We start from the raw sequence: 55,910 nt of genomic DNA on the forward strand, positions 1-55,910 counted from the left end.
CGTGCGCGTTCAGGTACTGAATCTGATCCGCGTTCAAGCCTGCGTTGTCGAGGGCCGCGATCACCGATTTGCTGCCGCCGCTACCATCTTCCAGCGGCGAGGTCATGTGATAAGCATCTGCGCTCATCCCGAAACCATGCACTTCGGCATAGATCTTGGCACCGCGGGCCACCGCGTGCTCGTACTCTTCCAGCACCATGACGCCAGCGCCCTCGCCCAGCACGAAGCCGTCGCGGTCGGCATCCCACGGACGCGATGCCGTTGCCGGATCGTCGTTGCGGGTCGACAAGGCACGTGCCGAAGCGAAACCGCCCAGGCCCAGCGGCGACACGGTCGATTCGGCACCGCCGGCGATCATGACGTCGGCATCGCCGTACTCGATCATGCGCGCTGCGGCACCGATGCTGTGCAAACCGGTGGTGCACGCTGTAACGATCGCCAGGTTCGGGCCCTTCAGACCATATTTGATCGAAAGGTTGCCAGAGATCATGTTAATGATCGAGGCAGGCACGAAAAATGGCGAGATACGGCGCGGACCGCGCTTTTCGTACTCGGACTTGGTTTCCTCGATCAGCGGCAAGCCGCCGATACCGGAACCGATGATCACGCCGATACGCTCGGCGTTTTCTTCGGTCACTTCCAGGCCGGAGTCCTGCATCGCCTGGATGCCTGCAGCCATGCCGTAATGGATAAAGGTATCCATATGGCGGGCTTCCTTACCGGAGATGTACTCTTCGATATTGAAACCTTTGACTTCACCGGCAAAATGCGTGGTGAATGGCTGTGCATCAAACTTGGTAATCGTGGCAATGCCGGATTTACCTTCAATGATTGCGCCCCACGCCTCGGCAATAGTATTGCCGACTGGTGAAACGCAACCCAGGCCGGTGACAACAACACGACGGTTTTTAGAACGGCTCAAGCGATTCTCCTGAAGTCGGTCAGACAGGCTTAGGCCTTGACGTGTGCGGTGGCGTAGTCGATCGCCTGTTGCACGGTGGTGATTTTTTCAGCTTGTTCGTCAGGGATTTCCATTTCGAATTCGTCTTCCAGGGCCATCACCAGTTCCACGGTGTCCAGGGAATCGGCGCCCAGGTCGTCGACGAAGGAGGATTCGATTTTGATGTCTGCTTCTGCAACGCCCAGTTGCTCAGCGACGATTTTCTTAACGCGTTGTTCGATATCCGACATGTTATGGCTCCAAAGTGTGTGTTACGGAAAGTGCGCGCATTTTATCAGGTTTGCGCGTCCGAATACTAATTTCGGTGTCTGCTGCTAATTCAACCGAAGCTGCTGCTAAAAGATGCGATTATAGACAAAAACGACCGTTGAATCATGCCACAAACGCCCGCCCTGTCTACCTTTCACATCAATTCATGTACATTCCGCCGTTCACGTGCAGGGTCGTGCCCGTGATATACGCCGCTTGCGGCGAGGCCAAAAAGGCCACGGCCGCTGCCACGTCTTCCGGTTTGCCCAGGCGGGACAGGGGAATTTGCGTCAACAGGGCCGCATGCTGCTCTTCGCTCAGAGCCTTGGTCATGTCGGTATCGATGAAGCCCGGCGCGATGCAGTTCACGGTAATGTTGCGGCTGCCGATTTCGCGCGCCAGGGCGCGGCTCATGCCTTCCACGCCGGCCTTGGCCGCCGCGTAATTCATTTGCCCCGGATTACCCGACGAAGCCACGACCGACGTGATGTTGATGATACGCCCAGTTTTGGCTTTCATCATGCCACGCAGCACGGCGCGCGACAGGCGGCCCACGGCCGACAGGTTCGTCGAGATGACGCTGTCCCACTCTTCATCCTTCATGCGCATGGCCAGCTGGTCTTGCGTGATGCCCGCATTGTTGACGAGGATCGACAGGCTGCCGTAGGTTTTCTGCACTTCATCGACGACGGCCGCGCAGCGCGCCGCATCGGTCACATTCAGGACCAGGCCCTTGCCTGCCACGCCTTCGGCGGCCAGGTAATCGGTGATCGCTTGCGCGCCGCTTTCCGAGGTGGCGGTGCCGACCACGGTGGCGCCCTGCTTGCCCAGTTCGGTGGCGATGGCGCGGCCGATGCCGCGCGAGGCGCCCGTGACCAGCACGACTTGATTTGCTAAATTCATGAGTATCCTTAAGAGCAACCGCGGCAGGCAGGCTGCCGCGATCTGATGTTTATTTGAGCTGCGTCAAAATGCGTTCCAGCGAAGCCTGGTCGACGATGGCGTCGCCCACCAGCACCGGGTCGATGCGCTTGGCCAGGCCCATCAGAACCTTGCCCGGACCGCATTCGATCACTTGCGTGATGCCATCCGCGGCAACCTTTTGCATGGTTTCCACCCAGCGCACGGGGCTGGCCGCCTGGCGCACCAGCGCATCCTTGATGCCGGCCACGTCGTTGACGATAGCCACGTCGACGTTGTTGATCAGGGCGATCTGCGGCGCGGCGAACGTCAGGCCGGCCATGTATTCGCGCAAACGGTCCGACGCGGGCTTCAGCAGCGACGAGTGGAATGGCGCGGAGACGGGCAGTTTCATGGCGCGCTTGGCGCCCTTGGCCTTGGCCAGTTCGCAGGCGCGCTCGACCGCAGCCGTGTGGCCGGCGATGACGACTTGTGCTGGCGCATTGAAATTGACGGGCTCGACCACCAGGGCCGGGTTTTCCGCCGCCGCTTCCGCACAGGCGGCGCGCACGTCGTCATCCGACAGGCCCAGCACGACAGCCATCGTGCCCTGACCGACGGGCACGGCTTCCTGCATGGCTTGCGCGCGGAAACGCACGAGCGGCACGGCATCCTTGAAGGAAATGACGCCGGCGGCGACCAGCGCCGAGTATTCACCGAGACTGTGACCGGCCACGACCGTCGGCACGGGGCCGCCGGCCGCCAGCCAGGCGCGGTAGAAGGCCACGGCCGCCGTCAGCATCACCGGTTGCGTGTTGGTGGTGAGATCCAGTTCTTCCTTCGGACCTTCGGCGATCAGCTTGCCCAGGTCGAATTGCAGGGCGTCCGACGCTTCGGCGACGGTCTGCGCAACCACGGGGTTGCCGGCGAAACCGTCGAGCATCGCAATCGCTTGCGAGCCTTGGCCTGGGAAAACAAATGCAAATTGTGTCATGTCGACTCCGTTTTTTAATAATGTTGCGGGATTACATGCGCGCCAGCACGGCGCCCCAGGTAAAGCCGCCGCCCACGCCTTCCATCATGACGTTGTCGCCCTTCTTGACCCGACCGTCGCGCACGGCGATGTCGAGGGCCAGCGGAATCGAGGCGGCCGAGGTGTTGCCATGCTGATCGACGGTGACGACCATCTTGTCCAGCGGCAAGCCGAGTTTCTTGGCCGTGCTGTTCATGATGCGGATGTTTGCCTGGTGCGGGATCAGCCAGTCGATCTGGTCCGAGGTCATGTTGGCATGTTCCAGGGCTTCGTGCGCGACTTTTTCCAGTACGGACACGGCCAGCTTGAACACGGCCGGGCCATCCATGTAGAGGAAGGCGCTGCCATCGAGCGCGCCGCCAGCCAGGCTGCCCGGCACGCTGAGGATGTTCGAGTGGCGGCCGTCCGCGTGCAGCTTGGTGGCCAGGATGCCCGGCTCTTTCGATGCCGTCATGACGATGGCGCCGGCGCCGTCGCCGAACAGCACGCAAGTGCCGCGGTCGTCGAAATTGAGGATGCGCGAAAACACTTCGGCGCCGATCACCAGCACGTTCTTGTGCATGCCCGACTGGATGAAGCTGTCGGCCGTGGCCACCGCATACACGAAACCGCTGCAGACGGCTTGCACGTCGACGGCGGCGCAGTTATTCGTGATGCCCAGCTTGTTTTGCACGATGCAGGCGGTGCTGGGGAAGCTGCCGAAGAAATCGGGGGTCGAGCTGGCGACGATGATCAGGTCCAGGTCATTGCCGTTCAGGCCAGCCATTTCCAGGGCCTTCCTGGCCGCTTCCACGCCCAGGTCCGAGGAGTTTTGCGACGGCGCCGCGTAATGGCGCGCCGAAATGCCGCTGCGCGACACGATCCATTCATCCGACGTCTCGATGCCCTTGGCGGCGAGCTGTTCGGTCAAATCCTGGTTGGTGACGCGCTTCTCCGGCAAGTAGCTGCCGGTACCGATAATTTTGCTGTAAGTTTTGCTAAAAACAGTCATGCAAATACCCGTCCACTAAATGGTAGAGCTTGTTGATGTAGGTTCGTCCGGTACTGGCGTGCGCGGCATCAGCTCGGCGATCAGGCTGGCCAGGTGCGCTTGCACGTCATTTTTTGCCGCATCAAAGGCGCGGCGCAAGGCCCATTCGAAGGAATAGGCATCGGCGCTGCCATGGCTCTTGAAGACGAGACCACGCAAGCCCAGCAGGCTGGCGCCGTTGTAACGCGATGGATTCAAGCGGTTGCCGATGGCTTTCAGGGCCCCGCGGGCGATCAGCGCGCCCAGCATGGTAATCGGATTGCGCTTGAATTCGGAAGTGAGCACGTCTTTCATGAAGCGCGCCAGGCCCTCGATGGCTTTCAGGGTGACATTGCCGACAAAACCGTCGCAGACGACGATATCGGTCGTGCCCTTGAAGATATCGTTGCCTTCCACGTTGCCGTAGAAGTTCAGCGCGCCACGCTCGTGGTCGGCCTGCAGCAGCTTCGAGGTGAGCTTCACCACTTCATTGCCCTTGATATCTTCCGTGCCCACGTTCAGCAAGCCGATCGTGGGGCGTGCGATGCCTTCCATGGCGGACACGAGCACGGAACCCATGATGGCGAACTGGTGCAAGTGATGCGGTTCGCAATCGACGTTGGCGCCCAGGTCCAGCATGTAGGTGGGGCCGTTCTTTTGATTCGGCAAGATGCTGCAGATGGCCGGGCGGTCGACGCCGGACATGGTTTTCAATACATAGCGCGACACGGCCATCAGGGCTGCCGTATTACCGGCGGAAACGGAGGCTTGCGCCACGCCGTTCTTGACCTGTTCGATGGCCACGCGCATGGAGGAGTCCTTCTTGCGGCGCAGGGCCACTTCAAGGGGATCGTCCATGGTAACTTGTTCGGAGGCATGCAATACCGACAGGCGCGGATGCGTGTCGGCTTTATGTTTTTTCAGTTCGGCACGGATCACGTCTTCCAATCCAACAAGGATCAGTTCGGCTTCAGGCTCATGTTTTACGAAGGAAATTGCTGCGGGGATAGTGACTGAGGGACCGTGATCTCCGCCCATGCAGTCGATAGAAATTTTGATTGTCATTTGTGTTGATTCAATACCGCTGCGGGCGTGCGGCAAGATGTGAATCGGACTGGAGCATATGCAGGGCGCAGCATGTCATGCACCGCCTGAGCAAGCTTGATTCAAAATGACGGGTGCGCAAGATGAATTGCAGCCGATAAAAAAGAAGAAGCGGCGCCACGCCGAATAACCACGCAACACCGCTTTCATCTTACCCAACAAAAACGTCGATTACTCGTCGTTTTTGGTCTTCAACACTTTACGGCCACGATAGAAGCCGTTAGGGCTGATATGGTGACGCATGTGTGTTTCGCCGGTAACTGGCTCGACGCTCAATTGCGGCGCGACCAGGAAGTCGTGCGAACGGTGCATGCCGCGCTTGGAAGGGGTTTTCTTGTTCTGTTGAACTGCCATGATGACTCCTAATACATAAGTTCTAAAATTTTAGCACAATCGATTAGCAAATACATGCGAATCGAGTATCCCAGCGGCAAAGACTACCCGAAAATAGCCCGGACCGACATCGTTTATTACAATTACATTTCACTACACTTGCCATACTCGATTACTACACGCGTTTGACACGTTCTTTACTGGAAGCATAAAAAACCTGCTGCGCTTCCCGCTATCGCCTTGGCGGCGCTCAGTACTTTCGTACGCTTGCGCTACTCAAGACGATATTGGGCCGCTCGCTACGGTTTTTTTAAAGCTTCCTTTCTTACACCACTTTATTCTGGCTTCAAGTCTTTCAGTGCCGCGAACGGCGACTTCTTTTCAGTCTTGAGGGCATCGAGCTGCGCCGTATCGGGGCAGACGTCGTGTTTGGGTACCTGCGGCAGGGCCAGCAAGGCTTCATCTTCGATCAGGGCCGCGGCATCCATGCTGCGGCTGCCGACGATCACGTCGATCGTTTCATCGTTGATGATTTCTTCGATCTCGTCCGCGTGCTCGTCATCCTTGCCCAGCATCAGAACAGTCGAAGAATCTATCGCGTAAGCATACGGAGTCAGGCAGCGCTGGCAAACCAGCTGAACGGTGCCGTTGACCGACAAGGTCAGTTGCGGGTAGCCCAGCTTGCTGGTGCCGCCGACGATCTTCCAGGCGATTTCGCCGGAATTATCTGCACAATCCTTGGTCAACCGGGTCATTTCAGCGACAGGAGTTACACCCTCGCGGCTCCCGCTGATACGACAAAAATCAAAGGCGTCGATCACAAAAGCATTCATTGGTAGAAAATTTCCCCGGAAAACCTGCGATAATAACAGGGTTTTTAGCACGGAGTCAAAGGCTAAGCATCTTTTTTGACGCAATCATTGCCATAAACATGACAACTTCATTAACACCGTCATGCCGCATGGAGCCTCAGTCAGGGGCTCTGCGCCCTGGAATTTGCGTGAAATTCCACTGACATCGACCAGCGCGGCCATGCCGGCCGCCATCCACTACCGAATGATACCAACTTCCGCCCCATTGCGCTTGATTCTTGCATCGAGTTCGACCTACCGCAAGGAATTGCTGGAACGCCTGCGCCTGCCTTTCGAAGTCGCCGTGCCCGATCTCGACGAAAGCCCCCTGCCAGGCGAAAGCCCCAGCGCCACGGCCCTGCGCCTGGCCCAGGCCAAGGCGCAGGCCGTGCTCGACCGCCATCCTGGCAGCCTCGTCATCGGCTCCGACCAGGTCGCCACCCTCGATGGCGCGCAGATCGGCAAGCCCGGCAACCATGCGAATGCCCTGCTGCAACTGCAAACCATGCGCGGACGCCAGACCGTGTTCCACACGGCACTATGCCTGCTGGACGGGCGCCAGGCGGTGCCTGTGGCGCAGGTGGAAGATGTCCAGACCCTCGTCACCGTGCGCGACTTGCCCGATGCGGAACTGGATGCCTACCTGCGCATCGAGCAGCCCTATGATTGCGCCGGCAGCGCCAAGAACGAGGGCCTGGGCATCGCCCTGCTCGAACGCATCGCCACCACCGACCCGACCGCCCTCACCGGCTTGCCGCTGATCGCCCTCACCGGCATGCTGCGCAAGGCGGGCGTGGCATTTTTCACCCTTTAATTTACCGACAATAAGAATATGACCGGCACCCTGTACCTGATTCCCAACCACCTCGGCCTGTCCGACAGCCCGGCCGACCCGCTGGCCCACATCATTCCAGAGCAAGTACGGCACATCACGTCCCAGCTCGATTATTTCGTTGCGGAAAATGCCAAGACGGCGCGCGCCTTCCTGAAATTGATCGGCAACCAGCATCCGCTGGCCAAGCCACTGCAGGAAATCACGATTTCCGAACTGAACGTGAATACCCCGGCGCAAGCGCTGGCCGGCTTGCTGGCGCCCCTGCTGGCGGGGCGCGACGCGGGCCTCGTGTCGGAAGCGGGCGTGCCCGCCGTGGCCGACCCCGGCGCCGACCTGGTGCGTCTGGCGCATCAGCACGGCATTAAAGTGCGCCCGCTGGTGGGTCCGTCGTCGATCCTGCTGGCCGTGATGGCCAGCGGCTTGAACGGCCAGAGCTTCGCCTTCAACGGCTACCTGCCCACGGATGCGGCCCTGCGCGCCAAGCGCCTGAAGGAACTGGAAGGGCGTTCGCGCAATGAAAAGCAGACCCAGCTGTTCATCGAAACGCCGTACCGCAACGCCGCCATGCTCGACGCCCTCGTGGCGCAATGCGCGCCATCGACCCTGATCTGCGTCGCCACCGACCTGAGCCTGGACACGGAAAGCGTGCAAACGTGGAATGGCGGACAGTGGAAGAAACAATTGGCTGCAGGCAAAGCCCCTGACTTCCACAAGAAACCGACCGTGTTCTTGCTGCTGGGACAGTAATCCCCGGCCCATAAAAAAACGCCACGGGTACATTGCCCGTGGCGTTTTTTATTACAGCACTACCAAGACAAGTGTGATTACACTCTTCTTGTACCCGTATTCTTCTGTCCGCCCTTGCCCGTTTCCAATACAAACTTGGCACCGTCGTCGCGGCCCAATACCTTCACCAGGTACGGCATGACTTCGCGCAACATCGGCTCCAGGGTGTATGGCGGATTCAGGATGAACATGCCGCTGCTGTGCAAGCCGAAGCCGTCCGGCGACGGGGTGTTCACCGTCAGGGTCACGTGCAGCCAGTCCGAGCTGGGCAGTTGCTTCAGCTTGTCGGCGAACTGGCGCGACTCCATGCGCTGCAGCACCGGGTACCAGACGGCATACATGCCCGACGGGAAGCGCACGAGGGCGTCGGCCAAGGTGTCCTTGACCTTGCGGTAATCCATCTTGTCTTCGTACGGCGGGTCGATCAGCACCAGCGCGCGGCGCGATGGCGGCGGCAGCAGGGCTTTCAGGCTCTGGAAGCCGTCCGCCTTGGTGATGATGACGCGCTTGCCGCGCACGGTCGGACGCTCGCCCTGGGCCAGCGCATGCGCCTCGACCTTGCGGAAGTTGTCGGCCAGAATCTTGGCATCGGCGGGATGCAGCTCGAACAGGCGCAGACGGTCTTGCTCGCGGCTGACCTTGTCGGCGCAGTACGGCGAACCCGGGTAGTAGCGCATCTTGCCGCTCGGATTCATTTCCTTGATCAACTTCATGTACTCGGCCAGCGAGGCCGGCAAGTCCGTGCGGTCCCACAGGGGCGCGATGCCCGTTTCGTACTCGGCATTTTTCGACGCATAGCCGCCGTCGAGCGCATACACGCCCGCGCCGGAATGGGTATCGATATAACTATAGGCGGTATCTTTTTGATTCAGATATTGCAACAACTGAATCTGCACATAATGTTTCAACACATCGGCGTGATTACCCGCGTGAAAGGCGTGGCGGTAACTCAACATAAGCTGGCTAATTCCATAATAAAAATAAATAAAGGCGGGAGCGCTGACACCGGGCAGGGCATGAAAACAGACTGGAGGGGTCAGGCTGCGGGGCCAGGAAACAACATGGACCAGCGTAATCAGCGCGCAATTACCAGCATTATCCACCAGAAAGGTGCGTTGCATCAAAAAACACGGATAAACAAGCTCATGCATTCCCGCGACTGGCGTCGCCGGGCGCGGTAGAATACGCGCATCGGGCGCCCGGCGCCCATCGCCCTACTGAATAGATACGACCATGCACAGCCTGACCCTCACGACCGATAACCGCGCCGACGTCGCGGCAGCCCTGGCCGGCCCGCGCTGGACGGTGGCCTGCCTGTGCGCGCTGTGGTGCGGCACCTGCGGCAGCTACCGCGCCACGTTCGAGGAACTGGCCGCGCGCCACCCGGACACCGTCTTCGTCTGGGTCGATATCGAAGACCAGGCCGACGTGGTGGGCGACCTCGACATCGACAACTTCCCCACCCTGCTGATCCAGCACGACGACAACGTGGCCTTCTTCGGCACCGTGCTGCCCGACGGCGGCCTGGCGCACCGCATGGTGCAGGCGCAGCAGGCGCTCAGCGCGCAGGAACTGGCTGCGCTGGCCGGCAGCACGCAGGAGCGGCGCGACTGGCAGCGCGACTGCAACTTGCGCCACATGCTGGCCGCGACACTCGATCAGTAAGATCAGCCCAGGCGCAGCGGCAGGCTGCGCAGCCGTTTCCCCGTCAAACTGAACACGGCATTGGCCACGGCCGGCGCGATCGGCGGCGTGCCCGGCTCGCCCACGCCTTCGGGGTGTTCCGCGCTGGCGATGATGATGGTTTCCACCTCGGGCGTTTGCCCCATGCGCAGCACGGGATAGTCGTGGAAGTTGCTTTGCTCGACTTTGCCTTCCTGGAACGTGATTTCGCCGCCCAGCGCCGCGGACAAGCCGAACAGCACGGCAGACTCCATCTGCTGGGCAATGATGTTCGGATTGACGGCGATGCCGCAATCGATGGCGCACACCACGCGCTGCACGCGGATTTCGCCATTTTCCACGGATACCTGCGCCACTTGCGCGACGATGCTGCCGAACGACTGGTGCAAGGCCACGCCGTGCGCATGGCCAGGCGGAGGACTGCCCGCCCTGGCAACGGCCGCATCGAGCACGGCCAGGTGGCGCGGATGTTTCACCAGCATGGCGCGGCGGAAGGCGACGCCGTCCTGCCCCGCCGCGTGCGCAAGTTCGTCGATAAAGCTTTCCTTGAAGAAGGCATTGTGCGAGTGCCCCACGGAGCGCCAATAGCCTACCGGCACAGCACTGTCGGCGATCACGTGGGCGATGCGCTGGTTGGCGATTTCATACGGCATGTCGAATTCGCCTTCGGCCGTCGTCTTGTCCGGCCCCGCGCCGGGCAAGCCGAAATTGCGCTGCAAGAACTGATGCGTGATGGAAGCGCTGACGGATTTGTTGTCCCAGGACGCGATGCGGCCGTGTTCGTCGAGGCGGGCCGCGAAGCGGGCCAGCGCGGCGGGACGGTACATATCGTGCCGGGTGTCCTGTTCGCGTGTCCACACCAGTTGCACGGGCGCGCCGCCGCACTGCAGCGCGATGGCGACGGCCTGGGCCACCATATCCACTTCCAGGCGGCGGCCGAAACCGCCGCCGAGCAGCAGCACCTCGATCGTCACATCCTTCGCATCGACGCCGGCCACCTTCGCCGCCACATCGACGGCGATACCGGGCGCCTGCGTCGACACCCACAGCATCACCTTGCCATCCTTGACTTGCGCGGTGCAGTTGACGGGTTCCATGGCGGCGTGCGCGAGAAACGGCGCGCGGTACTCGGCCTTGACGCTGCGCAAACCCTGCACGGCCTTGCTTTCCACCTCGCCGCTGGCGTGGTACGCATGGCCCGCCTCGCTGTCGAGCAGGCGGGCAAACTCCGCATACACGCCGGCGCTGGACAGGTTCGCCTGCGGACCGGCCTTCCACTGCGTCGGCAAGGCGGCGGCCGCCTGTTTCGCGCGCCACCAGGTGTCGGCCACCACGGCGGCGCACGAGGTGACCGATGTGCCGCGCTGGGGCAACTGCGGCGTCAGGTCCACCACCTTTTTCACGCCCGGCATGGCGAGCACGGGCGCCGCGTCGAACGCGGCCAGGGTGTCGCCCAGGCGCGGCGGCAGATGCAGGGCCGCATACAGCATGCCCGGCGGACGCGCATCGATGCCGAAACGCGCGCTGCCATTGACTTTGGACGGCGTGTCGCGGCGCGGCGCCGGCTGGCCGATCAGCTTGAAATCCTTGGGGGATTTGAGCACGGGCGTGCCCGGGTCGACGCCGGCGGCGCGCTGCGCCAGGCTGGCGTAGCTGGCGCGCCGTCCATCCGGGTGGACCACTGCGCCATCTTCCGTGCGGCATTGCGCGGGCGGCACTTGCCACAGCGCGGCGGCGGCGCCTACCAGCATGGCGCGCGCCGACGCACCCGCTTCGCGCATGGGGCCCCAGCCATCCTTCACGCTCGACGAGCCGCCCGTGACGACCACGCCCAGTTCGCGCGCCGCCTTGGCCACCGTCCACTGCGCCAGCGCCTTCAGGCGGCCCTGGTCGTCCGGGTGGAACGGCAGGCTATCCTTGAGCATGGCGACATTACCGAAGATTTTATCCATGGGCGCCTGGATCAGCTTGACGCTGCTCAAAGGCACGTCGAGTTCCTCGGCCACCAGCATCGGCAAGGCCGTGTGCACGCCCTGCCCCATCTCGCTGCGCGGCATGGCCAGGGTCACCGTGCCGTCCGTGCCTATGGCCAGCCAGCCGTTCAGGGCCACGGCGCCATCCTGCAGCGGCAGCGGCGCGCTGCCATGCAGGCGCTGGCGCGGCGGCAGCACGCCCCAGCCCAGCACCAGGGCGCCCACGCCGGCCACGCCGAGACCCAGGCCGCCGAGCAGGAAACGGCGGCGCGACGTGTTTTTTTCTCCGGCCATGGGATACCCTTTAATTGATTAGTGGTTGATCCAGCGGATCGGTCCAGCGCTCCAGCATATCCTGTGCCAGCACCGGACGGCTATAAAAATAACCTTGCGCCAGCTTGCAGCCATGGCGCAGCAGGAAGGCGGCCTGCTCTTCCGTCTCCACGCCTTCGGCAATCACGGACAATTGCATGCTCTTGCCCAGCTGGATGATGGCGATCGCGATCGCCTCGTCGTTGACGTCCGTCGAGATATCCTTGATGAAGGAGCGGTCGATCTTCAGCGTCTGCACGGGCAGCTGTTTCAGATACGCGAGCGAGGAATAGCCGGTGCCGAAATCGTCGATGGCCAGGCCCACGCCGATGGCGTGCAAATCGTTGATGAAGCCCAGCGCGTCGCCCGTGTTCATGATCACCGATTCCGTCACTTCCAGCTGCAGGCGCTGCGGCTCCAGGCCCGTTTCTATCAGGATGTCGGCCACCATGCCGGCGATGCTGCCCCGCTCGAACTGTTTTACCGACAGATTCACGGCCATCTTCGGCACGTGCAAGCCCTGCGCCTGCCAGCGCATCATCTGGCGGCACGCCTCGTCGAGCACCCATTTGCCCAGCTGGTTGATGAAACCGCTGTCCTCGGCCAGCGGAATGAAGCGGGCCGGCGGCACCAGGCCCAGTTCCGGATGGTTCCAGCGCACCAGCGCCTCGACGCCGACCAGGCGGCCCGTGTCGATTTCCACCTGCGGCTGGTAATTCAGGAACATCTCGTTTTTCTCGATCGAGCGGCGCAAGAAGGTTTCCAGGCGCAGGCGCTCGACGCCTTCGCCCGTCATCGACGGCGCATAGAAGCGGTAGCCGTTGCGCCCGCGCGCCTTGGCCTGGTACATGGCCACGTCGGCATTGCGGATCAACATGTTCAAGTCCAGCGCATCGTCCGGATACAGGCTGATACCCACGCTGCAGGTGACGAACAGTTCATGGTCGGCCACCGTGAAGGGCTGGTCGAACATGGTCATCAGCTTTTCCGCCACCTGCGTCGCACCGTACTCGCCATCGACGCGTTCGAGCAGGACGATGAATTCATCGCCGCCCAGACGCGCCAGGGTGTCGCCTTCGCGCAGGCGCGCGGCCAGCTGGCCGGCCACCTTTTGCAGCAATTCGTCGCCCACATGGTGGCCCAGGGTGTCATTGACGTTCTTGAAGCGGTCCAGGTCGATGAACAGCACGGCCAGGTGCTCCTGGTCGCGCGCGGCGCGCAGCAAGGCGTGCTGCAGGCGGTCGTGGAACAGCAGGCGGTTCGGCAGCGCCGTCAGCGGGTCGTGGTGGGCCATGTGGTCGAGCTTTTCCTGCGACTCCTTGATCAGGGTGATGTCGCTGAACACGCCCACGTAATGCGTGGTGGTGGCGTGCGTGTCGCGCACGGCGCTGATGGTCAGCCACTCCAGGTACAGTTCGCCGTTCTTGCGCTGGTGCCAGATTTCGCCGCGCCAGAAACCGCTGGCCTTCAATTCGTCCCACATGGCCTGGTAAAACGCCGCGTCGTGGCGCGCCGAGCGGGTCAGCGACGAGTGCTGGCCCACCGCTTCGGCCTCGGTATAGCCGGTGATCTGCGTGAAGGCGGGATTGACGGTGACGATGATGCCGCTGGCATCGACCAGCATCACGCCGTCGGCAATATGTTCAAGCACAGTGGCCGACAGGCGCAGCTTTTCCTCGGCTTCCTTGCGCGCCGTGATGTCGGCATACACCCAGATGCTGCCTTCATTGGGGCGCAGCGGATCGAGCGCGCAGCCGCTGACCAGCGCCCAGAACAGGCTGCCGTCGCGCCGCTTGTACTGGCGCTCCTCGCTGAAATCGCCGCCCTGGGCCAGCGCCGGATACTGGCGCTCGCCCGCATCCTCGAAGTCATACGCGCTCGCAAACACGATGGACGTCGAACGCCCCGTCATCTCGGCATGGTCGTAGCCGAACAGCTCTTCACAGCGGCGATTGACGGAAATGATGCGGCGGTGGCGCACGAACATCACGCCGAACATCACGTTGTCGAGAATCGCGCTCTGCTCCGTCAGCAGCGCTTCGATGCGCATCTCGTGATGCTTGCGCTGGCTGATGTCGGCAATGATGCCGTCGACCCAGATGACGCCCTGCTCGCCCGCCTGCGGCTGGCCATTCTCGGCTACCCAGCGTTCGATGCCGAAAGCGTCGATGATGCGGTATTCCAGCGCATACGGCCGCACCTCGGCCACCGCCTGGCGCACGGCGCGGCGGTGCTCGCGGCGGTCTTCCGGGCAGATCAGGTCGGCCCAGGCATGCGTGGTGCCGCGCATGAACTGGCGCGCCGAATAGCCGGAAATTTCCTCGATGGCGTCGCTGACGAAGTCGATGGGGCCGTCGGGCCGGTAGCGGAAGACGGCGCCCGGCACCTGCGTGACGATGGTGCGGAAGCGCTCTTCGCGCTGGCCCACGTCCTCGAACAGCTGGCCGATGGCCGCGCGCATTTGCTCGAGCTGGGCCGTCAGGCGACCCAGTTCGTCATTGCTGTGCGAAGCCAGGGGCGTGTCGAAATCGCCGTGCGACAGGCGGTCGGAAAAGCGCGTCAGGCGGCGCAGGGGTTTCAACAGGCGGCGGTTCAGGAACAGCACGATCAGCGCCATCGACACGGCCAGCTGCGCTCCCAGCACGAAAATATAGGAGATCTGCTTTTCGCGCAGCTCCTGCTGGCTGCGCGCATCGTCCATTTCGACGACGACGTGGCCGATGCGTTCGCCGCGCACGAGGATGTCGCGCTCGGCGCGGTACAGATTGCCCACGGGCCGTTGCGGCGCCCGCAGGCGGATGAATTCCGTGTCGCCCTGCCCCAGCACCTTCACCAGCAGCACGGAGCGGTCGCGCATCACCGACTCGACCAGCGAGTGGGCCGATTCCGCATTCATGTTCCACAGCGACTCCTGCATGCCCAGCGCCAGGATGTCGGCATTGCGCTGCAAGGCCTCGTTCAGGCTGGTGCGCGCCGACTGGCGCTCATGCACGCCGACCAGCACATAGCTGCCGAAGATGGCGGGCACGACCAGCCCGCCAAAGACCACCAGCAGCAAGGCGCCATAGATCGACGAGCCATACAGCACGCGCAGGCTGGCGCGCAGGCGCTGAGAAGGTGAATTAAACATGCGGCAACAGGGCAACAGGGATCAGGCGGGCGATCATTGACTTTACAGGGGAATCGGGTGGCGAGGCGGGACGAATCTTTATCAGGAGCAATTATGCATGCAAAAAGCGGGAAAAGTCACCAACAAACACGCGCCGGCGGCTACCTGATGTCATATAAACAGGGTTGAAAAACCACACGCATGCCGGCGCGCCAGGCCGGCGCCAGCAGAAAAGCGCGCAGCTTGCTATCATCGCGCCACTTTACCTAGAGGAACCATCATGACCTTCTCCATCTACTCCGCTTCGATCCCCGTCTTCAAACAGATCCTGGGCAGCCTGGCCGCCATCCTGGACAAGGCGGAAACGCACGCGCAAGACAAGAAAATCGACCCGAACGCCCTGCTGCAATTCCGCTTGTTCCCGGACATGCTGCCGTTCGTGCGCCAGATCCAGATCGCCACCGACTTCGCCAAGGGCTGCGGCGCGCGCCTGGCCGGCGTGGCCGTGCCGCCGTATGAAGACAGCGAACAGAGCTTTGCAGAGCTGAAGGCGCGCATCGTGAAAACCATCGCCTTCCTGGAAAGCCTGCCGCAAGCGGACATCGACGGCAGCGAAACGCGCGCCATCACCACCGGCAGCGGCGAAAAGACCAAGCACTTCACGGGCCAGACCTATCTGTTCCACTACGCGCTGCCGCACTTCTTCTTCCACGCGACGACGGCGTACGACATCCTGCGTCACAATGGCATCGAAGTGGGCAAGAAGGATTTCATCGGTAGTTATTGATCGTTAGCCCAAAAAATACCGGGGTCGGATCTTGAAGGTCACACCCCGGTATTACATTGAGCCAGATTAAGTATTCCTGCGCGGATACCCTTGCGCCAGGATGCGCACCCACACCACTTCCTTCTCTTCATCCGTCATCGACACCCAGTGGGCCACTTCCACGACACTGCGGCCGCAGCCGCGGCAGATTTCATCGAAGGTTGTCGAGCACACGGCCACGCAGGGCGTATCGGGACGCGGCGGCAATTCCTTGTCCGCCATCAGGATACCTTCGGCAAGCCGAGCTTTTCCCAGCCTTCAGTGCCCAGCGCTTCCAGTGTGGCAATATTCTTGTCGAAAATTTCCGATGCTTCCGGGAATGCCTCGACGGCGCGCTCGATGCTGTCTTCGCGCAGCAAATGCAGGGTCGGGTACGGCGAACGGTTGGTGTAGTTGCTGATGTCGTCCTCGAACGTCTCGGCAAACTGGTAGTCAGGGTGGAAACTGGCCACTTGCAGTTCGCCCGCCAGGTGCATGTCTTCGACGGCCGCGTCGGCCACATCGAGGAACTCGTTGTAGTCGAGGAAATCGTTCAGGGTATATGGATGGATCAGCAAGGTCGTGTCGATCTGCTCGGGGTCCGTGTCGGCCAGGATTTGCAGCTCGTCCATCAGCAGCGCCAGCAAATCTTCCGGATTGCTCGATTCGCACACCACGTAGCGGATCTGCTTCTTGACGTGCACGGCCTTGGCGAACGGGCACAGGTTCAGGCCGATCACGGCCTTTTCCAGCCAGGCAACGGTATTGGCGATGATGACGGCGTTGTCGTCGTCGTGGCGCGTCGGGGTGTTCATATACTTAACTCTCTATCAATATGGCGGCCGGCAGCCGAATGGCCGGCCAAAGCCAAATTGTACGCACTTTTGCGCAGCCTCATGCCCGGCGCTGTCCAAGCTTGCGCCAGCCTCTTCGCCATGTATGCTATAACAGCGGCCGAATCACGCATTGGGCAAATTAAATTTGCAATAATGACAGCATTTGCGAATGGAAACTCAGCCGTATCCCACTTATTGCCGCTTATTTCCTGTCATCATGCTGACATAATTCTTGACTCCTGCATGTGGATATACGTACACTCGCTGCTTGATCATGGGTCTGTCCGATGTTTCTCCGACGACAACAATGGAACACTATGCACGAAAACTCCTTTAAATCTACCGTCCTGGCGGCGTTGGCACTGGCGCTTGCGCCCGCCCTCAGCCAGGCGTACGAAGCCGGTGTTGAGAGCGATAACGCGCCAGTCGCCGCCGCCGCACCTGCCCTGATCCCGATGACCGCCCAGGTCACGGCGAAACTCCCCACTCTCGACAACCGCCTGCAAAAGACCGACCGCCTGCTGAAAAACCTCAGCGACAATTCCGATCCGCTGCGCGAAGCCGACGTCTGGGGCCGCATCCGCAGCGGCTATGCGATTCCCGACATCAACAACCAGCTGGTGGCCAATCACGTCAACTGGTACGCCACCCGCCCCGACTACATCGCCCGCACGACGGCGCGCGCCTCGCGCTACATCTTCCACGTGGTGCAGGAACTGGAAAAGCGCGGCATGCCGACGGAGCTGGCCTTGCTGCCGTTCATCGAGTCCGCCTTCAACCCGCAAGCGTTCTCCAGCGCCAATGCGGCCGGCATGTGGCAATTCGTGCCCGCCACGGGGCGCGATTTCAACCTCAAGCAAAACATGTTCAAGGACGAGCGCCGCGGCGTGCTGGCCTCGACCGATGCGGCCCTGACGTACCTGCAGCGCCTGTATGACATGTTTGGCGACTGGCAACTGGCCCTGGCCGCCTACAACTGGGGCGAAGGCTCGGTACAGCGCGCCATCAAGAAAAACCAGGCGCTGGGCAAGCCGACCGACTTCGAAAGCCTGGCCGACCTGATGCCGGCCGAAACGCGCAACTACGTGCCCAAGCTGCAAGCGGTGAAAAACATCATCGCCAATCCGGCCCAGTTCGGCCTGACCCTGCCCGTGGTCGACAACCAGCCCTACTTCACGGCCATCGACAAGACCAGCGACATCGACATCACCGTCGCCGCCCAGCTGGCCGAACTGTCGATGGATGAATTCAAGGCCTTGAATCCGCAATTTAACCGCCCCGTCATCATCGGCGGCGAAAAGACCAAGATTCTGTTGCCACAGGAAAACGCCGCCAAGTTCACCACCAACCTGGCGCAATGGGGCCATGCCTTGTCGAGCTGGACGACGCACAAGATCACCAATGCGCGCGAACGCATCGAAACCCTGGCGTCGAAATTCGGCACCACGGCCGACGTGCTGCGCCAGGCCAACAATATTCCGCAGCGCACCAGCCTGCGCGCCGGCTCCACCATCCTCGTGCCGAAAACCTCGGCCACGATGAACAAGGACATCACCCAGGAAATCGCCGACAGCGCCACCATGCTGCTGGAAGCGGACCGTCCGGAACGGGCCGCCAAGGCACTGCGCCGCGCCGCCAAGGGAGGCAAGGTGCAAGCCGCGCCAATTTCCCTGGTGAAACCGCGCATCCAGCGCGGCGGCGGCAACAGTCGCGCCAAGGCCCGTCACTGATCGCCTGAGCTGTATTGACCTACCTCACCGGCCGCCACAGCCTTGCTGTCGCGGCCGGTTGCACATCCGCCTTACCCGCCCACCTACCCAGACAGGAGTCGTCATGGCTTTCTTGCAAGGCAAAAAAATTCTCATCACGGGCTTGCTGTCGAACCGCTCCATCGCCTACGGCATCGCCAAGGCTTGCCACCGCGAAGGCGCCACCCTCGCTTTCACCTACGTGGGCGAACGCTTCAAGGAGCGCATTACGGAATTTGCGGCGGAATTCGGCAGCGAACTGGTCTTCGACTGCGACGTGTCCAGCGATGAACAGATCAGCGCCGTCTTCAGCGACCTGGCGCAGCACTGGGAACACCTCGATGGCCTCGTGCACGCCATCGGTTTCGCGCCGCGCGAAGCGATCGCCGGCGACTTCCTCGATGGCCTGTCGCGCGACAGCTTCCGCATCGCGCACGACATTTCCGCCTACAGCTTTCCCGCCATGGCCAAGGCCGCCCTGCCCCTGCTGCATCCGGGCGCCTGCGTATTGACCCTGACTTACCTGGGCGCCGTGCGCGCCGTGCCCTACTACAACACCATGGGCCTGGCCAAGGCGTCGCTGGAAGCGTCCGTGCGCTACCTGGCCGAATCGCTGGGCCCGCGCGGCATCCGCGCCAACGGCATCTCGGCCGGCCCCATCAAGACCCTGGCCGCTTCCGGCATCAAGGATTTCAGCAAGCTGCTGGGCTTTGTGGCCGAACACGCCCCGCTGCGGCGCAACGTCACCATCGAGGAAGTGGGCAACACGGCCGCCTTCCTGCTGTCCGACCTGGCTTCCGGCATCACGGGCGAGATTACCTACGTCGATGGCGGCTTTTCGCAAGTGATGGCCGTCAATCCCGAAGTAGAGTAATTGGCACCTGGTCGACGTGGCGCAAGCGGCCCGGCAAATCAACCTGGCCAGGGAAACGCGACAGGCGCCGCCGCTGCCCGCCGACCTCATGGCCATGCTCCATTAAACGGAAGAAAACTACGTATTCTTACTGATTTCACATAGGAAACATGAGCAAAACGTGGTAGGACTGTCGTTTCTTCCCATTTAAGCCGTGCAAAACGGCAGCAAATACGGTATAGTGTCGTTGTGCGCTGCAATATGTTTCCTTGAAGCGATGGCAACACCGCAGTTACATGCACTACAAACTTAGCAGCTTCGCAAGCCTTAGCGCATCCACAGGATGCCGCTTAATAAAGCCCTCCCGCCTTGTGTGTCGCACCTGACACCGTCCCGGCGCAAAGCTTTTGTGCCGAAATTTCTTTCTAGTTGAGTCATTTCGTTTTGGTTGGCGTTGCTATTTTGCGTTCTGCTTTTTGCAAGAACGCTGATTTTCACGAAAGAAAAAGAATGACATTTGAATCCTTAGGCCTGCATCCGTCCATCCTCGCCGCTCTGACCGAATCGGGCTACACCGCGCCAACCGCGGTACAGTCGCAAGCGATTCCAGCCGCGATCGAAGGCCGTGACCTGCTGGTCTCGTCGCAGACCGGTTCGGGCAAGACCGCAGCATTCATGCTGCCGTCGCTGCACAAACTGGCCAGCGCCGAACAAAGCGCCGCCGGCAAGACGCCAAACCAGGAAATGCAAGCATCGCGCGCCCGCGGCGAGCGTCCACGCTTCAAGGCTGCCCAGCCAAAAATGCTGGTGCTGACGCCAACGCGCGAACTGGCCCTGCAAGTAACGACCAACACCGACAAGTACAGCACCGGCATCCGTCGCATCAAGGCTGTGTCGATCCTGGGCGGCATGCCTTACCCTAAACAGATGCAATTGCTGGCCAAGAATCCTGAGATTCTGGTCGCGACCCCTGGCCGTTTGATCGACCACATGGACTCGGGCAAGATCGACTTCTCGCAACTGGAAATCCTGGTGCTGGACGAAGCCGACCGCATGCTGGACATGGGTTTCATCGACGACATCGAAAAGATCGTCGAAGCGACGCCGGAAGGCCGTCAAACCATGCTGTTCTCGGCAACGCTGGATGGCGTGGTCGGCAACATGGCCCGCCGCATCACGAAAAACCCGCTGGTCATCCAAGTGGCAAGCTCGAGCAACAAGCATGAAAACATCACGCAGCGCGTCCACTTCGTCGACGACCTGTCGCACAAGAATCGCCTGCTGGACCACCTGCTGCGCGACGAAACCTTGGACCAGGCTGTTGTGTTCACCGCCACCAAGCGTGACGCCGACACCATCGCCGACCGTCTGAACATCGCCGGTTTCTCGGCTGCCGCCTTGCACGGCGACATGCATCAGGGCGCGCGCAACCGCACCCTGGACGGCATGCGCCGCGGCCAGGTCAAAGTGCTGGTTGCCACCGACGTTGCCGCCCGCGGCATCGACGTGCCAACGATCACCCACGTGTTCAACTACGATCTGCCGAAGTTCCCGGAAGACTACGTCCACCGCATCGGCCGTACCGGCCGCGCTGGCCGCAACGGCCTGGCCATCTCGCTGGTGAACCACGCTGAAGGCATGAACGTCAAGCGCATCGAACGCTTCACCAAGCAATTGATCCCGGTCAATGTCATCGAAGGTTTCGAGCCAAAGAAAACGGCATCGGCACCACGTTCGAGCGCCCGTCCAGGCGGCTGGAAACCAGGCGACAACCGTGGCGGCGCGAAGCCAGGCCAACGCACGTTCAGCAAGCCGGGCGCACCGCGTAAAGACGGCGCACCAAGCACCGGCGGCGGCTACAAGGGTTCGAACCCGCGCAGCACCGACGGCGCACGCCGCAGCTACGGCGACCGTTAATCACGGTTTGCCATTGCCTCTAGGCATGCAATGAAAAACGGCCACCAGATCGCTCTGGTGGCCGTTTTTTTATGCCCGCAACGCTTTATTTCTTCGACACTTTCTGGCGCGACAGCTTGCGCAGCTTGGCCTGCTCGAAGCGCACCTGCTGTTCCGGCGTCTCCAGCGCCAGCGGCGGCACGGCCACGGGCTTGCGGTTCGCATCCACGGCCACCATCGTGAAATAGCAGCTGTTGGCGTGGCGCACCAGGCGCTGCTGGATGTTTTCCGTCACCACACGGATACCCACTTCCATCGACGTCGTGCCCGTGTAATTGATCGACGCCAGGAACGTCACCAGCTCGCCCACGTGGATAGGCTGCAGGAACATCACCTGGTCCACCGACAGGGTGACCACGTAGCTGCCCGAATAGCGGCTGGCGCAGGCATAGGCAACGCTGTCGAGGTACTTCAGGATGGTGCCGCCGTGCACGTTACCGGAAAAGTTGGCCATATCGGGCGTCATCAAGACCGTCATCGTCAGTTCGTGGGCCGACCAGTTCATCGCGCTGTCCAAAGTGTTCTCCAAAGGGGAAATAATAAAAAAGGGGGGAGGATGTGAAAACCGGCCCCAGGGGCCGGTTGCGGGACTTACAGTCCCAGGGTGTCGATATCGGCCAGCGAGTCGCGGCCCTTGTCGGAAATGTCGTGGCCCTCGCCCTCGGCGCGCGCCACGATGTGGGCTTTCTTGCCCAGGAAGTAAGCCACGTCCGAGTCCAGCTTGGTCAGCGGATCGGTGGCGACGGCGCGCAGCCCCATGATGCAGCGGCGCAGGAACAGCAGTTGTTGTGCTTTCTCGGTGATGGACAAACGGCCATCGCGTGCATAGCTGAGCAGCTTCAGGCCGGACAGGCGCTTGGCATTGCGGGCAACGCAAGCGCTGGGGCGCTCGGTCTTGATGCCGCGTGCAACTTGCTCCAGCGCGTCATATTCATCGGTCGTTAATTTCTCGTTCTTCATTACTTTTCCATAAAAGGCCAGGTGTTCGGCCCCCATGGTACGCGCCCCGCTGCGCATCGGCAACAGGCAACGTGAATCTACCGCCGCCCGCCAGGCGGCCAGGCGGCGGAAACACGGGCGTGACGACCGTTATTTGTAGCTGCGCAGCAGCAGCCATGCCAGGCCGCAACCGGCCACGGCGCCCGCCAGGGCCAGCGCCACGAGGTTTTTGCTGGTGATCACAGGGCGCCGGCCCAGGTAAATTTTGTTATGCAAGGAATTGCCCACGATGGTCTCCTGTACAAGAATTTTTATGATGTCTCATTATAAGAACAGAATCGTGACGGCCGCATGACACTCGACAGTTAGAGCTTGATTTGTATCCACTCGGCAACATTTATTGGCGTTTTTGTTGTTTAAATGGCGTGGCGCTGGCGGCCACCGCGCAATCCATTTCCGATCGGAAATAAACGCGGCGCGCCCCTCCCCGCCGCCGCCATGCCGGCGGCGCACCGCACCCCGTCACTGCATTTTCACGGGCGGTGGCGGCGGCGTCGGCTCCTCGACGGGCACGGGCTCGATATGGGGCGGCGTTTCCGGCGGCGGCGTGACGGGATCGCCTTCCGGCGGTGGCGGCATATCGGGTTCGGGCGTGCTGTGCGCACGCAACAGGGCAGGACGGAATTGGGTTTGCATGTGACCTCCTTTGCCCCACTCTAGCCGATGCGGCCAAATCCTGGCGCCCGCCAGTGGCAAGCCGCCGCGGGAACTAAACGGCGCGGCGCCACTCCAACCTGGCAGGTCTCTCTCCTGCGAATGCAAGCGATCCCCATGGCGCGCAAGAAAATCCTCTTTATGGCCGAGGCAGTGACCCTGGCCCACGTCGGCCGCCCCCTGAGCCTGGCCCAGGGACTCGACGAGGACAAATATGAGGTGCATTTTGCCTGCGCCGATGGCTATGACTTTTGCTTCAAGCAAGCGCCCTTTCGCCGCTGGCGCATCGACAGTATTTCATCGCTGCAATTCCTACAGGCCTTGGCGCACGGCAAGCCCGTCTACACGGAAAGCACCCTGCACGCATATGTGGAAGACGACTTGCGCCTGCTCAATACCGTCCAGCCCGATCTCGTGATCGGCGACTTCCGCCTGTCGCTGTCCGTCAGCGCGCGCCTGCAGCGCATTCCCTACCTCACCGTCAGCAATGCCTACTGGAGTCCGTACGTGCGCCAGCACTACACGGTGCCCAGCCTGCCCCTGACCCGCCTGCTGCCCATCTGGCTGGCAGCCCCCCTGTTCCGCCTAATCCGCCCGCTGGCCTTCGCCTCGCATGCCGTGCCGCTGAACCACGTGCGCCGCCGCCATGGCCTGCCCTCGCTGGGCAGCGACCTGCGGCGCATCTATACGGATGCGGACCGCACCCTGTACGCGGATATTCCGCAACTGTTCCCGCCGCACGCCATGCCGTCCACGCACGACTACCTGGGCCCCATCATCTGGGCGCCGCCGCTCGACTTGCCGGACTGGTGGCAGCGCCCGGAACTGAGCAGTGGACGACCCATCATCTACGTCACCCTGGGCAGTTCCGGCCAGGGGCAATTGCTGCCGCGCGTGCTGCACGCGCTGGCGCCCCTGCCCGTCACCGTATTGGCGGCCACGGCCGGCACCGGCCGCGTCGATGCCGTGCCGCCGAATGCCCATGTCGCGCCCTTCTTGCCGGGCGACGCGGCGGCGCGGCGCGCCAGCCTGGTGATCTGCAACGGCGGCAGCCCCACCAGCCAGCAGGCGCTGACGGCGGGCGTGCCCGTCATCGGCATCGCCGGCAACCTCGACCAATTCCTCAACATGCACGGCATCGCGGGGACCGGCGCCGGCCTGCTGCTGCGCGCCGACCGCTTCCATGAAACCGCCCTGCGCCATGCCGCCACGCGCATGCTCGACGATGGCCGGGCCAGGCTGGCGGCGCGCCAGCTGGCCATGGCCATGCGCGACTATGTGCCAGGGCAACGCTTGCTGCCCCATCTGCACGCCCTGCTGGGGCTTTCGCCGCAAGGCGGCCAGCCTTGACGGGCTGGCGTCGGCTTTTCTTACAGAGAGTCCGGCAACACCTGCAGCACGTCAACAAAAGCACGCCAAGTCCTTGATTTCAAAAGAACCTCATGCGTTGGCATGGAAGTCGCTTAAGTCTGGCCATGAGCACCTGCAGACAGGACTCAGGCAACACTTCCAGACTCACTCAACCACGAGGTGAATACAATGAAACTCTCGAAACTGAAACTGCTTCCCGCCGCGGCCGCACTGGCCATGTTGTGCGCCGCCGGTAGCGCACAGGCGGGCGCCTACGGCTACGCCTACAACAACATCTTCGGCTTGCAGATCGTCGCCGCCACGGGCTCGATCACCGCCCTGAACAGCACCACGATCTCGCGCGCCACGGCCACCCTGAATGGCGTCAGCGTCATCAATGGCGGTCCCGGCCTGCTCGACTCGCCCCGCGCCGCCATCGGCGCCGTGACCAAAGGGGAAAACAATTTCACGCAACAGGGCGCCTCGGGCAACTACTCGCGCGGCGATGCGCAGATCGTCAGCACGCAGTTTCCCTCGTTCCCGCCCGGCTCCACCTCCACGCAGGCGGTAAACGTGGCCGAGGCCCACCTGGCCGGCCCAGCCGGCACGGCCGACGCGTCCGGCCGCAACGGCTCGACCACGGGCTTCTCCGTCAACTTCGTCGTCGGTTCGCCCACGGCAACGCTGAGCTTTGACTTCTTCTCCTCGCCATTCATGCAAGTCTTCCTGCAAAGCACAGTGGGACAACTGTCCACCGCGACGGCCAACCTGGTGATGACCATTACCATCACCAACTCGACCGGTGCGACCGTCTTCAACTGGACACCCGACGGCGTCGTCGGCTCCGGCATCTTCGGTGGCACGGAAAACGCCGATGCGGCCAACCTGAACACCGGCCTGGCGACCAACTTCCTGACGCGCGGCAACCTGTTTACGTATAACCCCACCGGTTGCGGTACGCCTGGCGGCACCGGCGTGGGCACGACTTGCGGCGGCAACTTCAACGCCGTCAGCAATGCCCTCGCGGCCGGCAACTACACCTTGACCTTGAATGCGGTGGAGAGCGTGGACCTGGTCAAACAGGCGCCGGAACCGGGCACCCTGGCGCTGCTGGGCCTGGGCCTGGCCGGCCTGGGCTATGCCAGCCGCCGCAAAGTCAGCGCCTGAACCAGGCAACAGGGGGATGCACAGGCGAGGGAGTTTCCTCGCCTTTTTCATGTGGCAAGCCTGTCGGTTTTCCTTACAACGCGGCCGACCAGGAGATGAGGATTTTCATGACTACATTTTCTTGTACCCGATTGCCCATGCTCCTGCTGAGCTTGCTATTGCTGGCCAGCAGCGGCCCTGCCGGCGCCGCCGCCTACGGCTATTCGTACACCAGCGTCTTTGGCCTGGTCATCAGCAATCCCTCCGGCTCCGTCACCCTGCTCAGCAACATCGACCTGTCGCGCACCACCGCCACGCTCAATGGCAGCAGCGTCATCAATGGCGGCAGCAACGAGATCGACGCGCCGCAGGCGAAACGCGGCGCCGTCACCAAGGGAGAGAACGACTTTACCCCGCAAGGCATGGGCAACGCCTCGTATGCGCGCGGCGAGGCGCAAATCGTCGCCTCGCAAATCCCCCCCTTCCCACCGGGCTCAACCAGCACGCATACCGTGAACGCGGCAGAAACCTTCCTGACGGGCGGCGGCAGCGCCGACGCCTCGGGGCGCAACGGTTCCAGCACCGCGATGACCGTCAATTTCGTCGTCGGCCAACCGGGCGCGACCCTGGCCTTCGACTTCCAGGCCCTGCCCTTCATGCAACTGTACCTGGACGCGCTGGCCGGCACAGGTTCGGCGGCCACGACGAATATGGCGATGACGTTCAGCATCATCGATGAACATGGCCAGATCGTCTTCAGCTGGGCGCCCGACGGCAAGCTCGGCTCCGGCATCCTGGGCGGCACAGAACTGGCCGATGCGGCCAGCCTCAACACGGGCTACGCGCAAACGCCGCTCACCAGCGGCAGCATGTTCACCTACGATCCCAGCGGCTGCGGCGCGCCCACGGGCACGGGCGTCGGCACGACGTGCGGCGGGCAGTACGGCGCCGTCACGGACAGACTGGCGGCCGGCAGCTACACACTGGTGTTGAATATGCTGAACAGTTCCGAACTGGCCTATGTGCCAGGCGTCACGCCCATGGCGCTGCCGGGCACCTTGCCGTTGCTGGCGGCCGGCCTGCTGGCGCTGGCCGGCCTGGAGCCCCGGCGGCGGCGCTGACGGGGCGCCAGGCGCGAGCATGGCGTCACGCGCGCCTCACCGCCCCGCCGTTGGCGCCACCAGCAAGTCTTGCAGCGGACGGCGCAGCGAGCGCGCACTGGCCGCCGGGCCGGCGCCTATGCGCCCGAGAAACACGGCCCGATCCAGCGCGGCCGCCCCCAGCACGGCCTGGCAGCGCACGGCCAGCTCCTGCGCCAGCTCCTGCAGGCCATCGGTGCGCGAAAAGGCGCGCCGTTCGCGCACATAGCGGGCAAAGATCAGCGGCGTCAGTTCCGGCTGCAATTGCAGGCCCAGTTGCGTGGCCGTCAGCCAGAAGCGCTGCATGGCGCGCCCGGCCGCCACGTAATCGTCGATGTGGCGCGGCGACGCCTCGGCCAGCAGCGCGAAATGGGCGGCGCAATACAGGCCCGGCAGCAAGTCCATCTGCAGGCGCGGCGCGACGGTGCCCGCCAGCCAGGTATTGAAGAACTCCACGCGGCGCCAGCTGTGCATGACCCAGCGCATCAGGCGCGCCGTCATCGCGTCGACGCCCAGCGCCTGCTCCGGGATCCGGTCGGTGCTGTAGCGCGCGCCCCACTCGATCACGTCGCGGTGCACCTTGTGCGCTTCCGGCATGGTCAGGCGCAGCTTCGCATTGTCGAACATCAGCCGCGCGCAAGCGAGGCGCGCGCGCCTGCCTTCGAACCACTGCACGCCGTAGCCGGACGGCAAGCTGGCCGCCAGCGCCGCCTTTTCGCTGGCGCGCAAGCTGCGCGTGCTGAGCCGGCGCCGCTGCACGCTGCGCTGCGGCAAGAAGGCCGCCAGCGGATCGGGCAGCATGCCGGGGCTGTCGACCAGGCGCACGTCGAAGGTGGGTAAGGTATCGGGCATGGACAGGCGCCGGCGCGCTTCCATGCGCAAGCCATGGCTGCTGGCCGCCAGTGCCATGCTTTCGAGCAAGGCGCCCAGCGACAGCTGGCTGGGATGGCCGTCGAGGTCGTACACGCAGTGGCTGCGCGTATCGAAACCGTGCACGACGACATGGCGCGGCGCCACGACTTCAAAGCGCCACGGCTGCGTGTTGTCGCCGCTGGGCGCCCAGCGCGCCTGCTCGAGGATGTTTTCCAGCACGGGATCGATTTGCGGTACTTGCGCCATTTATGCCCCCTGCGCGGCGCGGCGCCGCTGGATGATGGCCATCGTCAGGCGCTGCAGCGGATGACGGTGGCCGCCGGCACGCCAGGTATGCACGAGCTTGTTGCGGTAGGCGTCGAAATGCATGCCGTGCGGCGCCGCCATCACCTTGCCCCGCTTTAACAGGATCTTCAAGGCTTCCGTGGCGGCCGCGCCCGCGCACAGCTGGCAGCCCATGATGGTCGACGGCCCGCGCCGCTCCTTCAGGTTGATGGCCGACGGGTCGACCAGGTAGGGAGCATGCAAGCCGGCCGGCGCCAGCCCGACGAGAAAGCGCAGGGCTTTTTCTTCCTCGGGCAAGTCGCCCCAGCCAAAATATTCTTCGAACGTCATGCCGCCCGGCAGGAAGCTGAGCACGGCCGTGCCCATGCCCAGCGGCGCGGCCGTGATGGCGGGGATGCCCAGGCGGGCGCAAGTGGCGAAGGTGGCCTGGCGCGCGGGGAAGGCGAAGAAATCCAGGCCGTCCACATACAGGTCGACACCGGCGAAGAACTCGGCCAGGTTGCTGTCGTGTATGCCGTCTGGAAATTGTTTAATATCAAGTTCGGGATTGATATCACGCGCCATCTGCGCCAAGACCGCCACCTTGGGCTGGCCCAGGGTGGACACCATGGCGCCCGCCTGGCGGTTGAAATTGGCGATATCGAAGGTGTCGAAATCGGCGATGTGAAAGGCGCCGATGCCCAGCCGCGCCAGGGTCAGCAAGTGCACGCCGCCCACACCGCCCATGCCGGCGATGGCCACGCGCTTGCCGCGCAAGCTGTCCTGCTCCGCTTGCGTGACCCAGCCCAGGTTGCGGGCGAACGCTGCGTGATACGAAAAACCGTCTGTCATGCTCACCTCTTCTGTGCATCCCTTGCGGACGAAGAAAGTTGGACAGGTGAGCCGGGGTTAAGTTCCCCAATGACAGAAAAAAGCGCTTAGCGCGTCAGGCGCCGCGCCGCAGGCACGCTGCGCTGTAGTGCTGCCGCCGCCGGCGCCGCTGCGCCCACCTTGAACACGCTGACGATCTGCGCCAGCCCCGCCGCCTGCTCGTTCATCGCTTGCGCCGCCGCCGACGCCTGCTCGACGAGGGCCGAGTTTTGCTGCGTCATGTTGTCCATCTCGACGATGGCCTGGTTGATCTGTTCGATGCCGGCGCTTTGCTCGGCGCTGGCCGAGGAAATCTCGGCCACGATATCGGTCACATGCTGCACGCTGGAAACGACTTTTTCCATCGTCTCGCCCGCCAGCGCCACCAGTTTTTCACCGGCGCCCACTTGCTCGGCGGAACTGTCGATCAATTGCTTGATTTCCTTGGCGGCGGCGGCCGAGCGCTGCGCCAGGTTGCGCACCTCGCTGGCGACGACGGCGAAGCCACGGCCCTGCTCGCCCGCGCGCGCCGCTTCCACGGCCGCATTCAGGGCCAGGATATTCGTCTGGAAGGCGATGCCGTCGATGACGGCGATGATGTCGCCGATCTTCTTCGACGAGGCATTGATGGCGCCCATGGTGTCGACCACCTGGCTCACCACGCCGCCCGCCTGGCTCGCCACTTGCGAGGCAGAAATGGCCAGCTGGTTGGCCTGGCGCGCATTGTCCGCATTCTGGCGCACGGTCGAGGTCATTTCTTCCATGGTCGACGCCGTTTCTTCCAGCGAGCCCGCCTGCTGCTCCGTGCGCGCCGACAGGTCGTGGTTGCCGGAAGCGATCTCGCCCGATGCCGTGGAAATGGATTCCGCATCGTTGCGCACCTGGCTCACCAGGTGCGCCAGGTTATCGCGCATGGCCTTGATCGCCATCAACAGACTGGATGTATCGCCGGGACGCGTATCGATCTGCGTCGTCAAATCGCCCTGGGCGATTTGCGCCACGATGGCCGCTGCATAATCGGGTTCGCCACCGAGCTGGCCCAGGATGCGGCGCAGCATCAGGGCCGCCAGGGCGCCCACCACCAGCATCAGCGCGCCGCCGATGGCCAGCAGCACGCCCGCCTGGGCCCAGAATTTGTGGTTGATGTCATCGATATACGTACCCGTGCCGATCAGCCAATCCCATGGCGCAAATTTCACCACGGCATACATTTTTGCCACCGGATCCTTCACGCCGGGACGCGTGCCATCCGCCTGCACCAGGCCGATGCGGCTGGTGGCGAGGGCCACGCGGTAGCGGTCGCCCGACTGCTTCATGTTCTTTTGCGGCGTGCCGATGCGCGCAGGATTGGGGTGGACGTACAGCAAGTCCGTACTGAAATCGCGCACGAAATAATACATTTCGTCCTTGACGAAGCTGCCGATGGCCAGCTTGGCCTGCTGCTGGGCCTGCTCACGCGTGAGCTTGCCCGACTGTTCCAGCGCATACGCCTTTTCCACCGAGGCATTGGCCAATTCCACCAGCACCGTCAATTGCTCGACCCTTTCCGCCATCATGGTCTGGCGCAGCGAATACAGGGAGAAGGAAGCGATGAGGACGATGCCCAGCAAGGTACTGAAACACAGGAGGAGAATGCGCGAACGGAGAGTCATGGGAGCCTGGGTAAAGAATAAAATGTGGAATTATAAACAATTTCCATGTGGAAATCTTTTCAGAAAAGCAAAGCGGGCGGCGCTACCAGGCTGATGCCCGGCAGGCACCGCCCGCATATGTCTTGCTGAAGTCTGACTGACAGGTCAGGCCAAGGCTTCCTTGGCCGCCTCTTCCGGCGTCAAGCCGTCGTAGAACTGGTCGGTGAACCACTCGACCTGCTCTTCGATATGGTCCTGCGCCTGCGCCACGGTGGCGCCGCCGGCCACGAGGAAGCCTTCGACCTCGATACACCAGTTGATCAATTCCAGGGTTTCCGGATCGAGTTCTTCTTTCTTAGCCATCGTACAGTCCTTGCTTGTTAAATTGCGATCACATCCATCAGCGGCAGTTTAACAGCTTCGCCACCTTGCCGCTCCCGCAGTTCGACAATGAAGCTTACTTGGCTGCAACGTTCTTGCGTTCCGGATACAGTACTACCTGTACATAATTGTGCATGTCCAGGTAGCGCTGCGCCGCCAGTTTGACGGCTTGCGGCGTGAGGGCGCGCACGCGCTGCTCGTAGCGCAGCAGGTACGCGGGATCGCGGCCCTGCGTTACCGAACCCATCAATTGGTTCATCCAGTAATTATTTTCCCGCAAGGATTTCTGCTGGCGCGTGATCCAGTTCAGCTTGACCTTTTCCAGGTCCGCCGCGGACGGGCCGTCCGTCTTCATCTTGTTGATTTCGGCAAACGCGGCGGCGATCACCTTGTCCACGTTTTCCGGTCCCGTCGGCAAGTTCAGGGCCACGGAATAATGGCCATACGGATGCTGGCCCATGGACGTCTCGAAGCCGCCGCCATAGATCATGCTCATCTTTTCGCGCAGCACTTCGATGACTTTCAGGTTCAGCACCTCGCCCAGCGCCTGCAGGGTCAGCTTTTGCTCGTCCGAATACGCCACGTCGCCATTGAAGGTGATGGAAATCGTGCTCTTCGGCTCGCTGCCCATGTAGATATCCTTCTTGACCACGCCCGTCACCGGGCGCATGCCCACGTCGCGGTAGGCGTGCGGCACCTCGGCCACGGGCAAGGTGCCCAGGTAGCTGGCGATCAGCGGCTTGATCTTGTCGAGCTCGAAGCTGCCCGTGAAGATGAAGGTCATGTCGCGCGCGCTGGAAAAGCGCTGGCGGAAGATGTCCAGCGAGCGGTCCAGGCCCACCTTGTCGAAATCGGCCACGCGCGGCACGCCATCGACGCGCGGGTTGTCGCCATACATGGCGTGCTGGATGGCGTCGTAAAACACGGCTTCCGGCTGCGCCATGCTGTTTTTCGCCAGGTCCTGCTGCTTGCCGATGAAGGATTGGTACAGGCCCGCATCCTTGCGCACGTCGTGGAAATACAAATACACCAGTTGCAGCATGGCTTCCACGTCGGCGCTGCTGGCCGAGCCGCCGAAGCCTTCGCTCAGCTCGCCCAGCGAAGCGCCCACGTTGACCGTCTTGCCGGCCAGCACTTTTTGCAAGTCCAGCGGCGCCAGGTCTTTCAAGCCCATGCTGCCGACCACGGCGCTGGCGTAGCGGGCGTTGTAGATGTCGGCGTCGCCGAACAGCGACTGGCCGCCGAAGCGGGTCGAGCCCATCAGCACCTGGTCATTCTTGAAGTCCGTCGGTTTGAGCAGCACGCGCACGCCATTGCCCAGGGTCAGTTCCGTCACGCCGATGGCGCTGTTCAGCTTTTCCGCGACGATGCTGCCGCCGGCCGGCGGGCCGTCCATCAGCTTGCTGGCGAGCACTTTTTCCGTGCGCGGCTCGATGGTTTGCTGCTCGGCTTTCGCCACGGCGTCGAGCAATTGCTGCTGCGTCGGCACCACCGAGGCCGCATCGCCCGCTTTCGGCTCGGCGCCCATGAAGACCACCAGTTTCTTTTGCTGGTCGGGAATCACCTTGGCCACCGTCTCGTTGATTTCCTGCAAAGTTACCTGCGGCAAGAGTTCCTGCGCGTACAGCAATTCATTGGCGATGCCGGGGATGGCTTCCTGCTCCAGGAAGTTGCGCGAATACTCGGCCACGAAACCGCTCGAATCGGACTTGTCGCGTTCGCTGTACGCTCGCTCGTAATTGCGCAGCATGTTCTTGCGCGCGCGGTCCAGCTCATCCTGGCTGAAACCGAAGCGGCGCGCCCGCTCATCTTCCTGCACCAGCGCATCGACGGCCGGCTGCACGCCGCCCTTGCCCAGCAAGGCATACGCGCTGAACGATTCATAGCCGCGCACCAGCTTGCCCATGCTGCTGCCGCCCTGGATGAACGGCGGGTTCGCCTGCTGCGTCAATTCCTGCATGCGCGCGCTGAGCATTTGCCCATACAGGTTTTCGATCATCTGGCGGCGGTAGTCGGCAATCGTGACGGGTTCCTGCGCGGCGCGGATCGGGTAGCGGATGAAGACCGCGTCGTCCGGCGCTTCCTTGTCCGTGATCACCAGCGCTTCCGTTTGCGCCCGCTGCGGCACTTCCGCATACAGGCGCGGACGCGGTTTCGCCGGGTTCTTCAGCTTGCCGAAATGCTGCTGGATCAGTTTTTCAGCCTGTTTCGGCTCCACGTCGCCGACCACCACCACGGCCATCAGGTCGGGACGGTACCAATCCTTGTAGAAACGCTTGATGGCTTCCGGCTTGAACGTTTTCAGCACGGATTCCTTGCCGATCGGCATGCGTTCCGCATAGCGCGAACCATTCAGCAGCTTCGGATACAGGACCTTGTTCATGCGGTCGCTGGCGCCCTTGCCCAGGCGCGCCTCTTCCAGCACGATGCCGCGCTCGCTGTTGATGTCGGCCGGATTGAATTTCAAGCCGTGCGCCCAGTCTTCCAGCACGAGAAAACCCTTTTCCAGGTTTTCTTTCTTGTTTGTCGGAATCGGCAGCACGTACACGGTTTCATCGAAGCTCGTGTAGGCGTTCAAGTCGGCGCCGAACTTCACGCCGATCGATTGCAAATAGGAAATCAGTTCATTGCGCTTGAAATGCGTGGAGCCATTGAAGGCCATGTGTTCCGTGAAGTGGGCCAGGCCTTGCTGGTCGTCATCTTCCAGGATGGAACCGGCTTTCACTACCAGGCGCAATTCCACTTTTTGCGCGGGACGGGCATTTTTCTTGATGTAATAGGTCAAGCCGTTCGGCAATTTTCCAACGGTAACTTCTGGTGCCAGCGGCAAGGGATCGCTCAAACGGATTTCTGCCTGGGCCATGCAGGCGCACGCCAGCAAGACGGCGGCCGAGATCAGGCGTAATTTACTCAGCTTCATGTATTCTCAACGGTAAGATTCAGTAGGCATACCATACACTGAAATCCTGTTTCCGCCATTAAAAACAGCTTAGGAAAAACGGCTTTCCCCGGGCAACTTTGTCGAATGACAAACTGAACGGTGCCCTGCCATATTTTTTCAATTGTGCTAAAGTGTTGCCGCCGGTCATGTGGACCGGCACAACGACGTCTTCGGGGCGGGGTGCGATTCCCCACCGGCGGTAAGACCGGCAACGGTCAAGCCCGCGAGCGCTTTCCAGGCACCGCTTGGCGAGGTCAGCAGATCTGGTGTGACTCCAGAGCCGACGGTATAGTCCGGATGAAAGAAGATGTGCAGTAGTGTGATGTCCCATCGCCAAGGCGATGCGGCCAGTTGCGTCTATTCGCTTGCCCTGCAGCGTTTTTCGCCTATGCGAGGAGCGTTTCACCATGTTAGTCAACAGCTATACCCTGCTTTCCAACGACCTGGAAGGTCGCATCCAATCCGCCCTGGCCGCCATGCGCGCCGGCATTCCCGTCATCCTGCTCGACGATTTCGACCGTGAAAACGAAGCCGATTTGATCCTGTCGGCCGAGAAATTGACGAACGAAACCATGGCCCTGCTGATCCGCGAATGCAGCGGCATCGTCTGCCTGTGCCTGCCGACGGACGTCGTCAGCGCGCTGGAATTGCCGCCCATGTCGTCCGACAACGGCAGCCGCTACGGCACGCCGTTCACGGTCTCCATCGAGGCGCGCGACGGCGTCACGACGGGCGTGTCGGCCGCCGACCGCGTGACCACCATCCGCGCCGCCATCGCGCCGAACGCCAAGCCCGCCGATCTGGTGCGCCCTGGCCACGTCTTCCCCCTGCGCGCCGCGCCCGGTGGCGTGCTCGAGCGCCGTGGCCACACGGAAGGCTCCGTCGACCTGTCGCGCATGGCGGGCCTGAACCCGGCCGCCGTGCTGTGCGAACTGATGAACCCGGACGGCACCATGATGCGCGGCGACGATATCGAGCGCTTCGCCGAACTGCACGGCATGCCGATCCTGACCATCGAAGAACTGGTGGAGTGGCGCAGCACGCGCGGGCAATAATCCGTCAAGCCAGCCTTCAGGCGGCCACGGCCTTCGGTAAATGCACGTGGCGGTAGACGAGGCCCGCCGCCAGGCCATACGCGACGGCAATCGTCGCGTAGGCCAGCGGCAGGCGCAGCGACCAGTCCGGCACCATGTGCAGGATGCTGCCGATCAGGGCCACGCCCACCAGCGCGCCGATTTGCCGGTTCGCATTCAAGGCCGCCGCCGCGCTGTTCGCATGCTGCTTGCCGGCCACCCGCATCACGGTGGCCGTCATGGCGGGAATGGCGATGCCGATGGCCACATTCATCACGGCCGTGCCCAGCGCCAGCAGGAAATATGGCGTGCCGGGACGCAAGGCCATCAGCAGCAAGGCCATGCCAGCGCCTACCAGCAAGCCTAGCAGCATGGGCAAGCGCGTGCCATGACGCGCCGCAATACTTCCCGCCATAAAGTTTCCCACCGTATAGGCCGCCATCATGGGCAGCAGGCGCAAGCCCGACTGCAAGGCATCGGCGCCGCCCGACTGCTGCAGGAATAGGCTCAACAAGAACAGCTGGCCGAACACGCAGAAGTTGATCAAAAAACCCACGCCATTGGCCGCGCCAAAGCTGCTGCTGTGAAACAGTGCACGCGGTAACAGCGGGTGGCTGCCGCTGCGTTCGCGCCGCAGCAATTGCCCGGCGGACAGCACCGTCAAGGCCCCCGCCGCCAGCACGCCCGGCGACAGCCAGCCCAGCACGGGACCTTCGATCAGCACGAAACTCAGGCCCGCCAGCGCCGCCACGCCCAGCGCATGGCTGAACAGCGATAAATCGCGCGGCTGGCGCGCCGGCGCGGCCAGCAACAGCTGCGCCATGACGATGGCCAGCACGCCCAGCGGCACATTCACCCAGAACACGCTGCGCCAGCCGAACTGGTGCACGAGGATGCCGCCGATCAGGGGGCCGGACGCGCCGGCCACGCCCACCAGCGCCGACCAGGCGCCCAGCATGCGCGTGCGTTCGCGCTCGTCTTCAAAGCTGTGCGTCAGCAGGCTGAGCGAACTGGGCATGAACAGGGCCGCGCCCGCGCCCTGCAGCAGGCGCGCGGCCGTCAAAAAATGCCCGTCGGGCGCGGCGCCGCACAGCACCGAACCGAGAATGAAGACGCCCAGGCCGCCCTGGTACACGGCTTTCGGCCCGTAGCGGTCGGCCAGCGCGCCGCCGGCCAGCAGCAGCGCGGCAAACGTCAGGGTGTAGCCGTCGACCACCCACACCAGGCCCGTCAGCGGTATGGCCAGGTCCAGCGCGATATCGGACAGCGCCACGTTGACGGCCGTGACGTCGAGCATGGCCATGACGAAGCCGAACGCCAGGGTCAGCAGGATCAAGCCGCTGGCGCGGCGTGGTGTGGGGGCAGGCATGGTATTTCCTTGCAGGGACGGGGGGCAGTCATTATGCGAGTGTTGAAGAATGCAGTAAACAGGCATAAAATCGGCACAATGATGCAAAAATGCATCACGATAACGACAGGAAAACAAACCATGGACTGGGCTTATGGACTGGGATAACGCGCGCATCTTTCTGGCCATCGGCCGGGCCGGCACCTTGCGCGGCGCGGCCGCCCTGCTGCGCATCGACCAGGCCACGTGCGGGCGCCGCCTGGCCGCGCTGGAAAGCTCGCTGGGCGCCACCCTGTTCCTGCGCACGCCGTCCGGCTACGTGCCCACGCCGGCCGGCGAGCTGGCCTTGAACGCGGCCGAAGCGATGGAACGGGCGGCCGACAAGCTGCAACGCGAGATGCAGGGCGTCGACAACCGCCTGTCCGGCCTGGTGCGCGTGGCCACCACGGACACCATGGCCAGCCACTTCGTCATCCGCGCCATGCAGCGGCTGCACGCGGCGCACCCGGACATCCGCATCGTGCTGCACGTGGCGCCGCAGCTGGCCAGCCTGACGCGGCGCGAAGCGGACCTGGCCGTGCGCGCCGTGCGCCCCACCGACCCGGACCTGATCTCGCGCCACCTGGTCAAGCGCAGCCTGGGCCTGTATGCGTCGAAAAGCTACCTGGCGCAGCGGGGCGAACCCGTGCGCGGCACGGCGCTGGCCGGACACGACATCGTCATCTACCACCATTCCGTGGCGCCCCGTCACGCGGAAAAACTGGCCGGCGAATCCGTCGCCAACGCCCGGGTGGCCATGGAAGTGAACTCGGCGGCGATGCTGCAGGAAGCCACGCGCGCGGGCCTGGGCGTGGCCGAACTGGCCACCCACCTGGGCGATATCGACCCGCTGCTCGTGCGCATCTGGCCAGAGCGGGCGGAAGCGTATGACGTGTGGCTCGTCATGCATGCCGACCTGAACCGCTCTGCCCGCGTGCGCGCGGCGGCCGATGCCATCATCGCCAGCGTGGCCACCGCCAGCACCGCATGACAGCCGCGCACAATAGTGCCGAGAAGAAACTTTCTTTTTGGTAAGTCTGATAAAATCCGCAGCCCCGCCGGGCATAGCCACCGCCACGCCGCCGCGGGTTCCCTCATTCCACTGGAGAATTTTTATGCTTATCTGGCAAGGCTTCGGCATACTCGCCCCCCTGATCTGTTTTATCGTCGTACTGGCCGCGCAAGCGCTGTTTGGCGCCACCCTGGGCGAGGAATACACGAAGAGCCACACGTGGACCCTGGCCCTGGCCTTCCTGCTGGCAGCCGCCGCCAGCTGGTATGCGGGCGTGCGCCTGAACAACGCGCCAGGACGCGAACTGATCGACCCGGCCACGCAGGAAAGAGTCATCCTGCGCAAGCGCCACACCCTGTTCTGGATTCCGATGCAATACATCGCCGTGCTGATGGTCGTGATGGCCGGCTTCGCCCTGTTCGGATAGCCGCGCACGCTAGCCGTGCTTGCCGGGGCGGGCTGATGTTAAGATGCCATGATGACCCTATCCGTCTCCCTCATCATCAGCCTGCGCCGTTTGCACCGGGCCACCATGGCCTGGCTGGTCAGCTGGTGGCGCATGCTGCATTTCGCCATCCTCGTGTTTTCGCTGGCCCTGTCGCCGTCGAGCTATAACCGCGACAACCGCCCCATCCTCGCGCACCGCCTCGTGACGAACACGGCGCCGAACCTCGTGTGGTTCAGCGTCGCCTGCGCACTCGTCAGCCTGGTGCTCATCCGCATCGTCGTCGTCAGCGCGCAAAGCTACGGCCTGTCGCGCTATGCGCTGGAAATGGTGGTGCGCGTGCTGGTGCTGGAACTGATCCCGCTGACGGCCGCCCTGTTCGTCGCGCTGCGCCTGACTTTGCCCGACGGCATTGCGTTTGCGCAAATGCGCTCTTCCGGCATGCTCGATACCATGCAGCGCCAGGGCGTCGACCTGCTGCGCCGCGAATACTTTCCACGCGTCATGTCCGGCATCTTTGCCGTGTGGATGCTGGCCATCGTCAGCTGCGTCACTTCGCTGATCCTCGCCTACATCACCATCTACGGTTTTACGCCGTGGGCGCTGCAGGGTTATACGCGCGTCGTGGGACAGATCTTCAATCCGGCCGTGGCCCTGATCCTGATGCTCAAGGTCATCTTCTTCAGCTTTGCCGTGGCCCTGATCCCGCTGGCCTCTTCCTACTATCCGGACGAGCCGCACGGCCGGCGCAACCGCCTGTGGGCCGCGCATGGCCTGTCTGAAATGCTGCGCCTGTTTTCCGTCATCCTGCTGGTCGAAGTGGCTTCGCTGATGGGCAATTACTACTGATGCCCCGCCCGCCGCCGCCAGCCATCCCCGAACCACCCAAACGAGAGCCAGAAGCCATGAGCCAACCCCAAAATCCCGACCAGGTCGACGTGACGGCGCCCGCCGGTGTCGCGCAAGATGCCGTCCTGCCCGCCCCGCCGCCCGTCCGCCACGCGGAACTGAAGGCGGCCATTTTGCTCGTCTTCATGTTCGTGCTGGTGGTCGGCTCCGTCGTCTACCTGATGTATGCACGCGGCGCCTTCGAAGCGACGCAGACGCTGGTGCTGACGGCCGACGATTCGGACGGCGTCGGCGTGGGCGCCGACCTGACCTTTTCCGGCTTTCCCATCGGCCGCGTGCAGCGCATCGAGCTGGCGCCGGACGGGCGCGCGCGCGTCATCATCGACGTGCCGCGCAAGGACGCGCACTGGCTGCGCACCAGCTCCATCTTCACCCTGGAACGGGGCATCGTGGGCGGCGCCAAGTTGCGCGCCTACAGCGGCATCCTGACGGACCCTCCCCTGCCTGACGACGCCACGCGCGACTTGCTGGTGGGCGACATGGCGGCGGAAATTCCCCGCCTGCTGGCCGCCGCCAAGGACTTGCTGAACAACCTGGGCAACCTGACGGGCAGCGATTCCGCGCTCGACGGCACCATGCGCAACGTGCAGGCCGTGACGGGCAAGCTGAGCGGTCCGGGCGGGGCCATGGGCTTGCTGACGGGCGACGACAAGCAGTCGCGCCTGCTGATCGAGCGGGCCAACGCCCTGCTGGTCACGGCCGACCAGCTGGCGCGCCGCACGGATGGCCTGGTGGCCAATGCCGATACGCGCGTCTTCGGCGACAAGGGCGTGATGACGGATGCGCAGGCAACCATCGTGCAGCTGAACGCCCTGCTGGCCGACACGCGCAACAGCCTGAAAAAAGTCGACGCCGTGCTGGTCGAGGCGCAAGCCGTGGGCGCCAACGCCAAGGCGGCCACGGCCGACCTGGGTCCGCTGCGCGCGGACGTGGAAAGCAATCTGCGCAAGGTCGAGCAGCTGGTCAATGAAATCAACCGCAAATGGCCATTCAAGCGCAATCCGGAGATCAAACTGCCATGATAAATATCAATATCCTCCTGTCTGCCCTGGCCATGACAACACTGGCCGCCTGCTCCAGCGGCCCGCCCGTGCCGGACTGGAAAATGAATGCGCAAAGTTCCGTCGAACGGTTTCAAGCGGCTTACCTGAGTGGCAACGCCCTCGTCGAACAGACGGAATTCCGGCGCGCCCGCAGCCAGGTGGCCGGCACGGGCAAGCTCGAACTGGTGGCGCGCATCGAACTGCTGCGCTGCGCCACGCGCGTGGCCAGCCTGGCCTTCGAGGACTGCGCCGGCTTTGACGCCCTGCAAGCCGACGCGACCGCCGCCGACCGCGCGTATGCGGCCTGGCTGGCCGGCAAGGCGCAAACGGCCGACGTCGCCCTGCTGCCGGAAGCGCAGCGGGCGGCTGCCGGCGCCGGCTCGGACACGGCCGCCGCCAGCGCCGTGGCCGCCATCAAGGACCCGCTGTCGCAGCTGGTGGCGGCCGGCGTGCTGCTGCGCGCCAGCCGCGCCACGCCGGAGCTGCTCGATACGGCCGTCGCCACGGCCTCGGACCAGGGCTGGCGCCGTCCGCTGCTGGCGTGGCTGGGCGTGCAGCGCCTGCGCGCCGAACAGGCGGGCGATACGCAGGCGGCGCAGCGCATCGCGCGGCGCATGGCGATCGTCGAACAGCCGCTGGCCCCCTGAGCGCGCCGCTGGCGGCCCAGGGCAGGCAGAATCAGGCATAATCGAGCGGGGATGACATCAAGGCCGTGCAGGCAGCGAGGTGTGACGATGCAGTTCGAGGATTTCGACCTTTCCACTCCCGATACCGGCCGGCATGCCGGGTCGGCGCCTGGCGATGACGCCTCGGCCGCCACGGCCGTGCGCCTGCAATACCTGCTCGACAATACCCCCTCCATCATCTATTGCACCGTGCCCAGCGGCGACTTCAAGATGACGTTCGTCAGCAACAATGCCCTCAATGTACTGGGCTACCAGCCCGAGGAAATGGTGGCCGACCCCAATTTCTGGTTCGACCACATCCACCCCGACGATGCGCCCGGCATCTTTTCCAGCCTGGCGCAGATCTTCGTCGAAGGCGCGCGCGCCTATGAATACCGTTTTCGCGTGCGCGACGGCAGCTATCTGTGGATGCACGACAGCCTGCGCCTCGTGCGCGACGAGCACGGCGTGCCGTTCGAGGTGATCGGCTCGCTGACGGACATCACGGAACGCAAGCGCATGGAAGCGATGCTGCAGGCGCGTGGCGAAGAGCAGCAACTACTGATCAGCAAGTTGCAGGAAGCGCACGACCAGCTGCTGCAATCGGAAAAGATGGCGTCCATCGGCCAGCTGGCGGCCGGCATCGCGCATGAAATCAATAACCCGATCGGCTTCGTCAATTCGAACATGAGTTCGCTGCAAGGCTATGTCGGCACCCTCTTCGACGTCATCGCGCAATACGAGGCGGCAATGGGCGAGCCGCTCGACGGCCCCGCCCTGGCCGACAGGGTGGCCCAGGTGCGCGCGCAGGCTGACCTGGCCTTCCTGCAGGACGACATCGGCGACCTGGTGCGCGAATCGATGGATGGCCTCAAACGCGTGCGCGACATCGTGCAGGCGCTGAAGGATTTTTCCCACGTGGGCGAGACGGACTGGCAAGTGGCCAGCCTGCATGCGGGCCTGGACAGCACCCTGAATATCGTCGCCAACGAATTGAAATACAAGGCGCGCATCGAGAAACACTATGGCGAGCTACCGCCGATACTATGCCTGGCCTCGCAGCTGAACCAGGTCTTCATGAACCTGCTCGTCAACGCGGGCCAGGCCATCGGCAGCGACGGCGTGATCAGCATCCGCACCGGCCACGCGGACGACTGGGTATGGGTGGAGATCGGCGATACGGGCGCCGGCATCGCGCCCGAGCACCTGAACCGCATCTTCGAGCCGTTCTTCACCACCAAGGCCGTGGGCAGCGGCACGGGCCTGGGCCTGTCGCTGTCGTACGGCATCGTCAACAAGCACGGCGGACGCATCGACGTGGCCTCGGAAGTGGGCCGCGGCACGCGCTTTACCGTGCACCTGCCGCTGCAGCCGCCGGGCGCCACGAACGCCTAGGCGTCTTTCGGCGGCGCGTACACGCGGATGCTCAGGCGCCCGCCATTCTTGCTTTCGAAGTCGAGCAGTTGGCTGATCACGCGGGCCGTCAGCACGTGTTCGGCCGCCAGCAGCATCAGGCCGTCGCGGCTGATCAGGTCGCGCGACAGCACCATGCCCGGCTCCAGCTGGCCCGACAGCACCGTCAGGTCGCGCGCCGGCGGTTCCGTCTCTTCCATGATGCCGCGGAAGGCGGCCACCACGGCCGGGTCGTAGCGCTTGCCGACGCTGTCGTAGATCAGGCTGCGGGCCTCGTCGGCGCGCAGGCTGCGCTGCACCATGGCGCCGATCTGCAAGCCGTCGTAATCGGACGCCAGCGCCAGGATGCGCGCGCCCAGCGGAATGGCCAGGCCCACCAGGCCATCGGGAAAGCCGCCGCCGTCGAAGCGCTCGAGCTGCGAGCGCAGGATCACGGAAACGGCGCGCAATTCCTCCAGCGCCATCAGCAGCTGTTCGGCGCGCAGCGGATGCTTGCGGAACGCGGCCAGCTGCTCGCCCGTCCAGGCGCTGGCCGGCAATTCCAGCACGTCGTCGCTCAAGCTGAGCTTGCCAATATCCTTGAGCAGGGCCGCGATGAACACGTCGCGCGCCTCCTGCCCGTCCAGGCCCAGCGCCTGCGCCAGCTTGCGCGACAGCTCCGCCACCCGCCGCGCATGGCCGGCCAGCTTGCCGCCGCGCATCTCGATCAGGTTGGAAAACACCTTGATGGTCGTCACGAACGTGGCCTTCAGGCGCTCGTTGGCCGCCTGCACCTCGTCGTGCGACAGTTTCAGCTGCTGCGTGCGCGTGGCCACCTTCGCTTCCAGGCTGGCGTTGAGCGCCTGCAGTTCCACGTTCTGGCTGGCCGTCAGCGCTTCCAGGCGCCGTTTTTCCTCTTCCAGCGCGCGCCGTTCCAGCGCATGGCGCACCACCAGCACGATATCGTTCTCGTCCCAGGGCTTGGTCACGTAGCGATAGATCTCGCCCTGGTTGATGGCGTCGAGGATGGACTGGATGTCGGCATAGCCGGTCAGCAGCAAGCGCATGGTGCCGGGCCAGCGCCGGCGCACCTGGGCCAGGAATTGCGCGCCATCCATGTGCGGCATGCGCATGTCGGAGATGACCAGGTCCACCGTCTCGCTCTCGAGCAGGGCCAGGCCGGCCGCGCCGCTCTCGGCCGTCAGCACGCGGTAGCCGTGCGGACGGAACAGACGGCGCAGCGACGACAGGATATTCGGTTCGTCGTCGACGCACAGGATGGTGGGCGGCGCGGTGCTGGTACTGGTGCTGGCGCTCATGCTGTCCTGTTCGGTCATGGTGTGGCCGCCTGCGCCTGGCGCACGGGCAAGGTGATGCGGAAGGTGGTACCGCGGCCGATGACGCTGCGCACGTCGATGCGGCCGTGGTGTTTCTGCACCGTCGTGTAGGCCAGCGACAGGCCCAGCCCCGTGCCCTTGCCGACGGCCTTGGTGGTGAAGAAGGGGTCGAAGATGCGCGACAGGTGTTCGGGCGCGATGCCGCCGCCCGTGTCCTCGACCTCGATCCACACTTCCGTGGCGTTGTCGCTGCCCGTGCGCAGGGTGATGCGTCCGCGCGCCTCGCCCATGGCGTGGGCCCCGTTGACGACCAGGTTCATGATCACCTGGTTCAGCTCGGAAGGCTGGCATTCGATATCGGGAATGTCGGCATATTCGCGCACCACGTCGGCCTTGTACTTGACCTCGTTGTTCACGATATTGAGCGTGGTATCGATGCCCTGGCGCAAGTCGGCCCAGACCCACTCCTGGTGCGCGTCCGTGCGCGAAAAATCCTTCAAGTCCTGCACGATGCGGCGCACGCGCGCAATGCCTTCCTTCGACTCGCCCATCAGCATCGGTATGTCGGTGCGCAGGAAATCCAGGTCGATCTGTTCGCGCAGCGCCCGCAGGCGCGCCGCCACCACGGGGTCGGCGACGGCCGGTTCCGCTTCCTCATAGGCGTCCAGCATGGCAAACAGGTCGTCCAGGTAGCCTTCCAGCGTGCCGACGTTGGAAAACACATAGCCGATGGGATTGTTGATCTCGTGCGCCACGCCGGCGGCCAGCTGGCCGATCGACGCCAGCTTTTCCGACTGCAGCAGCTTTTGCTGGGCCAGCGACAGCTTGCTGTTCAATTCCGTCAGGGCCAGGTTGCGCTCGCGCAACTCCAGATCGGCGATCTGGCGCTGGCGGATATCGTCGGCCAGGCGCTCGTTCATTGCAGCCAGCTGGGCCGTGCGCTTGGCCACCAGGTGTTCCAGGTTGTCGTGCGCCTTGCGCAGCGCCAGTTCCGCCAGGCGCCGCTCGCTGACGTCGCGCAGGGTTTCGATGGCGCCCACCAGGCAGCCCTGGCGGTCGCGCAGGGGCGCCGCCGTGAAATGCAGCCAATGGCCGTCGGGGCCGATATCGGCAAAGAAATCCTCGGCCTCAAAGGCGCCGGGGATCACGGAAGAGCGCTTCAGCTTGCCAAGATAGAGTTCATTTTCGCCGAATGCGATATCGTCGGCCACCAGCAAGTCGGCCAGGCAGGCGCGCGGCTGCGGATAAAACGCCTTCCAGTGGTCGCGCGTGCCGACCATCTCGGCGGCCGTGAAGCCCGTCAACTGTTCGCAGGCGCTGTTCCAGTGCGTGATCACGTGGTCCGTGTCGATGGCGAACGTGGCCACGGGATGGCCGTCGAAAAACGCCGACAGCGCGATGGAATCGGTCTTGCGGCGTTCCGGCTTGGCCGGCAGTGCCTGCCCTGCTTCTGTGTCCATGGCCTCTGTCCTGTTCATGCCAGCATGATCCGCGACATTTCATCGAAGGTGTGTTCCGTTTGCCGCAGCAGCGCCAGCCAGGCCGGCTCGTCCAGGGCGACGCTGCGCCAGCCCGTGGGCGACAGGGGCGGCACGAGCGCATCGTCGACGCCGGCCAGGTCGAGCGCCAGGGCGACGGCATTGGCCAGGTGCACGGCCAGCGGCAAGCCGCCCGCGTCCAGGCGTTCTATTGCGTGGTGGTCGGCCACCGCCTGTTGTATCGCGGCGGGAAACTTCCAGTAAGCGGCCAGGGCGCTGCCCACCTGCGCGTGATCGATGCCGATGACGGCCAGTTCCGCCTCGGCCATCTGGCAATCCTGCGCCTGGCGGTGGCTGCGCACGAGCGCGTGCTCGGCCGGGAAGCGCGTCACCAGCACCAGGGTGCCCAGGTCGTGCAGCAGTCCCGCCGTGAACGCCGTTTCGGGATTGATGCGCAAGTGCGGCGCCAGCAGGCGCGCGGCGATGGCCGTGGCCAGCGAGTGGCGCCAGAACGCCTGGAAATCGAAGCCGCCGCTGACGGGCGCGAAGCTGCCCGTCAGGGCGCAGGCCGTGACGACGGTGCGGATGCTGTGAAAGCCCAGCACGGAAACGGCTTGCGGAATGCTGGTGACCTTCGATTGCATGCCGTAGAACGAGGAGTTGGCGATGCGCAAAGTCTTGGCCGCCAGGGCCTGGTCCAGTTCGATCTTTTGCGCCAGCACATGCACGTCCGTGTCGTCCTGGTCCATACTCGACAGCAGTTCCAGCACCACCACCGGCAGCGAAGGCAGTTCCTGGATCTGGCGGATGATGTGTTCAAAACTGAGACGTGTCATGCCGCGCCCCCTTGCCGGTAGCGCTGCAGCAGCGCCAGCAGTTCCGCCCCCGCGGAGTCGGGCGGCGTGGCGCGGAACAGCACGGCCAGCCGTTCCAGGCGGCGCGCCCGTTCCTGCTCGGCATGCGCCTGCGCGGCGGGGTCCGGCTCCTCGTCCATGACGACATGGCAGCGCTCCACATTGCGCCTGCGCAAGGCCGTCAAGTTCGCCGCCGTCAAGGTGGCGCCCTGGGCCAGCAGCACGGCGCCGCTGGCGTCGTTCAAGGCTTGCGCCAGCACCATGCCTTCCTGCGCCTGCTCCATGGAAATCTCGCGGCCGCTTGCACTCACGCTTGTACTCATGTACCCGCTCCATGACGACTCAGTGTGACCAGGCTGCCGCGCGAGCGCGAATGCAAGCCCATCGGATGGACGGCCACGACATACGGCTGGCCATCGATGGCGGCTAGGCGGGGCGTGCCTTGCCCGTCGAACAGCTGCGGCAAGACGATCGCCGCCTCGTTGCCCAGCAAGGCCGCGCCCCGTTCGAACAGGCTGGCGGCCGCCCCGTTGATGAAGGCGATCATGCCGTCCTCGTCGAGCCCGATCACGGGCAGCGGCAGGAATTGCAGCAATTCGCGCGCGATGCCCAGGCTGACTTCATCGCGGCTGATCTGGTGCTGCTGCTGGCACACCAGCGCCTGCATGGCGGCATTGGCCGCGGCCAGCGCCTGGTTGACGTCGCGCAACTGCGCATTCAGGCGCACATTGTCGTCGTCTATGCCCTTCAGGCGAAACGCTTCGGCGATATGCTCGCGCAGCTGATGGTCTTCCCAGGGCTTGGTAAGAAACTTGAAGATGGCGCCCTCGTTGACGGCGTCCGTGACGGCTTGCAGCTCGGTATATCCCGACAGCATGATGCGGATGGTCTGTGGGCACAGCAGCTTGGCCTTGCGCAGGAAGTCGGCGCCCAGCATGCCGGGCATGCGCTGGTCCGACACGATGACGTCGACGGCATGGCTGGCCAGCACTTCCAGCCCTTCCTGGCCGCTGGCGGCCGTCAAAATATGGTAACCGTCGCGCCGCAGCAGGCGCTTCAGGGAAGCGAGGATATTCGGCTCGTCATCGACCAGCAGCAAGGTGCGCGGCGGCGCCACGGCGTCCGCCGCCACAGTCCCTGGCATACCATGCTCATCGTGCACATCCATCGGACCATCCTCTCATCGCCGCGGCGATATCGGAGCTTGCCTGGAGGGGAGATTTGCCGCGCGGGAGAGTCTTGCGCGGCAGCCAGCCTGCCTTGAAATTATACGACTAAATATTCCTCTATGGCACTTATCCGGCATTTATCCGCGCCGTGCCGGACAAGGCGTGTCGCGGTAAAACACAAAGCCGCCCAGGCCGATGGCTTGCGTGTCGGCCTTCACGGCGTACACCAGCGTGTTCCTGGCCGCCTCGACTCTCAGCAAATTCTGGTGCAGCACCGTTTGCGCGTGCGCCAGTTCCAGCGACGGGGTCGGCGCCAGCTGCAAACGCAGTTCGGACGTGGCCGCATCGTAGGCCCAGCGGCCTGGATTGAAGAAGGCGAAACCGCCGTCGAAACGCAGGCTGCCATCCTTGAACTGGGTCAGGCAAATACCGGGAAATTCGCTGGGCGGGTTGTACCAGGTGGCGGCCACGGCGGCATCGGCCGGCGCCTTGCCCGGCATCTGCATGCCGGACGTGCCATGGTTGCCGCCCGTGCCGGCGCAAGCGGCCAGCGCCGCGAGGCAGGCGGCAGCGGCCGCCCGTTTGATCATGATCCTGTGCATGCACGTCCCCTTGCTTTATAGAAACACAATCTTAGTCCGGGAAACGTGGCCGTTCAAGCGGCTAGCGCACATAAGGTGGATTTAATTGCCCTCGGCCGCCTTCGCCGCCAGGGCCGCAGCTTCGCGCAATTTGTCCTTCTTGCTCTTGCGCGCACCCTTTACGCCGCCGTTGACCGTATCGGTGACGGAATTGACCAGAGTCGGCAGTTCCGTCGGCTCGAAACCGGCCACCACTTCGCGCACGATGCGCAAGTCGTTGCGGTTTTCGATCAAACGGAAATGCGCTTCCGTATCGGCCGTCACGAAACTGATGGCCGTGCCGCTTTCGCCGGCGCGGCCCGTGCGGCCGATGCGGTGCGTGTAGTCGACGGCCGAACGGGGCAAGTCATAGTTGACGACGGCCGGCAAGCCGGCGATGTCGATGCCGCGCGCGGCCACGTCGGTGGCCACCAGCACCTGCAAGCGGCACGCCTTGAAGTCGGCCAGCAGCTGGCTGCGCGTGCCCTGGCTGAATTCGCCGTGGAAGGCGCCCACGTGCAGGCCCGCGCGCTGCAGCTTGTCGGCCACGTGTTCGGCCGCGTACTTGGTGGCAACGAACACCAGCACGCGCTCCCACTGCTGCTGCAGGATCAGGTAGCGCAGCAGCTGCGTGCGGCGCGGCACGTCAACCGTGATGGCGCGCTGCACGATGTCCGGCTTGTCCTGCGGTTCGGACGCCACTTCGATGCGCACGGGTTCGCTGAGCAGGCCGTCGGCCAGCGCCTGCACGTTGTCGGGGAAGGTGGCGGAGAAGAACAGGTTTTGCCGCTGCTTGGGCAGCAGCGCCAGGATGGCGTTGATCTCTTCGCTGAAACCCATGTCGAGCAAACGGTCGGCTTCATCCAGGACGAACAGCGACACGCCGCCCAATTTGACGGCATTCTGGCGCACCAGGTCCAGTAGGCGGCCCGGCGTGGCGACGACGATATCGGCGCCGCCGCGCAAGTCCATCATCTGCGGATTGATCGACACGCCGCCGAACAGCACGGAAATCTTCAGTTTGATCGGCAGCGGCTTGGCCAGCGCGTGCACCGTCTGCCCCACCTGCGCCGCCAGCTCGCGCGTGGGCACGAGGATCAGCGCGCGCACCTGGCGCGGGCCGGAAACGGGCGCCATCAGCGCCTGCAGCAGCGGCAGCGCATAGGCGGCCGTCTTGCCGGAACCCGTCTGCGCCGCGCCCAGCACGTCGCTGCCGCGCAGGATGGCGGGAATGGCGGCCGCCTGGATGGCCGTCGGCGCGGCATAGCCGGCCTTGTCGACGGCGCGGACCAGGGCGGGAATCAGACCCAGTGAGGAAAATGGCATAGCGGGCCTTCTTATTATTTAGTCATGAAGTGAGACCGGCCGCAATGTGCGGCCGGTCGGGATAGCGACAGTATAAAGCAATGACAGATAACGCCCAACCAAGCCTACTGCGCGTCGGCATAGGCGGCCTGCGATGCTCACTGTACTAAAGTACAGTTCCGCTTCTCGACCACCTCTCCCTTCCGCTCGCTACGGTTTGGTTGGACGTTGTGCTGCAAGTTGATTACTGCCTGGGCATTTGCAGCTTCGGGTGGCCCGTTTCATCGTAGCCCGGCATGCCGCGACGGATCGCATGCGAAAAGTCCGCGTCGTCGTTGGCCGCCCGCGCGCGCGCCGTGACGTGGCCGCCATCGCGCAGCTGCTGGAAGGTCTGGCCGGGCACCAGGCCCTTGACGTCGAACAGGTAGCGGTCCAGGTAGCCCGAAGCCATCAGCCGGTAGTCGAGCGGCAGGCCCGGCACGATGCGGCGCACCATCTCGAAGACGATGGTGGTGCAGTTGGCCGTCAGGGTGTTGTAGAACTGCGGCTGGTTCTTCAGCGATTGCGCTTCGTCCAGGTAGGCGAGGAACAGCGAGCGCATGGCCGCCTTGGGCATCATCACGCGGTACAGATGCATGTCCTCGCCGCGGGCATTCGTGCGCACGCGCAGGATGTCGCGCTCGTCGGCGGCGATCAGGCTCATCTCGAAATGCTTGAAAAAGCCGCCGATGGCGGAAAAGCTCTCGCCCTTTTCCTTGCGGATTTCGATGGAAAACGTCAAAAAGCGCCCGTCCGCAAAGCCGAACGAGATCAAAGTGTGCGCGATGTACGGCCCCGTCCAGTACGACAGCGCCGTGTCCACCGTGCGCAGCTCGTCGAGGTCGTAGCTGCGCTGTTCCCACTTGACCGTGTAGTCGTCGTCGCTGCGCCAGTCGAAATTGCGCACATTGTCCAGCGTGACGGTGCTGCCCTTGACCGTGCCCGTGACGTTGCGCGCCACGTCGTCGGCCCACACGCGCTGCTGTTTCGGCGTGATGAGGCTCCACCACAGGAGCAGCAGGAGAAACCCGGCCGCATACGGCAGCAGCACGCGCGCATCGCCGCGCGTCCACCACAGCGCGATGCTGGCCACGCCCAGCGCGCCCCACAGCAGCGCGCCGATGGCTTGCGCCGCCGTGCCGCCGGACAGCTGGTACCACAGCGCCAGCGCGCCCCACAGTGCAGTCAACAGGAGAATCAGGGAAACGGCCATTTTGCCGATACTGCCCAGCACGGAGCGGGCACGATGTGATAAGAAAGTCATGCCGCAATTATAGGGCCAAGCGCAGGAACAGGTGCGTTCCGGCAAGCCGTGCCGCAACAGGCCCCGGCAGCGCAATCATTGCTTGCCTGCTAATTTATTTCATGAGAGCATATTGCCAAAATAAAATGTATAGACAAGGCGGCCTGTCACGGCAGCGGCGCCTTGGCCTTCCCAGGAGATACCTTGCAGCCCCCTTCCCTGTACGCCCTTGCCGGCAGCCTCAATTCCCTCTTCATCGTCGTCAGCCTGTACGGGCTGTGGTCGCAGCTGCAAAAAATCTGGCAGCGCAAGCGCGATGCCGGCATCGGCGCCGGCAAGACGACGGACATCCTGTCCATCAACCAGTTCACCGTCAGCTTCCTCGCGTATTGCGCGTTCTTTGTGTACGGCTACTCGATCACGCCGTTCAACCACTACATCGTCTGGCCCCGCCTGGTCGCCTCGCTGATCGCGCTGGCCATCCTGTATGAAATCCACCGCGACCGCCGCAGCTTGACATCGCGCAATGCGCTGCTGGCCTGCGCACTGCTGCTGGGCGCGGGCATGGCGGGGCTGGCCTTCGGCCCCACCTTCAGCGATGAAAAGCGCGTAATCTCGCAAGGCCTGCTCGTCGCCGTCACCGTGCTGCTGGCGCAGGGCTACGCGCACCAGATCCGCTTGATCTGGCGCTCGGGCAAGACGGGCGCCGTCTCCCTGAAAATGAGCCAGTTCATCCTGGCGATGGATGCCAGCACCATCTTCTTCGCCTGCGTCATGGGGCTGGAAACGGGCTGGCCCTTGCTGCTGCTGGCCTGCGTCAGCGCCACGACCAAGCTGATCATCATGTGGCTGTTCCGCTGGGAGAAGAGCAGTCCCGCCGCGCAGATCAAACGGCAGGCGCCGGCCTGAGCCTATTGCCCGCTCAGCGCGCGCATTTCCGCATACAGGTTCGCCTTGCCCTCGAAGCCGATGCCGACCAGGTCCGGCATGGTGATGTGGCCGTTTTCCACTCTGACGCCGTCGGGGAAGCCGCCGAACGGCTGAAATAAATCGGGATACGATTCATTGCCGCCCAGGCCCAGCCCTGCCGCGATATTCAGGGACATCTGGTGGCCGCCATGCGGGATGCAGCGGCTGCGCGACCAGCCGTGCTGGTGCAGCATGTCCAGGGTGCGCAGGTATTCCACCAGGCCGTAGCTGAGGGCGCAGTCGAACTGCAGCCAGTCGCGGTCGGCGCGCATGCCGCCGTAGCGGATCAGGTTGCGCGCATCCTGCATGGAAAACAGGTTCTCGCCCGTCGCCATCGGCTTGTCGTAATAGCTGCGCAAGGTCGCTTGCAGCTCGAAGTCGAGCGGATCGCCCGCCTCTTCATACCAGAACAGGTCGTACTGGCGCAGCGCCTTGGCGTAGGCGATCGACGTGTCGAGGTCGAAACGGCCGTTGGCATCCACGCACAGCTTCTGGCCATCCTGCAGCACGTCCATGATGGCGTCGATGCGGCGCAAATCCTCGTCCAGCGAGGCGCCGCCGATCTTTTTCTTGACCACCGTGTAGCCGCGGTCGACATAGCTGCGCATCTCGTCCTGCAGGGCGGACAGGCTCTGGCCCGGATAGTAATAGCCGCCCGCCGCATACACGAACACTTTTTTGTCCGGCACGCCCGTGCCGTGGCGCTCGGCCAGCAACTGGAACAGGGGCTTGTTCTCGATCTTCGCCACGGCGTCCCAGATGGCCATGTCGATGGTGCCGATGGCCACCGAGCGCTCGCCGTGACCGCCCGGCTTTTCATTGGTGTACATGCAATCCCACACCTTGTGCGGGTCGAGGTTGGCGCCGTCATCCGTCACGAGGCTGGCCGGATCGGCGTCGAGGATGCGCGGGATGAAACGCTCGCGCATCAGCATGCCCTGGCCGTAGCGGCCATTCGAATTGAAGCCGTAGCCAACGACGGGCTTGCCGTCGCGCATCACATCCGTGACGACGGCCACCAGGCTTAACGTCATCTTGGTGAAATCGATGTAGGCGTTGCGGATGGGGGAAGAGATGGGGATGGTCTTTTCGCGGATCTCGACGATTTTCATGCGGGTCTCCTGTATTTGAATGGTGACGCCAGCTTAATCGCGATACGTAATCGTATAATCGATAGTAATTTAAACCATTCTTCACTTGAAGTTAATAATGAAAAGCGACGCCACCACGGAAATGGCCTTCTTTGTGCTGCTGGCCAAGCTGGGCAGCCTGTCGGCCACGGCGCGCGAACTGGGCATCACGCCGCCCGCCGTCAGCAAGCGATTGGTGCTGATGGAGCAGCGCCTGGGCGTGCGCCTGCTGAACCGCAGCACGCGGCGCATCAGCCTGACGGGCGACGGCGAAAGTTATCTGCAGCAGGCGCGGCAGATCCTCGACGATATCCGCGCCATGGAAGAGTCGCTGGCCAGCGGCAGCGCCGAACCGCGCGGGCTGCTGCGCGTGAATGCCACCTTGGGTTTCGGCCGCACGGTGATCGCGCCCCTGCTGTCGCAATTCGCCCTGCGCCACCCGCAGCTGGAAGTGCAGCTGCAACTGACGGACAGCCCCATCAACCTGGTCGAGCAGGCGTACGACCTGGGCATCCGCTTCGGCGACTTGCCCGACACGCGTTTGTCGGCCCGCAAGATCATGTCGAACCGGCGCTTCCTGTGCGCCTCGCCCGCCTACCTGCAGGCGCACGGCACGCCGCGCACCCCGGACGAGCTGGCGCAGCACCGCTGCATCGTGCACCGGCAAAACGATGACGCCTACGGCATCTGGCGCTTGAGCAAAGGGCGTGCCACCCACACGGTGAAGGTGCGCGGCACGGTGGCCAGCAACGATGGCGACGTGGTGCTGGGCTGGGCCCTGGACGGGCACGGCATCCTGCTGCGCTCGGAATGGGACCTGGCCCGCTACCTCGACAGCGGCCGCCTGCGCGTGGTGCTGGACGATTACGCGCTGGCGCCGGCCGACCTGTACGCCTATTATCCGAGCCGCCACCAATTGCCCGCCAAAGTGCGCGCTTTTATCAATTTTCTCATCCAGCAGCTGCAGCCGGACGCGGCTACCGCAGGCAAATCGGGTTACACTACAATATTGCGATATGGCAATATTATGAAGGAGTAGGTTTTGCTAGTCATACTCGGATTTCTCGTCGTGCTGTTTTCCGTCTTCGGCGGCTTCGCCATGCAGGGCGGCCATTTGGCGGCCCTGTTCCAGCCGCTGGAACTGCTGATGATCGGCGGCGCGGCGCTGGGCACCTTCTTTGTCGGCAACGACGCCAAGGCCATCCGCGCCACGTTCGCGGCCATCCCCACCCTGTTCCACGGCTCGCAATACACGAAGGCGCGCTATATGGAACTGATGGGGCTGATGTATGAAATCCTCAGCAAGATCCGCAAGGAAGGCTTGATGTCGGTCGAGGACGATATCGACGACCCGTACCGCAGCCCCATCTTCGTGAAATACCCGTACACGCTCGGTGACGAGCACATCCTGGAATTCATTACCGATTATCTGCGCCTGATGGTGTCGGGCAATATGGATGCTTATCAGATCGAAAACCTGATGGATAACGAGATCGAGACGCACCATGAAGATGCGGAAATGCCGATCCAGACGATTTCGCAGCTGGCCGACGCCATGCCCGCCTTCGGCATCGTGGCCGCCGTGATGGGCGTGGTGCACACGATGGCGTCCGTCGGCTTGCCGCCGGCCGAGCTGGGCGTGCTGATCGCGCAGGCGCTGGTGGGCACCTTCATCGGCATCCTGCTGGCCTACGGCTTCATCGCGCCGCTGGCCAGTTTGCTGCGCCGCAAGCACCATGAAACGGCAAAGATGTACCAGTGCGTGAAAGTGACCTTGCTGGCCAGCCTGAACGGCTACGCGCCGGCGCTGGCCGTGGAATTCGGCCGCAAGGTCATTTCCGCCACGGAACGCCCCTCATTCAGCGAACTGGAAAACCACGTGCGCCAGGTGCGTACGAAAAACTGATACGGCCCGTTTGCTTCAAGCTTCAGGCGCCGTCCAGACCAGGTTCCACAGGTGGCCATCGATATCCTCGAAGCCCTGGTCATACATGAAGCCATGGTCTTCCGGCGGATGCGGTATGCGGCCACCGGCGGCCTTGGCCTTGGCGATCAGGCTGTCCACCTCTTCCCGGCTTTCGCAACTGAGGCAAATGACCACTTCATTGGCCTCCTTTGCCTTCGCCACCGGTTTGCCGATCAGGGACTGGAAGAAGGTTTCGGTCGTCAGCATGGCCTGGATGGTGTCGTCGACGATGTTCATGAAGGCCGCGTTCTCGCCGCTGAAGCGGGAATTGAAGGTAAAGCCGAGGGCGGAAAAGAAGGCCCTGGATTTCTCCAGGTCCTTCACGGGCAGGTTGAGGATGATCTGTTTGTTCATGGCGCTTCCTTGTTTCCCTGGTGAAAGTGGAATGGGCAACCGGTGCGCCGTCCCGGCGACGGGGGGCGGCACACAAAATTGACACGCTGGCGAAAAAAGAACCCCTCCAGAATATCAACAAATGACAAGGAAAGGCGCAGACCATGCTCAGGACTTGCCGCCGAGGCTGGCGGCGGCGCTGGCGCGGGCCAGGCTTGAGCGTGCGCCAGCCACCGCGCGCAGGCGCTCTTCAAGGTAGGCGCTCACGCGGGGATGCTGGCTGAAGGCGACGTTGAAGCGGATGTGCTGGTCGGGCGTGTCGTTGGCCGAGAACGCGGCGCCGCGCATCAGCAGGATCTTGTTGCGGTAGGCGTCCTGCACCAGCAAGTCCACGTCCAGCCCTTCGGGCATGCTGCCCCACAGGAAAATGCCGGCGTCGCCGGGTTGCTCGAACAGCACGCCGGCCGCGCTCAATTGCCGCGTGCTGGCGTTGCGCGCCACCATGATCTTGCGTTGCAGCCGCTCCAGGTGCTTGCGCAGGTTGCCGGCCTTGAGCACTTCCAGCAAAACGTATTCGTTCAGCGCAGGCAAAGTCATGATGGCGTGGATCTTGGTGCGCATCAGCAGCTTGAGCAGGGCGGGCGCCGCAGCCAGGTAGCCCATGCGCAGGGCCGGGCTCAGCGCCTTGCACAGGCTGGAGTAGTAGATCACGCCGTCCAGCCCGGACAGCGATGCCAGCCGCGTGCTGTGGCCGGGCTGGAAATGGCCGTGCACGTCGTCTTCGGCGATCAGGAAGCCATGCTGCTGCGCCATGATCAGCACCTTGTGCAGGTTGGCGGCGCTGCTGCTCCACCCGGTGGGGTTGTGCAAGGCCGTCTGCACGAACAGCAGGCGCGGACGGTGCGCGCGGCAGGCCGCTTCCAGTTCGTCCAGGTCGAGGCCATCGGGGCGGCGCCTGATGGGCACCAGGCGCACGCCGTCCTGGCGCAGCCTGCCGAACATCAGGAAGTATCCGGGGTCTTCCACCAGCACCGTATCGCCGGGCTGCAAAAACGTGCGGCAGATCAAATCGATTGCATGGGTGCCGCCGAACGTGGTGAGGATGTGGCTGGCGTCCGCGGCGACGCCGATGCCGCGCAACAGCAGCGCGATCTGCTCGCGCAGTTCGGCCAGCCCTTGCGGCGGACAGCGCGAGGCCATGCCGGCCGCGCTGCGCGCCAGGCCGCGCTGCACGGCGGCCGCCGGCAGCGCATCCTGCAGCCAGGTGGGCGGCAAGGCGCCGCTGCTGGCCAATATCACGCCCGGACGCTGGTCGTTCACTTGCTGGCTCAGCCAGACCGGCTCCTGCTCCTGGCCCGCTTCCAGCGCCACCTCGTCGGGAATGGCGCTGCCGGCGTCAGCTGGCGTGCAGACGAAGAAGCCCGTCGTGCCGTGGGTATCGATGACGCCTGCGGCCACCAGCCTGTCATACGCCACCACCACGGTGTTGGTGCTCACCGCGAGCTGCGTGGCAAGCTGGCGGATCGACGGCAGCCTGGTCCCGCCGGGCAGGACGCGTTGCGCGATCTGCTGGCGCAATGCGGCCTCGATCTGCTGGAACAGGGCGATGGGCGAGGAGCGGTCGATGGCGAACATGGGTGGCAGTCTAGCGCAAAAACAGCACGGCGAGGACCAGCAGGACGGCCCCCATCGCCAGATTGAATATGCGCTGGTTGCGGGGCGCTTTCAGCACGCTGCGGATCGAGACGCCGAACAGCGCCCACATGGCGTTGCACGGCGTGCCCACCACGGTGCCGGTCACGGACACCAGCAGCGCGCTGGCGAGCATATTGCCCTGCGCAGGCATGAAGACGGACGCCATGGTGACCGCCTTGAGCCAGCTCTTGGGATTCAGCGCCTGAAACAGCGCCGCCTGCGCAAACGACACGGCCTTCGGCGCGCTGCTCCCCGCCACCGA

General features: G+C 63.5%; 56 protein-coding genes and 1 riboswitch (2 of these 57 only partly in view). Of the genes, 21 read left to right on the forward strand and 35 right to left on the reverse strand.

Annotated elements, in window-relative coordinates; genetic code table 11:
- From fabF to O0879_RS10215, 8 genes are all read right to left on the reverse strand, one after another.
- Positions 1 to 922 carry the 5' portion of a beta-ketoacyl-ACP synthase II gene (gene fabF, locus O0879_RS10180; protein WP_099667260.1) on the reverse strand. The gene continues 329 nt to the left of window position 1, outside the view, so 922 of the gene's 1,251 nt are visible here — the first part of the coding sequence; the start codon lies at positions 920 to 922; its stop codon lies off the left edge, out of view.
- Between the two features lie 29 nt (positions 923 to 951).
- The gene (gene acpP / locus O0879_RS10185) at positions 952 to 1,191 is read right to left on the reverse strand and encodes an acyl carrier protein (protein ID WP_008449912.1); all 240 of its coding nucleotides are present in this window, start codon (positions 1,189 to 1,191) and stop codon (positions 952 to 954) included.
- 178 nt (positions 1,192 to 1,369) lie between these two features.
- Positions 1,370 to 2,113 (reverse strand): 3-oxoacyl-ACP reductase FabG, encoded by a 744-nt coding sequence (gene fabG / locus O0879_RS10190; protein ID WP_035820245.1) that lies wholly within the window; start codon positions 2,111 to 2,113, stop codon positions 1,370 to 1,372.
- A 49-nt stretch (positions 2,114 to 2,162) separates the two neighbouring features.
- Entirely contained in the window at positions 2,163 to 3,104 is a 942-nt protein-coding gene (fabD, locus tag O0879_RS10195; RefSeq protein WP_077406717.1) for an ACP S-malonyltransferase, read from the reverse strand.
- Positions 3,105 to 3,135: 31 nt separating this feature from the next.
- Positions 3,136 to 4,134: a beta-ketoacyl-ACP synthase III gene (locus O0879_RS10200; RefSeq protein WP_077406720.1), complete on the reverse strand. Its 999-nt coding sequence runs from the start codon at positions 4,132 to 4,134 to the stop codon at positions 3,136 to 3,138.
- 15 nt (positions 4,135 to 4,149) lie between these two features.
- A complete protein-coding gene (plsX, locus tag O0879_RS10205) occupies positions 4,150 to 5,217 on the reverse strand; it encodes a phosphate acyltransferase PlsX (protein ID WP_034779241.1) in 1,068 nt (355 codons plus the stop codon).
- A gap of 210 nt (positions 5,218 to 5,427) precedes the next feature.
- Positions 5,428 to 5,610: a 50S ribosomal protein L32 gene (gene rpmF, locus O0879_RS10210; protein ID WP_034749653.1), complete on the reverse strand. Its 183-nt coding sequence runs from the start codon at positions 5,608 to 5,610 to the stop codon at positions 5,428 to 5,430.
- 314 nt (positions 5,611 to 5,924) lie between these two features.
- The gene (locus tag O0879_RS10215) at positions 5,925 to 6,422 is read right to left on the reverse strand and encodes a DUF177 domain-containing protein (protein WP_099667258.1); all 498 of its coding nucleotides are present in this window, start codon (positions 6,420 to 6,422) and stop codon (positions 5,925 to 5,927) included.
- A 223-nt stretch (positions 6,423 to 6,645) separates the two neighbouring features.
- Here O0879_RS10215 and O0879_RS10220 point away from each other — a divergent pair, with 223 nt between their 5' ends.
- Together O0879_RS10220 and O0879_RS10225 are read left to right on the forward strand one after the other, a co-directional pair.
- Positions 6,646 to 7,254, forward strand: coding sequence for a Maf-like protein (locus O0879_RS10220; RefSeq protein ID WP_251351581.1), 609 nt, complete (start codon positions 6,646 to 6,648; stop codon positions 7,252 to 7,254).
- An 18-nt stretch (positions 7,255 to 7,272) separates the two neighbouring features.
- Entirely contained in the window at positions 7,273 to 8,022 is a 750-nt protein-coding gene (locus tag O0879_RS10225) for an SAM-dependent methyltransferase (RefSeq protein ID WP_289910727.1), read from the forward strand.
- A gap of 77 nt (positions 8,023 to 8,099) precedes the next feature.
- On the opposite strand, the gene rlmJ is transcribed toward O0879_RS10225, so the two are convergent.
- Positions 8,100 to 9,017, reverse strand: a complete 918-nt coding sequence (gene rlmJ, locus O0879_RS10230; protein WP_070255356.1) for a 23S rRNA (adenine(2030)-N(6))-methyltransferase RlmJ — start codon at positions 9,015 to 9,017, stop codon at positions 8,100 to 8,102.
- Here rlmJ and O0879_RS10235 point away from each other — a divergent pair.
- Together O0879_RS10235 and O0879_RS10240 are read left to right on the forward strand one after the other, a co-directional pair.
- The gene (locus O0879_RS10235) at positions 8,961 to 9,242 is read left to right on the forward strand and encodes a hypothetical protein (protein WP_289917909.1); all 282 of its coding nucleotides are present in this window, start codon (positions 8,961 to 8,963) and stop codon (positions 9,240 to 9,242) included. The two genes, rlmJ and O0879_RS10235, sit on opposite strands and share 57 nt — an antisense overlap.
- Positions 9,243 to 9,294: 52 nt before the next feature.
- Complete coding sequence (locus tag O0879_RS10240) at positions 9,295 to 9,726, forward strand: thioredoxin family protein (RefSeq protein WP_099667255.1); 432 nt, start codon at positions 9,295 to 9,297, stop codon at positions 9,724 to 9,726.
- A 2-nt stretch (positions 9,727 to 9,728) separates the two neighbouring features.
- Here the strand turns inward: O0879_RS10240 and O0879_RS10245 are convergent, their stop codons facing one another.
- The gene (locus O0879_RS10245) at positions 9,729 to 12,011 is read right to left on the reverse strand and encodes a xanthine dehydrogenase family protein molybdopterin-binding subunit (protein ID WP_289916315.1); all 2,283 of its coding nucleotides are present in this window, start codon (positions 12,009 to 12,011) and stop codon (positions 9,729 to 9,731) included.
- Positions 12,012 to 12,021: 10 nt separating this feature from the next.
- A complete protein-coding gene (locus O0879_RS10250) occupies positions 12,022 to 15,159 on the reverse strand; it encodes an EAL domain-containing protein (protein ID WP_289916317.1) in 3,138 nt (1,045 codons plus the stop codon).
- Between the two features lie 259 nt (positions 15,160 to 15,418).
- Between O0879_RS10250 and O0879_RS10255 the strand changes: the two genes are divergently transcribed.
- A complete protein-coding gene (locus O0879_RS10255; protein WP_034779265.1) occupies positions 15,419 to 15,925 on the forward strand; it encodes a DUF1993 domain-containing protein in 507 nt (168 codons plus the stop codon).
- Between the two features lie 66 nt (positions 15,926 to 15,991).
- Here O0879_RS10255 and O0879_RS10260 read toward each other — a convergent pair whose 3' ends face one another.
- On the reverse strand, positions 15,992 to 16,186 hold the full coding sequence (locus O0879_RS10260) for a DUF1289 domain-containing protein (protein WP_034779267.1): 195 nt from the start codon (positions 16,184 to 16,186) through the stop codon (positions 15,992 to 15,994).
- Positions 16,186 to 16,758, reverse strand: coding sequence for a DUF1415 domain-containing protein (locus tag O0879_RS10265; RefSeq protein WP_289904335.1), 573 nt, complete (start codon positions 16,756 to 16,758; stop codon positions 16,186 to 16,188). Before O0879_RS10265 ends, O0879_RS10260 begins: the two co-directional genes overlap by 1 nt.
- 338 nt (positions 16,759 to 17,096) lie before the next feature.
- Here O0879_RS10265 and O0879_RS10270 point away from each other — a divergent pair, with 338 nt between their 5' ends.
- The 3 genes from O0879_RS10270 to O0879_RS10280 all read left to right on the forward strand — a co-directional run bounded on the left by O0879_RS10270 (position 17,097) and on the right by O0879_RS10280 (position 21,297).
- A complete protein-coding gene (locus O0879_RS10270; RefSeq protein WP_034779271.1) occupies positions 17,097 to 18,509 on the forward strand; it encodes a transglycosylase SLT domain-containing protein in 1,413 nt (470 codons plus the stop codon).
- Positions 18,510 to 18,612: 103 nt separating this feature from the next.
- Positions 18,613 to 19,401 (forward strand): enoyl-ACP reductase FabI, encoded by a 789-nt coding sequence (gene fabI, locus O0879_RS10275; RefSeq protein WP_099667252.1) that lies wholly within the window; start codon positions 18,613 to 18,615, stop codon positions 19,399 to 19,401.
- Positions 19,402 to 19,890: 489 nt separating this feature from the next.
- Positions 19,891 to 21,297 (forward strand): DEAD/DEAH box helicase, encoded by a 1,407-nt coding sequence (locus O0879_RS10280; RefSeq protein WP_071322891.1) that lies wholly within the window; start codon positions 19,891 to 19,893, stop codon positions 21,295 to 21,297.
- Positions 21,298 to 21,382: 85 nt separating this feature from the next.
- Here the strand turns inward: O0879_RS10280 and O0879_RS10285 are convergent, their stop codons facing one another.
- The 4 genes from O0879_RS10285 to O0879_RS10300 all read right to left on the reverse strand — a co-directional run bounded on the left by O0879_RS10285 (position 21,383) and on the right by O0879_RS10300 (position 22,971).
- On the reverse strand, positions 21,383 to 21,841 hold the full coding sequence (locus O0879_RS10285; protein ID WP_071326331.1) for an acyl-CoA thioesterase: 459 nt from the start codon (positions 21,839 to 21,841) through the stop codon (positions 21,383 to 21,385).
- 86 nt (positions 21,842 to 21,927) lie between these two features.
- Positions 21,928 to 22,296, reverse strand: a complete 369-nt coding sequence (locus O0879_RS10290) for a hypothetical protein (protein ID WP_099667251.1) — start codon at positions 22,294 to 22,296, stop codon at positions 21,928 to 21,930.
- A gap of 129 nt (positions 22,297 to 22,425) precedes the next feature.
- Positions 22,426 to 22,563: a hypothetical protein gene (locus O0879_RS10295; RefSeq protein WP_180979422.1), complete on the reverse strand. Its 138-nt coding sequence runs from the start codon at positions 22,561 to 22,563 to the stop codon at positions 22,426 to 22,428.
- Between the two features lie 234 nt (positions 22,564 to 22,797).
- Positions 22,798 to 22,971, reverse strand: a complete 174-nt coding sequence (locus tag O0879_RS10300) for a hypothetical protein (protein ID WP_162835752.1) — start codon at positions 22,969 to 22,971, stop codon at positions 22,798 to 22,800.
- Between the two features lie 135 nt (positions 22,972 to 23,106).
- On the opposite strand from O0879_RS10300, the gene O0879_RS10305 reads away from it, so the two are divergent.
- The 3 genes from O0879_RS10305 to O0879_RS10315 all read left to right on the forward strand — a co-directional run bounded on the left by O0879_RS10305 (position 23,107) and on the right by O0879_RS10315 (position 26,606).
- Entirely contained in the window at positions 23,107 to 24,339 is a 1,233-nt protein-coding gene (locus tag O0879_RS10305) for a glycosyltransferase (RefSeq protein WP_289916318.1), read from the forward strand.
- 189 nt (positions 24,340 to 24,528) lie between these two features.
- On the forward strand, positions 24,529 to 25,506 hold the full coding sequence (locus O0879_RS10310; RefSeq protein WP_099667249.1) for an EDSAP-1 family PEP-CTERM protein: 978 nt from the start codon (positions 24,529 to 24,531) through the stop codon (positions 25,504 to 25,506).
- A gap of 107 nt (positions 25,507 to 25,613) precedes the next feature.
- A complete protein-coding gene (locus O0879_RS10315; protein ID WP_289916319.1) occupies positions 25,614 to 26,606 on the forward strand; it encodes an EDSAP-1 family PEP-CTERM protein in 993 nt (330 codons plus the stop codon).
- Positions 26,607 to 26,642: 36 nt separating this feature from the next.
- Here O0879_RS10315 and O0879_RS10320 read toward each other — a convergent pair whose 3' ends face one another.
- The 5 genes from O0879_RS10320 to O0879_RS10340 form a co-directional block, all read right to left on the reverse strand.
- Positions 26,643 to 27,743, reverse strand: a complete 1,101-nt coding sequence (locus tag O0879_RS10320) for a nitroreductase family protein (RefSeq protein ID WP_289916321.1) — start codon at positions 27,741 to 27,743, stop codon at positions 26,643 to 26,645.
- On the reverse strand, positions 27,744 to 28,613 hold the full coding sequence (locus O0879_RS10325; RefSeq protein WP_289916323.1) for a ThiF family adenylyltransferase: 870 nt from the start codon (positions 28,611 to 28,613) through the stop codon (positions 27,744 to 27,746).
- Positions 28,614 to 28,699: 86 nt separating this feature from the next.
- Positions 28,700 to 30,283 carry a methyl-accepting chemotaxis protein gene (locus tag O0879_RS10330; protein WP_099667245.1) on the reverse strand — a complete coding sequence of 528 codons (1,584 nt, stop codon included), beginning with the start codon at positions 30,281 to 30,283 and terminating at the stop codon, positions 28,700 to 28,702.
- A gap of 144 nt (positions 30,284 to 30,427) precedes the next feature.
- Positions 30,428 to 30,625 (reverse strand): hypothetical protein, encoded by a 198-nt coding sequence (locus tag O0879_RS10335; protein ID WP_010399555.1) that lies wholly within the window; start codon positions 30,623 to 30,625, stop codon positions 30,428 to 30,430.
- Positions 30,626 to 30,719: 94 nt separating this feature from the next.
- Entirely contained in the window at positions 30,720 to 33,563 is a 2,844-nt protein-coding gene (locus O0879_RS10340) for an insulinase family protein (RefSeq protein WP_289916325.1), read from the reverse strand.
- A 183-nt stretch (positions 33,564 to 33,746) separates the two neighbouring features.
- Positions 33,747 to 33,897: riboswitch (FMN riboswitch) on the forward strand.
- A gap of 94 nt (positions 33,898 to 33,991) precedes the next feature.
- On the opposite strand from O0879_RS10340, the gene ribB reads away from it, so the two are divergent.
- Positions 33,992 to 34,639, forward strand: coding sequence for a 3,4-dihydroxy-2-butanone-4-phosphate synthase (gene ribB, locus O0879_RS10345; protein ID WP_099667243.1), 648 nt, complete (start codon positions 33,992 to 33,994; stop codon positions 34,637 to 34,639).
- Positions 34,640 to 34,655: 16 nt separating this feature from the next.
- Here the strand turns inward: ribB and O0879_RS10350 are convergent, their stop codons facing one another.
- Positions 34,656 to 36,026, reverse strand: a complete 1,371-nt coding sequence (locus O0879_RS10350; protein WP_289916327.1) for an MFS transporter — start codon at positions 36,024 to 36,026, stop codon at positions 34,656 to 34,658.
- Positions 36,027 to 36,159: 133 nt separating this feature from the next.
- On the opposite strand from O0879_RS10350, the gene O0879_RS10355 reads away from it, so the two are divergent.
- The 6 genes from O0879_RS10355 (at position 36,160) to O0879_RS10380 (ending at position 41,513) form a co-directional block, all read left to right on the forward strand.
- A complete protein-coding gene (locus O0879_RS10355) occupies positions 36,160 to 37,035 on the forward strand; it encodes a LysR family transcriptional regulator (RefSeq protein ID WP_289916329.1) in 876 nt (291 codons plus the stop codon).
- Between the two features lie 124 nt (positions 37,036 to 37,159).
- Positions 37,160 to 37,483, forward strand: coding sequence for a hypothetical protein (locus tag O0879_RS10360; protein WP_289904313.1), 324 nt, complete (start codon positions 37,160 to 37,162; stop codon positions 37,481 to 37,483).
- A 51-nt stretch (positions 37,484 to 37,534) separates the two neighbouring features.
- Positions 37,535 to 38,350: an ABC transporter permease gene (locus O0879_RS10365; RefSeq protein WP_077409206.1), complete on the forward strand. Its 816-nt coding sequence runs from the start codon at positions 37,535 to 37,537 to the stop codon at positions 38,348 to 38,350.
- 56 nt (positions 38,351 to 38,406) lie between these two features.
- On the forward strand, positions 38,407 to 39,432 hold the full coding sequence (locus O0879_RS10370; protein ID WP_099667239.1) for an MlaD family protein: 1,026 nt from the start codon (positions 38,407 to 38,409) through the stop codon (positions 39,430 to 39,432).
- Entirely contained in the window at positions 39,429 to 40,100 is a 672-nt protein-coding gene (locus O0879_RS10375) for a hypothetical protein (protein ID WP_289904310.1), read from the forward strand. The genes O0879_RS10370 and O0879_RS10375 overlap by 4 nt, the downstream gene beginning before the upstream one ends.
- A gap of 87 nt (positions 40,101 to 40,187) precedes the next feature.
- A complete protein-coding gene (locus tag O0879_RS10380; RefSeq protein ID WP_289917854.1) occupies positions 40,188 to 41,513 on the forward strand; it encodes an ATP-binding protein in 1,326 nt (441 codons plus the stop codon).
- Here O0879_RS10380 and O0879_RS10385 read toward each other — a convergent pair.
- The 8 genes from O0879_RS10385 to O0879_RS10420 form a co-directional block, all read right to left on the reverse strand.
- On the reverse strand, positions 41,510 to 42,847 hold the full coding sequence (locus tag O0879_RS10385) for an HD domain-containing phosphohydrolase (RefSeq protein WP_289916331.1): 1,338 nt from the start codon (positions 42,845 to 42,847) through the stop codon (positions 41,510 to 41,512). The genes O0879_RS10380 and O0879_RS10385 overlap by 4 nt on opposite strands.
- A complete protein-coding gene (locus O0879_RS10390; RefSeq protein WP_289916333.1) occupies positions 42,844 to 44,307 on the reverse strand; it encodes an ATP-binding protein in 1,464 nt (487 codons plus the stop codon). Before O0879_RS10390 ends, O0879_RS10385 begins: the two co-directional genes overlap by 4 nt.
- A 14-nt stretch (positions 44,308 to 44,321) precedes the next feature.
- Positions 44,322 to 45,161: an HDOD domain-containing protein gene (locus O0879_RS10395; protein WP_289916335.1), complete on the reverse strand. Its 840-nt coding sequence runs from the start codon at positions 45,159 to 45,161 to the stop codon at positions 44,322 to 44,324.
- The gene (locus O0879_RS10400) at positions 45,158 to 45,502 is read right to left on the reverse strand and encodes a hypothetical protein (RefSeq protein ID WP_143451504.1); all 345 of its coding nucleotides are present in this window, start codon (positions 45,500 to 45,502) and stop codon (positions 45,158 to 45,160) included. Before O0879_RS10400 ends, O0879_RS10395 begins: the two co-directional genes overlap by 4 nt.
- Complete coding sequence (locus tag O0879_RS10405; RefSeq protein ID WP_289916337.1) at positions 45,499 to 46,323, reverse strand: response regulator; 825 nt, start codon at positions 46,321 to 46,323, stop codon at positions 45,499 to 45,501. Before O0879_RS10405 ends, O0879_RS10400 begins: the two co-directional genes overlap by 4 nt.
- A 162-nt stretch (positions 46,324 to 46,485) precedes the next feature.
- Positions 46,486 to 46,950 (reverse strand): hypothetical protein, encoded by a 465-nt coding sequence (locus O0879_RS10410; protein WP_289916342.1) that lies wholly within the window; start codon positions 46,948 to 46,950, stop codon positions 46,486 to 46,488.
- Between the two features lie 81 nt (positions 46,951 to 47,031).
- Entirely contained in the window at positions 47,032 to 48,294 is a 1,263-nt protein-coding gene (locus O0879_RS10415; protein ID WP_289910750.1) for a DEAD/DEAH box helicase, read from the reverse strand.
- Between the two features lie 223 nt (positions 48,295 to 48,517).
- The gene (locus O0879_RS10420) at positions 48,518 to 49,576 is read right to left on the reverse strand and encodes a DUF4105 domain-containing protein (protein WP_289916344.1); all 1,059 of its coding nucleotides are present in this window, start codon (positions 49,574 to 49,576) and stop codon (positions 48,518 to 48,520) included.
- 183 nt (positions 49,577 to 49,759) lie between these two features.
- Here O0879_RS10420 and O0879_RS10425 point away from each other — a divergent pair, with 183 nt between their 5' ends.
- Positions 49,760 to 50,464, forward strand: a complete 705-nt coding sequence (locus tag O0879_RS10425; protein ID WP_289916346.1) for a hypothetical protein — start codon at positions 49,760 to 49,762, stop codon at positions 50,462 to 50,464.
- A gap of 2 nt (positions 50,465 to 50,466) precedes the next feature.
- Here the strand turns inward: O0879_RS10425 and O0879_RS10430 are convergent, their stop codons facing one another.
- Positions 50,467 to 51,636, reverse strand: a complete 1,170-nt coding sequence (locus O0879_RS10430; RefSeq protein ID WP_289916347.1) for a mandelate racemase/muconate lactonizing enzyme family protein — start codon at positions 51,634 to 51,636, stop codon at positions 50,467 to 50,469.
- 97 nt (positions 51,637 to 51,733) lie between these two features.
- On the opposite strand from O0879_RS10430, the gene O0879_RS10435 reads away from it, so the two are divergent.
- Together O0879_RS10435 and motA are read left to right on the forward strand one after the other, a co-directional pair.
- Positions 51,734 to 52,693, forward strand: a complete 960-nt coding sequence (locus tag O0879_RS10435) for a LysR family transcriptional regulator (protein ID WP_289916349.1) — start codon at positions 51,734 to 51,736, stop codon at positions 52,691 to 52,693.
- Between the two features lie 3 nt (positions 52,694 to 52,696).
- Positions 52,697 to 53,560: a flagellar motor stator protein MotA gene (gene motA / locus O0879_RS10440; protein ID WP_077406831.1), complete on the forward strand. Its 864-nt coding sequence runs from the start codon at positions 52,697 to 52,699 to the stop codon at positions 53,558 to 53,560.
- A gap of 15 nt (positions 53,561 to 53,575) precedes the next feature.
- On the opposite strand, the gene O0879_RS10445 is transcribed toward motA, so the two are convergent.
- The 3 genes from O0879_RS10445 to O0879_RS10455 form a co-directional block, all read right to left on the reverse strand.
- A complete protein-coding gene (locus tag O0879_RS10445; RefSeq protein WP_289916351.1) occupies positions 53,576 to 53,974 on the reverse strand; it encodes a VOC family protein in 399 nt (132 codons plus the stop codon).
- A gap of 147 nt (positions 53,975 to 54,121) precedes the next feature.
- Entirely contained in the window at positions 54,122 to 55,588 is a 1,467-nt protein-coding gene (locus tag O0879_RS10450) for a PLP-dependent aminotransferase family protein (RefSeq protein ID WP_289916353.1), read from the reverse strand.
- 10 nt (positions 55,589 to 55,598) lie between these two features.
- Positions 55,599 to 55,910 carry the 3' portion of a LysE family translocator gene (locus O0879_RS10455; RefSeq protein WP_289916355.1) on the reverse strand. Its footprint extends 273 nt past the window's final position, so the window shows 312 of its 585 coding nt (coding positions 274-585); its start codon lies off the right edge, out of view; the stop codon is at positions 55,599 to 55,601.

Origin of the sequence: Janthinobacterium sp. SUN120 (assembly GCF_030397735.1) — a bacterium.
GTDB lineage: Bacteria > Pseudomonadota > Gammaproteobacteria > Burkholderiales > Burkholderiaceae_D > Janthinobacterium > Janthinobacterium kumbetense.

Coding starts and splice junctions, on each gene's coding strand:
- O0879_RS10315 (WP_289916319.1), top strand. CDS start 25,614: ATGACTACATTTTCTTGTACCCGATTGCCCATGCTCCTGCTGAGCTTG.
- O0879_RS10325 (WP_289916323.1), bottom strand. CDS start 28,613: ATGACAGACGGTTTTTCGTATCACGCAGCGTTCGCCCGCAACCTGGGC.
- O0879_RS10395 (WP_289916335.1), bottom strand. CDS start 45,161: ATGACACGTCTCAGTTTTGAACACATCATCCGCCAGATCCAGGAACTG.
- rlmJ (WP_070255356.1), bottom strand. CDS start 9,017: ATGTTGAGTTACCGCCACGCCTTTCACGCGGGTAATCACGCCGATGTG.
- O0879_RS10450 (WP_289916353.1), bottom strand. CDS start 55,588: ATGTTCGCCATCGACCGCTCCTCGCCCATCGCCCTGTTCCAGCAGATC.
- O0879_RS10300 (WP_162835752.1), bottom strand. CDS start 22,971: ATGCAAACCCAATTCCGTCCTGCCCTGTTGCGTGCGCACAGCACGCCC.
- O0879_RS10305 (WP_289916318.1), top strand. CDS start 23,107: ATGGCGCGCAAGAAAATCCTCTTTATGGCCGAGGCAGTGACCCTGGCC.
- O0879_RS10445 (WP_289916351.1), bottom strand. CDS start 53,974: ATGAACAAACAGATCATCCTCAACCTGCCCGTGAAGGACCTGGAGAAA.
- O0879_RS10290 (WP_099667251.1), bottom strand. CDS start 22,296: ATGAAGAACGAGAAATTAACGACCGATGAATATGACGCGCTGGAGCAA.
- O0879_RS10350 (WP_289916327.1), bottom strand. CDS start 36,026: ATGCCTGCCCCCACACCACGCCGCGCCAGCGGCTTGATCCTGCTGACC.
- O0879_RS10255 (WP_034779265.1), top strand. CDS start 15,419: ATGACCTTCTCCATCTACTCCGCTTCGATCCCCGTCTTCAAACAGATC.
- O0879_RS10280 (WP_071322891.1), top strand. CDS start 19,891: ATGACATTTGAATCCTTAGGCCTGCATCCGTCCATCCTCGCCGCTCTG.
- O0879_RS10285 (WP_071326331.1), bottom strand. CDS start 21,841: ATGAACTGGTCGGCCCACGAACTGACGATGACGGTCTTGATGACGCCC.
- O0879_RS10260 (WP_034779267.1), bottom strand. CDS start 16,186: ATGGCGGACAAGGAATTGCCGCCGCGTCCCGATACGCCCTGCGTGGCC.
- O0879_RS10405 (WP_289916337.1), bottom strand. CDS start 46,323: ATGCCAGGGACTGTGGCGGCGGACGCCGTGGCGCCGCCGCGCACCTTG.
- O0879_RS10330 (WP_099667245.1), bottom strand. CDS start 30,283: ATGACTCTCCGTTCGCGCATTCTCCTCCTGTGTTTCAGTACCTTGCTG.
- O0879_RS10435 (WP_289916349.1), top strand. CDS start 51,734: ATGAAAAGCGACGCCACCACGGAAATGGCCTTCTTTGTGCTGCTGGCC.
- O0879_RS10235 (WP_289917909.1), top strand. CDS start 8,961: ATGTTTCAACACATCGGCGTGATTACCCGCGTGAAAGGCGTGGCGGTA.
- rpmF (WP_034749653.1), bottom strand. CDS start 5,610: ATGGCAGTTCAACAGAACAAGAAAACCCCTTCCAAGCGCGGCATGCAC.
- O0879_RS10410 (WP_289916342.1), bottom strand. CDS start 46,950: ATGCACAGGATCATGATCAAACGGGCGGCCGCTGCCGCCTGCCTCGCG.
- O0879_RS10390 (WP_289916333.1), bottom strand. CDS start 44,307: ATGGACACAGAAGCAGGGCAGGCACTGCCGGCCAAGCCGGAACGCCGC.
- O0879_RS10400 (WP_143451504.1), bottom strand. CDS start 45,502: ATGAGTACAAGCGTGAGTGCAAGCGGCCGCGAGATTTCCATGGAGCAG.
- fabI (WP_099667252.1), top strand. CDS start 18,613: ATGGCTTTCTTGCAAGGCAAAAAAATTCTCATCACGGGCTTGCTGTCG.
- O0879_RS10365 (WP_077409206.1), top strand. CDS start 37,535: ATGACCCTATCCGTCTCCCTCATCATCAGCCTGCGCCGTTTGCACCGG.
- O0879_RS10320 (WP_289916321.1), bottom strand. CDS start 27,743: ATGGCGCAAGTACCGCAAATCGATCCCGTGCTGGAAAACATCCTCGAG.
- O0879_RS10385 (WP_289916331.1), bottom strand. CDS start 42,847: ATGACCGAACAGGACAGCATGAGCGCCAGCACCAGTACCAGCACCGCG.
- O0879_RS10270 (WP_034779271.1), top strand. CDS start 17,097: ATGCACGAAAACTCCTTTAAATCTACCGTCCTGGCGGCGTTGGCACTG.
- ribB (WP_099667243.1), top strand. CDS start 33,992: ATGTTAGTCAACAGCTATACCCTGCTTTCCAACGACCTGGAAGGTCGC.
- O0879_RS10225 (WP_289910727.1), top strand. CDS start 7,273: ATGACCGGCACCCTGTACCTGATTCCCAACCACCTCGGCCTGTCCGAC.
- O0879_RS10310 (WP_099667249.1), top strand. CDS start 24,529: ATGAAACTCTCGAAACTGAAACTGCTTCCCGCCGCGGCCGCACTGGCC.
- O0879_RS10215 (WP_099667258.1), bottom strand. CDS start 6,422: ATGAATGCTTTTGTGATCGACGCCTTTGATTTTTGTCGTATCAGCGGG.
- O0879_RS10380 (WP_289917854.1), top strand. CDS start 40,188: ATGCAGTTCGAGGATTTCGACCTTTCCACTCCCGATACCGGCCGGCAT.
- fabD (WP_077406717.1), bottom strand. CDS start 3,104: ATGACACAATTTGCATTTGTTTTCCCAGGCCAAGGCTCGCAAGCGATT.
- O0879_RS10335 (WP_010399555.1), bottom strand. CDS start 30,625: ATGGCTAAGAAAGAAGAACTCGATCCGGAAACCCTGGAATTGATCAAC.
- O0879_RS10355 (WP_289916329.1), top strand. CDS start 36,160: ATGGACTGGGATAACGCGCGCATCTTTCTGGCCATCGGCCGGGCCGGC.
- O0879_RS10250 (WP_289916317.1), bottom strand. CDS start 15,159: ATGTTTAATTCACCTTCTCAGCGCCTGCGCGCCAGCCTGCGCGTGCTG.
- O0879_RS10420 (WP_289916344.1), bottom strand. CDS start 49,576: ATGACTTTCTTATCACATCGTGCCCGCTCCGTGCTGGGCAGTATCGGC.
- O0879_RS10375 (WP_289904310.1), top strand. CDS start 39,429: ATGATAAATATCAATATCCTCCTGTCTGCCCTGGCCATGACAACACTG.
- O0879_RS10220 (WP_251351581.1), top strand. CDS start 6,646: ATGATACCAACTTCCGCCCCATTGCGCTTGATTCTTGCATCGAGTTCG.
- O0879_RS10240 (WP_099667255.1), top strand. CDS start 9,295: ATGCACAGCCTGACCCTCACGACCGATAACCGCGCCGACGTCGCGGCA.
- O0879_RS10265 (WP_289904335.1), bottom strand. CDS start 16,758: ATGAACACCCCGACGCGCCACGACGACGACAACGCCGTCATCATCGCC.
- O0879_RS10200 (WP_077406720.1), bottom strand. CDS start 4,134: ATGACTGTTTTTAGCAAAACTTACAGCAAAATTATCGGTACCGGCAGC.
- O0879_RS10415 (WP_289910750.1), bottom strand. CDS start 48,294: ATGCCATTTTCCTCACTGGGTCTGATTCCCGCCCTGGTCCGCGCCGTC.
- fabG (WP_035820245.1), bottom strand. CDS start 2,113: ATGAATTTAGCAAATCAAGTCGTGCTGGTCACGGGCGCCTCGCGCGGC.
- O0879_RS10360 (WP_289904313.1), top strand. CDS start 37,160: ATGCTTATCTGGCAAGGCTTCGGCATACTCGCCCCCCTGATCTGTTTT.
- plsX (WP_034779241.1), bottom strand. CDS start 5,217: ATGACAATCAAAATTTCTATCGACTGCATGGGCGGAGATCACGGTCCC.
- O0879_RS10370 (WP_099667239.1), top strand. CDS start 38,407: ATGAGCCAACCCCAAAATCCCGACCAGGTCGACGTGACGGCGCCCGCC.
- O0879_RS10430 (WP_289916347.1), bottom strand. CDS start 51,636: ATGAAAATCGTCGAGATCCGCGAAAAGACCATCCCCATCTCTTCCCCC.
- acpP (WP_008449912.1), bottom strand. CDS start 1,191: ATGTCGGATATCGAACAACGCGTTAAGAAAATCGTCGCTGAGCAACTG.
- O0879_RS10245 (WP_289916315.1), bottom strand. CDS start 12,011: ATGGCCGGAGAAAAAAACACGTCGCGCCGCCGTTTCCTGCTCGGCGGC.
- O0879_RS10340 (WP_289916325.1), bottom strand. CDS start 33,563: ATGAAGCTGAGTAAATTACGCCTGATCTCGGCCGCCGTCTTGCTGGCG.